This is a genomic window from Streptomyces sp. MZ04, assembly GCF_004684775.1.
GTDB lineage: Bacteria > Actinomycetota > Actinomycetes > Streptomycetales > Streptomycetaceae > Streptomyces.
On the sequence record NZ_SRIC01000036.1, the window covers coordinates 1 to 46,417 of the forward strand.

The following is a 46,417-nucleotide window of genomic DNA, read 5'->3' on the forward strand; positions in this document are numbered from 1 at the left end:
CGCCCCGGCAGTACGCCCCCGGCGATCCGCCCCACCGCGGCCAAGAACGAGCGCTCCGGCTCCTCCAACCGCGTCCGCGCCCGCCTGGCCCGGCTCGGCGTCCAGCGCTCGAACCCGTACAACCCGGTCCTGGAGCCGCTGCTGCGGATAGTGCGCAGCAACGACCCCAAGATCGAGACGGCCACGCTGCGCCAGATCGAGAAGGCCTACCAGGTCGCCGAGCGCTGGCACCGCGGCCAGAAGCGCAAGAGCGGCGACCCGTACATCACGCATCCGCTCGCCGTGACGACCATCCTCGCCGAGCTGGGGATGGATCCGGCCACCCTCATGGCGGGGCTGCTCCACGACACGGTCGAGGACACCGAGTACGGCCTCGACACCCTCAAGCGGGACTTCGGCGACCAGGTCGCGCTGCTCGTCGACGGCGTGACCAAGCTGGACAAGGTCAAGTTCGGCGAGGCCGCGCAGGCCGAGACCGTGCGCAAGATGGTCGTCGCCATGGCCAAGGACCCCCGCGTCCTGGTCATCAAGCTCGCCGACCGCCTGCACAACATGCGCACGATGCGGTATCTCAAGCGCGAGAAGCAGGAGAAGAAGGCCCGCGAGACGCTGGAGATCTACGCTCCGCTGGCGCACCGCCTGGGCATGAACACCATCAAGTGGGAGCTGGAGGACCTCGCCTTCGCGATCCTCTACCCCAAGATGTACGACGAGATCGTGCGCCTGGTGGCCGAGCGCGCCCCGAAGCGGGACGAGTACCTGGCCATAGTGACCGACGAGGTCCAGGCCGACCTGCGCGCCGCCCGCATCAAGGCCACCGTCACCGGGCGCCCGAAGCACTACTACAGCGTCTACCAGAAGATGATCGTGCGAGGCCGCGACTTTGCCGAGATCTATGACCTGGTGGGTATTCGGGTACTTGTCGACACGGTCCGCGACTGTTACGCGGCGCTCGGCACCGTGCACGCGCGATGGAATCCGGTCCCCGGCCGGTTCAAGGACTACATCGCGATGCCCAAGTTCAACATGTACCAGTCGCTGCACACGACGGTCATCGGTCCCAGCGGCAAGCCCGTCGAGCTCCAGATCCGTACGTTCGACATGCACCGCCGCGCCGAGTACGGCATCGCCGCGCACTGGAAGTACAAGCAGGAGCCGTCCGCCGGCGCCTCCAAGGTGCGTACCGACGTACCGAAGAAGACCGGTGGCAAGGACGACCATCTCAACGACATGGCGTGGCTGCGCCAGCTCCTCGACTGGCAGAAGGAGACCGAGGACCCCAGCGAGTTCCTCGAGTCGCTGCGCTTCGACCTGTCGCGCAACGAGGTCTTCGTGTTCACCCCGAAGGGCGACGTCATAGCGCTCCCCGCGGGCGCGACCCCCGTCGACTTCTCGTACGCGGTGCACACCGAGGTCGGCCACCGCACCATAGGAGCGCGGGTCAACGGACGGCTCGTGCCGCTCGAATCGACCCTGGACAACGGCGACTTGGTGGAGGTCTTCACCTCCAAGGCGGCCGGCGCGGGCCCGTCCCGCGACTGGCTGGGCTTCGTCAAGTCGCCGCGGGCGCGCAACAAGATCCGCGCGTGGTTCTCCAAGGAGCGCCGCGAGGAGGCCATCGAGCAGGGCAAGGACGCCATCGCGCGGGCCATGCGCAAGCAGAACCTGCCGATCCAGCGGATCCTCACCGGGGACTCACTGGTCACCCTCGCCCACGAGATGCGCTATCCCGACATCTCCTCGCTGTACGCGGCGATCGGCGAGGGACACGTCACCGCGCAGTCCGTCGTACAGAAGCTCGTCCAGGCGCTCGGCGGCGAGGAGGCCGCCAACGAGGACATCGCCGAGAGCGCGCCGCCCGCCCGCGGCCGCAGCAAGCGCCGGGCCAACGCCGACCCGGGTGTGGTGGTCAAGGGCGTCGAGGACGTCTGGGTCAAGCTGGCCCGCTGCTGTACGCCCGTCCCCGGCGACCCCATCATCGGCTTCGTCACGCGCGGCAGCGGCGTATCGGTTCACCGCAGCGACTGCGTCAACGTCGAGTCGCTCTCGCGCGAGCCCGAGCGGATCCTCGAGGTCGAGTGGGCGCCCACCCAGTCGTCGGTCTTCCTCGTCGCCATCCAGGTGGAGGCGCTCGACCGCTCCCGGCTGCTCTCGGACGTCACGCGCATCCTCTCGGACCAGCACGTGAACATCCTGTCCGCGGCCGTCCAGACCTCCCGCGACCGCGTTGCCACGTCCCGCTTCACCTTCGAGATGGGCGACCCCAAGCACCTGGGGCACGTCCTCAAGGCGGTCAGGGGAGTCGAGGGCGTGTACGACGTGTACAGGGTGACGTCGGCGCGCAGGCCGTAAACGGTTCACTACGTAGAGGGGCTCCCGTACATCGCGTACGGGAGCCCCTCTACGTAGACAGCGAAATAACTCAGCCGCCGAACTCGTGCAGGCCCTTCACTGCCTGGTCGAGCAGCGCCTGGCGGCCGTCCAGCTCCTTCTGGAGCTTGTCGGCCTTGGCGTTGTTGCCCGCCGTACGAGCCTTCTCGATCTGCTCGGTCAGCTTGTCGACAGCCGCCTGCAGCTGGCCGGTCAGACCCTCGGCCCGAGCCCGCGCCTCCGGGTTCGTGCGCCGCCACTCGGCCTCTTCGGAGTCCTGCAGGGCCCGCTCCACCGCGTGCATCCGGCCCTCGACCTTCGGCCGGGCGTCACGCGGGACGTGGCCGATGGCCTCCCACCGCTCGTTGATCGAACGGAAGGCCGCACGCGCCGACTTGAGGTCCTTCACCGGGACGAGCTTCTCGGCCTCCTCGGCCAGCTCCTCCTTCAGCTTCAGGTTCTCCGTCTGCTCGGCGTCCCGCTCCGCGAAGACCGAGCTGCGCGCCGCGAAGAACACGTCCTGGGCGCCGCGGAAGCGGTTCCACAGGTCGTCCTCGTGCTCGCGCTGGGCGCGGCCCGCGGCCTTCCACTCGGTCATCAGGTCGCGGTACCGCGCGGCCGTCGGACCCCAGTCGGTCGACCCGGAGAGCGCCTCGGCCTCGCCGACCAGACGCTCCTTGGTCTTGCGGGCCTCCTCGCGCTGGGCGTCCAGCGAGGCGAAGTGGGCCTTGCGGCGCTTGGAGAACGCCGAGCGGGCATGCGAGAAGCGGTGCCACAGCTCGTCGTCCGACTTGCGGTCGAGGCGCGGCAGACCCTTCCAGGTGTCCACCAGGGCGCGCAGACGCTCGCCCGCCGCCCGCCACTGCTCGCTCTGCGCGAGCTCCTCGGCCTCGACGACGAGCGCCTCCTTGGCGTGCCGCGCCTCGTCCGACTGCTTGGCCTTCTGGACCTTGCGCTCCTCGCGGCGCGCCTCGACGGTCTCGACGAGCTTGTCCAGGCGCGTGCTCAAGGCGTCCAGATCGCCGACCGCGTGCGCCTCGTCCACCTGCTGGCGCAGATGGTCGATGGCGGTCATGGCGTCCTTGGCCGACAGGTCGGTCGTCTTCACCCGGCGCTCGAGAAGTCCGATCTCGACGACCAGACCGTCGTACTTGCGCTCGAAGTAGGCGAGGGCCTCGTCAGGAGACCCCGCTTTCCACGAACCGACCTCGCGCTCGCTGCCGTCGGCCTTGCGCACATACACGGTCCCCGTCTCGTCGACGCGGCCCCACGGGTCGCTGCTCACAGCGCCTCCTCCACATGATGCCTGCGCAGGGCCTCGGGGCCCCCGGCATCGTCCACAGTTTCGTCACCGCCAACATAGGCGACCGGCGGGGCGGCTGTCCGCATCCCGCGCGTCCGAAGTTTGCCTGGCGGGGGTCAGGATTTCGACACGGTCGCCTTGTCGATGACGACCGTCGCGTTCGGGGCGCCCTCGCCCTGCCCGGTGCTCTCGCCGGCGTCGGCGATCTTCTTGAGCACCTTCATCCCGGAATCGGAAATGGTCCCGAACGGTGTGTAGTCGGGCGGCAGCTGACTGTCCTGGTAGACCAGGAAGAACTGGCTGCCTCCGGTGTCCCGACCCTTCTTCTCCTGGGCGTTGTACTGGTTGGCCATCGCGACCGTGCCCGCCGGATACACGTTCCCCTTCAGGCTCTTGTCCTTGAGGTTCTCGTCCGGGATCGAGTAGCCGGGGCCGCCCTCGCCGGTGCCCTTCGGGTCGCCGCACTGCAGGACGTAGATGCCGCCCGAGACGAGCCGGTGGCACTTCGTGTGGTCCAGATAGCCCTTGTTCACCAGGAAGTTGAAGGAGTTGACCGTGTGCGGGGCCTTCGCCGCCGACAGGTCGAGGTCGATGTCGCCGCACGTGGTGTCCAGCTTCATCGTGTAGTCGGCCGACTTGTCGATCGTGAGCGCCGGCTCCTTCTTGAAGCTCAGTGGCTTCACCTTGCCGCCCGCGGGCTTCTCGCAGGGGTCCGGCTGCTTGGTGGGGTTCGCGCTGGCCTCGTCCTTCGGCTTGCCGTCGTCGTCGAAGGCTCCCGCCGCGTACGACACCGCGCCGCCGGCCACGACCACCGCGAGCGCCGATGCGATCACCGCGTTGCGCATCCGCGCCCTGCGTCGCGCGGCCTCCCGGCGCTGCTGCTGCCGCAAGAACTTCTCCCGGGCGAGCTGACGCCGCCGCTGATCGTTGCTGACCACCGGGTTCTCTCTCCTCTGCGTGGGTGACCGCTTCCGTGTGCCCCGTACCGTATATGGGTTAGCTGTGGAATCGGCAGCGCCGGTAGGCTCTGATCTGCCGCGACCTGCGCGGTCACCTCCGCCGGACGACGAACGAAGGACGATCGTGCTCATTGCCGGGTTCCCCGCCGGGGCCTGGGGCACCAACTGCTACTTGGTCGCCCCCGCCGCAGGCGAGGAGTGCGTGATCATCGACCCGGGCCACCAGGCCGCCCAGGGAGTCGAGGACGCACTCAAGAAACATCGGCTCAAGCCCGTCGCGGTCATCCTCACCCATGGCCACATCGACCATGTCGCATCGGTCGTCCCGGTCTGCGGGGCCAACGACGTACCCGCGTGGATCCACCCCGAGGACCGGTACATGCTGAGCGACCCGGAGAAGGCCATAGGGCGTTCCTTCGGCGCGCAGCTCATGGGCGAGCTGACCGTGGGGGAGCCCTCCGACGTCAAGGAGCTGACCGACGGCGCGCAGCTGAAGCTGGCCGGCCTCGACTTCTCCGTCGCGCACGCGCCGGGCCATACGAAGGGGTCGGTGACCTTCCAGCTCCCCGAGTCCGCCGAGGTCCCCTCGGTGTTCTTCTCGGGCGACCTGCTCTTCGCCGGCTCCATCGGACGCACCGACCTGCCCGGCGGTTCGCACGCCGAGATCCTCGAGTCGCTGGCCCGTGTGTGCCTGCCGCTCGACGACTCGACCGTGGTCCTGCCCGGTCACAACGAGCACACGACCATTGGCCGTGAGCGCGCCACCAACCCGTATCTGCGCCAGGTGGCCGCCGGCCTGGGAGCCGACGAGGCTCCCCGACGAGGAATGTGACGAGAGAACTCCCGTGAGCACCTTCAAGGCCCCCAAGGGCACCTACGACCTGCTTCCGCCGGACTCCGCGAAGTACCTCGCGGTCCGCGAGGCGATCGCGGCACCGCTGCGGAACTCCGGTTACGGATACGTGGAGACCCCCGGCTTCGAGAACGTCGAGCTGTTCTCGCGCGGCGTCGGCGAGTCCACCGACATCGTCTCCAAGGAGATGTACGCCTTCGAGACCAAGGGCGGCGACCAGCTCGCGCTGCGCCCCGAGGGCACCGCGTCCGTGCTGCGCGCGGCCCTGGAGGCCAACCTGCACAAGGCGGGCAACCTCCCCGTCAAGCTCTGGTACTCCGGCTCGTACTACCGCTACGAGCGCCCGCAGAAGGGCCGCTACCGCCACTTCTCGCAGGTCGGCGCCGAGGCGATCGGCGCGGAGGACCCGGCGCTGGACGCCGAGTTGATCATCCTCGCCGACCAGGCGTACCGCGCGCTCGGTCTGCAGCAGTTCCGCATCCTGCTGAACTCGCTCGGCGACAAGGAGTGCCGCCCCGTCTACCGCGCCGCGCTGCAGGACTTCCTGCGCGCGCTCGACCTGGACGAGGAGACACGTCGACGTATCGACATCAACCCGCTCCGTGTCCTGGACGACAAGCGTGACGACGTCCAGAAGCAACTGGCCGGCGCCCCGATGCTGCGCGACTACCTGTGCGACGCGTGCAAGGCGTACCACGAGCAGGTGCGCGATCTCCTGACGGCGGAGGGCGTCGCGTACGAGGACGACCCGAAGCTGGTCCGCGGCCTGGACTACTACACCCGTACGACCTTCGAGTTCGTCCACGACGGTCTCGGCTCGCAGTCCGCGGTGGGCGGCGGCGGCCGCTACGACGGCCTGTCCGAGATGATCGGCGGCCCCTCGCTGCCGTCCGTCGGCTGGGCGCTCGGCGTGGACCGCACGGTCCTCGCCCTGGAGGCGGAGGGCGTCGAGCTCGAACTGCCCTCGGCGACCAGTGTCTTCGCGGTGCCGCTGGGCGAGGAGGCTCGCCGGGTCCTGTTCTCCAAGGTGACGGAGCTGCGCAGGGCGGGTGTCGCGGCGGACTTCTCGTACGGCGGTAAGGGCCTGAAGGGCGCGATGAAGAACGCCAACCGGTCGGGGGCGCGGTACACCGTCGTCGCCGGTGAGCGTGACCTCGCCGAGGGCGTCGTCCAGCTGAAGGACATGGAGTCCGGGGAGCAGACGGCGGTCGCGGTGGACGAGCTCGTGGGCGAACTGAAGGCACGCCTGAGCTGAAACTGGGGATCCTCAAACGCCGGACGGGCTGAATTTTCAGCCCGTCCGGCGTTTGAGGACGAGGCCGTTCAGGCCGATACGGGGGTCTGGGGGTGGAGCCCCCCAGGGATGGGAAGGGTAGGGGCGGCGGGGGCGAGAACCTCACTCCAGCAACCCGAACCGCATCGCACTGGTCACCGCAGCCGTCCGGTCATCGACCCCCAACTTCCCGAAGACCCGCAGCAGATGAGTCTTCACCGTCGACTCGGCGACATACAGCCGCCGCCCGATCTCCGCGTTCGTGCACCCGTCGGCGACCAGCCGCAGCACCGCCGTCTCCCGCTCGGACAGCCGCGGTCGCTCCGGACGGGTCCGCAGCTGGTCGACCAGGCGGGCCGCCACCGAGGGGGCCAGGACCGTCTCCCCGCGGGCAGCGGCCCGCACCGCGTCGGCCAGTTCCCCCCGCGCCAGGTCCTTGAGCAGATAGCCCGCCGCACCCGCCTCCACGGCACGCAGGATGTCGCGGTCCGTCTCGTACGTCGTGAGCACGATGACCCGGCAGGGCAGCCCCGCCGCAGCCATCCGTTCGATCGAGTCCACCCCGCTGCCGCCCGGCATCCGCAGGTCCATCAGGACGATGTCCGGCCGCAGTTCGGCGGCCAGCGCCTCGGCCCGCGGCCCGCTCGACGCCTCCGCGACGACCTCCAGGTCCGGCTCGGCGCTCAGCATGGCGCGCAGCCCTTCGCGTACGACGGGATGGTCGTCCGCCAGCACGATGCGGATCACGGTCACGTCCTCTCGGGGATCGGCAGCAGAACGGTGACGGTGGTGCCGCGGCCGGGCCCGCTCGTCACCTCGGCGGTGCCCCCGAACTCGGCGGCCCGCGCCCGCAGCCCCGGCAGCCCGTACCCCTCGTGCGGCGCGCCGGGGTCGAAACCGCACCCCGTGTCCCGTACCGCGACGGTGAGCGAGCCCTCCGCATAGGCCAGCGCGACCCTTGCCGATGCGTCGGGCCCCGCGTGCTTGCGTACGTTGGCGAGGGCTTCCTGGCAGGAGCGCAGGGCGACCACCTCCAGGCCCGGCGGCAGCGCACGCACCTCCCCGGTGACGCCGAGGGCCGCGTCGTGCCGTGCGGCCACGCGCCGCAGCGCGTCCGGCAGCGAGCCCCCGTCCAGATCGGCGGGCGCCCGCCCTGCGACCAGGGCCCGCGCCTCGGCCAGGTTCTGCCGTGCCGTCGCCTCCATCAACTCCAGGTGGCGGCGGGCGGTCGGCAGGTCCCGCGAGAGTTCCGCCTCGACGGCCTGGACCAGCATCAGGACGCTGGTGAAGCCCTGCGCGAGGGTGTCGTGGATCTCGCGCGACATCCGCTCCCGCTCGGCGAGCGCGCCGCGCTCCGCGGAGAGCAGCGCGACCTCCTCGCGGCTGGCGTCCAACTGGGCGATGAGCTCGGCCCGTTCGCTGCTCTGCTCGATGATGCGAATCGTCCAGCTGCCGATGGCCACCGCGAAGACCAGCGTGACCACGGCGAAGACGGAGTTGTAGAAGACGTCCTGGGACGAGGGCCGCCACAGCAGCGCCCAGCCCGCCACCGGCGCGATGTTGATGACCACCACGGCCACCAGCGCCCTGCGCATCCGCAGCGCGATGAAGCACTGCGGGATCAGCGCGAAGGTCATCAGACGGGTCTCGCCGACCAGCACGCCCGGCGGCAGGAACAGCAGGACCGTCCCCGTGATGTACACGAGGGCCCGCCGCTCGTCGGCGCCCTCGCTCATGAGGACGCCACGGCCGTGGACCACGTACCAGGGGACGAGGAGCACCAGGGCCGCGGCCGCGGCGAGGCGGACGGTCCACCCCGGCTCCGCCGTACCGAGAACGAAGACCAGGGTGCCTAGCCACACCACGCCGAAATACGAGTCCCAGAGCCGGAAGGAGCGGTCCCAGGTGTTCGCCTCGCGCGGTCCGGCCGAGGGGGCCGCCTCGCTCATCCGTCGCGCCGGTTCTTCCACCGGAAGGTCAGCAGACACAGCGCCAATCCTCCGACGCACCAGGCGCCGAGCACCAGGGCGATGCGTCCGTACTCCCAACTCCCGGTGATCTCCAGGACGTTCGCCGACTCGGGCAGGAACACCCCGCGGAAGCCCTGGCACATCCACTTCAGCGGGAAGAGCGCGCTGACGTGTCGCATCCAGTCGGGGATCGTGTCGACGGCGATGTAGACGCCGGAGATGAACTGCAGCACCAGGAAGGGCAGCACGACCACCGAGGTCGCGCTGCGCCCCGACTTCGGGACGCTGCTGATCGCGATGCCGAGCAGCGCGCACCCGGTGAGGCCGAGGACGAAGATCCAGCCGAAGGTGAGCCACTTGCCCGCGCTCGTCGGCAGATCGACGTCGAAGAGGGTGACGCCGACGAGCAGCAGGGCCAGGGTCTCCAGGAGGCCGGTGACCAGGACGAGCCAGATCTTCCCGAGGAAGTAGGCGGCCGGCGGCATCGGCGTCCCGCGCAGCCGGCGAAGCACCTTCTCGTCGCGTTCGATGGCGATGGAGATGCCGAGCGACTGGAAGCTCGTGGACATGATGCCCGCGGCGATCATGGCCGCTACGTAGAGCTGTGATGCCGTGATGTCCGCGCCCTTCACGTCGTCGCTGAAGATCGTCGCGAAGAGGAAGAGGAAGACGATGGGGAAGGCGAAGGTGAAGACCACCTGCTCGCGCAGCCGGAAGAACTGCCTCAGTTCCAGCGCGCCCTGATGCAGGCCGAGGCTCCAGGTTCCGGGCATCCGCTCCGGGGCGGATGCCCGACGACGTACTTCAGTAGAAGTGCTCGATGATGCCGTCGATGTCATCGCGCGGCCTCCTGTCCGGTGAGCCGGCCCGTCTGTCCGGTGAGCTGGCCCGTGAGGCGCAGATACACGTCCTCGAGGGTGGGGCGCCCGATCCGCAGCCCCGGGATCTCGCCGTCGAACCGGGCCATGAGCGCGGCGACGGTACGGGTCGGGGTCGTGGTGCGCTCGCTGTGCGCGGTCCCGTCCCGGTCGGTCCACTCCACGGTGGCCTCGGCGCCATGGTGGTGGCGCAGTTGGGCGGGCTCGCCCTCGGCCACCACCCGGCCGCCGGCGATCACCGCGAGCCGGTGCGCGAGCGCCTCCGCCTCCTCCAGGTAGTGCGTGGTGAGCACGATGGTCGTGCCCTCGTCGGCGAGCCTGCGGATCAGGCTCCAGAACTGGCGCCGCGCGGCCGGGTCGAAGCCCGTCGTCGGCTCGTCCAGGAGCAGCAGTTCGGGATCGCCGATGACGCCGAGCGCCACGTCGAGGCGGCGGCGCTGGCCGCCGGAGAGCGCCTTGACGCGGGCGGCCGCCTTCTCCTGGAGGCCCACGAGAGCGATGACGTCCTCGGGGTCGCGGGGCTTGGGGTAGTAGCGGGCGAACTGGCGTACCGTCTCGCGCACCGTCAGCTCGGCGGGCGCCGACTCGTCCTGCCACACGATCCCGACCCGCGAGCGCCAGGCACGCCCGGCGGAGCCTGGATCGGCGCCGAGCACGGCGACTTCGCCGCCGTCCCGCGCGCGGTTGCCCTGCAGGATCTCCACCGTGGTGCTCTTGCCCGCACCGTTGGGGCCGAGGATGCCGAAGACCTCCCCGTGCCGGATGGCCAGGTCGATGCCGTCGAGCGCCGTCACCTCGCCGTACCGCTTGCGCAGTCCCCGTACGTCCACCGCGAGTTCGTGCCCGTTTTCCGTCATGCCGTCGAGCGTCCCGGCCTGTCGAACGCTCAGGGACCTCCGTGCGTACCTCCTTATGTCCATCGAACGGTGGACACCCGGTCGAGTGCGGCACAATGTGCGTGCCCGCAGGCCACCCACAAGCGACGGAACGGCGTGATGAGCAAAACGATGTCAGCGAACGACGATGCCCTGGACGGCCAGGAGCCGACGGACGCTCCCGGTGCCGCCGGCGGGAGCCGTGCGCTCGCCCTGCTCCTGCTGATCACGGGTGCGGCCGGTCTGCTCGCGTCCTGGGTGATCACCATCGACAAGTTCGAGCTCCTGAAGGACCCGAACTTCACGCCGGGCTGCAGCATCAACCCGATCGTCGCCTGCGGCAGCATCATGAAGAGCGAGCAGGCCGAGGCCTTCGGGTTCCCCAACCCGATGCTGGGCCTGGTCACCTACGCCATCATCATCGGCGTCGGCATGAGCCTGCTCGCCGGGGCCCGCTTCCCGCGCTGGTACTGGCTCACCATGAACGCGGGCATGGTCTTCGGCGTCGGATTCTGCACCTGGCTGATGATCCAGTCGCTGTACGAGATCAACGCGCTCTGCCTGTGGTGCTGCATGGCCTGGGTCGCCACGCTCCTGATGTTCTGGTACGTCACGTCCTTCAACGTCCGCAAGGGCTTCCTGCCCGCCCCGGGCTGGGTCAAGAGCTTCTTCGAGGACTTCACCTGGGCCCTGCCGGTGATGCACATCGGCGTCATCGCGATGCTGATCCTCACGCGCTGGGGCGCCGACCTCTGGGCCTGACCCGGGCCCGGAGGGATTGTCAGTGGGGTGACATAGGGTTCTGGACGTGGAGCCCGACCTGTTCACCGCCGCAGCCGAAGACCGCCAGGAGAAGGACCCGTCCAGCAGTCCCCTGGCCGTCCGGATGCGCCCGCGCACCCTCGACGAAGTCGTCGGCCAGCGGCACCTGCTGAAGCCGGGCTCGCCCCTGCGCCGCCTGGTCGGCGAGGGCGAGGGAGGCCCGGCGGGACCGTCCTCGGTGTTCCTGTGGGGCCCGCCCGGCATCGGCAAGACGACGTTGGCGTACGTCGTCTCGAAGGCCACGAACAAGCGCTTCGTCGAACTCTCCGCGATCACCGCGGGCGTCAAGGAAGTCCGCGCGGTCATCGACGGCGCCCGCAGGGCGATGGGCGGCCACGGCAAGGAGACCGTCCTCTTCCTCGACGAGATCCACCGCTTCAGCAAGGCGCAGCAGGACTCCCTGCTCCCGGCGGTCGAGAACCGCTGGGTCACGCTGATCGCGGCGACCACCGAGAACCCGTACTTCTCGATCATCTCCCCGCTGCTCTCGCGCTCCCTGCTTCTCACCCTGGAATCGCTCACCGACGACGACCTGCGCGGCCTGCTGCGCCGGGCGCTCACCGACGAGCGGGGCCTGGGCGACGCGGTCACGCTGCCCGACGAGGCCGAGGCGCATCTGCTGCGCATCTCGGGCGGCGACGCCCGGCGCGCGCTCACCGCCCTCGAGGCGGGCGCGGGCTCGGCCCTCGCCAAGGGCGAGAAGGAGATCACCCTCCAGACCCTGGAGGAGTCCGTCGACCGGGCCGCCGTGAAGTACGACCGCGACGGCGACCAGCACTACGACGTCGCGAGTGCCCTGATCAAGTCCATCCGCGGCTCCGACGTGGACGCGGCGCTGCACTATCTGGCCCGCATGATCGAGGCGGGCGAGGACCCCCGCTTCATCGCGAGGCGCCTGATGATCTCCGCCAGCGAGGACATCGGCCTGGCCGACCCCACGGCCCTGCCCACGGCTGTCGCCGCCGCCCAGGCCGTGGCCATGATCGGCTTCCCGGAGGCCGCGCTCACCCTCAGCCACGCGACGATCGCCCTCGCGCTCGCCCCGAAGTCGAACGCGGCGACGATCGCGATCCAGCAGGCCCAGGCGGACGTCCGCGCGGGCCTCGCCGGACCCGTCCCGCCCCACCTGCGCGACGGCCACTACAAGGGCGCGGCCAAGCTCGGCCACGCCCAGGGCTATGTGTACCCGCACGACGTACCGGGCGGCATCGCCGCTCAGCAGTACGCGCCGGACGCCATCGAGGGCAAGCGCTACTACCAGCCCACGAGGTACGGCGGAGAGGCCCGGTACGCCGACGTGGTCGAGCGGGTCCGCGCCCGCCTCAAGGGCGACCAGCCCGAGGCTTAGCCAGGTGCGGCCCGAGGCTTGGCCAGGTCCCGGGCCCTGCGGCTGAGGCACTCGCGCCCACCCGGTACACTTGCCCGCAGTGCTGCGTCCCGTGTCCGGTCTCGTACCGGCACCACCAGAACGGGACATCCAGCCGGAGCCCCACGCCGCAAGGCAGCGGGGATCCAGGAGCGTCGCGCACCGTCGAAGGTGTCGCGGGCAGCCCACCACCATCCCGTACTCCGGGAACCGGCCGGTGGGCCACTCGCGTGCTGCACGTATGTGCCCAGACCAGGGAGCGGCTGCCCGCCGGATCCAGATCCACCGGATCCGATGGGTTTCCCAGGCTGCGGATTGCGACCTCCCTTAACCCTGGTGAAGCCGTATTCACAGAGAACAGAGAGGTTGGTTCATGCCGAACCAGTCCCGCCCCAAGGTCAAGAAGTCGCGTGCCCTCGGCATCGCGCTGACCCCGAAGGCCGTCAAGTACTTCGAGGCCCGTCCCTACCCGCCGGGCGAGCACGGCCGTGGGCGCAAGCAGAACTCGGACTACAAGGTCCGTCTGCTCGAGAAGCAGCGTCTGCGCGCGCAGTACGACATCAGCGAGAAGCAGATGGCCCGTGCCTACGACCGCGCCAAGAAGGCCGAAGGCAAGACCGGTGAGGCCCTGGTCATCGAGCTGGAGCGTCGCCTCGACGCCCTGGTTCTGCGTTCGGGCATCGCCCGCACGATCTACCAGGCCCGCCAGATGGTCAGCCACGGCCACGTCGAGGTCAACGGCGGCAAGGTCGACAAGCCGTCGTTCCGCGTCCGTCCCGACGACGTCGTGATGATCCGCGAGCGCAGCCGCGAGAAGCCGCTGTTCCAGGTCGCGCGTGAGGGTGGCTTCGCCCCCGACGGCGAGACCCCGCGTTACCTCCAGGTCAACCTGAAGGCCCTGGCCTTCCGTCTGGACCGTGACCCGAACCGCAAGGAGATCCCCGTGATCTGCGACGAGCAGCTCGTCGTCGAGTACTACGCCCGCTGACCCGGACGTAGCTCTCCCTGCTTCAGCCCGTCGCCCGGCCGCCCCTCGTGGGCGGGCAGGCGGCGGGTTTTCGCATGCTCGGGGCCGGTGCCGAGCGCCCGCGCCACCGCCGCGTCGGGCGTGAGCCGCGCCCCGGCCTCCCGGCACTCCTCGAAGCGCGCGTCACCAAGGAGCTCCCTGGCCTGCGACGCGCACAGCGTGTGCGGCCCGCCGAAGTACTCGGAGCCGAACAGCGGCTGGCCCACCGAAGGCCAGATGCGGGACGCGGCTCCCTGCAGCAGCGCCGCCTCGGCGGGATCGCCGTCCGCCACGGTGAACAGGGCGAGCAGCTCGATCGCGAGCACCGAGCCCAGCAGATCGTGGAAGGCGTGATCCAGGGCAAGGCACCGCCTCACCAGGTCACGGGCGGTGTCCACCTCACCGCGCGTCCAGGCCGCGAAGCCGAGGACGTACAGGGCGTACGCGAGAGTCCAGCGCTCGCCGTGGTCCTCGCAGACCCGGCGCACGTCCTCGCACAGCTCCACCGCGTCGGTGAGCCGGCCCCGGAAGGCCAGCGCCATCGCCAGCTCGACCTGACCCATCAGGACATTGCTGTTCAGCTCGCCGATCTCGCGGTACTGGGCGAGGGCCGAGCGCAGCAAGGTTTCCGCGCGCGGCATGTCGTCGCCGAGCAGCGCGAGGCAGCCGATGCGGTGCACGGCGTACGCGGCGGCCACCGCGCTGCCGGTACGTTCCGCCTCGTCCCCGCACTCCTGCAGCGCGGTGAGCGCGGCGACCGTGTCGCCCTGCAGGACCGCCACATAGCCGAGCACCCACAGCGCCTTCAGCCGCGAGTCGTCATGGCCGCCGTCCAGCTCGAGGGCGCGCTCCAGCCAGTGCCTGCCCTCCGCGAGGCGCCCGCAGCCGACCCAGTAGAACCACAGGCTGCCCGCCAGGTACTGGCCCAGATGCGTCTCGTCCGGCTCGGTCAGGCAGTACTCCAACGCGCCCCGCAGATTGGGCAGTTCGCAGTCGACGAGCGCGGCGACCCGCGCCTGCCGGGGCGAGAACCAGTCCAGCTCGCACCAGGTGGCGAGCCCCATGTACCAGTCGCGGTGGCGGCGCCGCATCCGGGCGGCGTCGCCCGTCGCCGCCAGCCACTCGGCGCCGTACGCCCGGACCGTGTCGAGCATGCGGTAGCGCACACCGGCCGGTCCTTCCTCCCGCGTCACGACGGACTGCGCGAGCAGCTCGCCGAGCACGTCGAGGACGTCGTCGGAGCGCAGTCCGTCCCCGCTGCAGATGTACTCGGCCGCCTCCAGGTCGAAGGGGCCGCAGAACACCGAGAGCCGGGACCACAGCAGCCGCTCGTCGGCCGTGCACAGCTCATGGCTCCAGCCGATGGCCGTGCGCAGGGTCTGGTGCCGCGGCGGCGCGTCCCGCCGGGTCCCCGTGAGCAGCCCGAACCGGTCGTCGAGCCGGTCGAGCAGCTGCGCCGGCGACAGCGACCGCAGCCGGCCCGCCGCCAGCTCGACGGCGAGGGGGATACCGTCGAGGCGGCGGCACACCTCCGCCACGTCGGCGTCGGTCTCCTCGTCCGGCGTGAAACCGGCCAGGCCCACCGCCGCCCGGTCGGCGAAGAGCGCGGCCGCGTCCGCGGTGGGCAGCGGCGCGAGCGGGAAGAGCCGCTCGCCGCCGGTGTCCAGCGGCCTGCGCCCCACGGCGAGGACCCGCAGGCCGGGGGAGCGCACCAGCAGATCCCGCACCAGCGAGGCGCAGGCGTCCACCAGGTGCTCGAACCCGTCGATGACGAGCAGGACGTCCCGCTGCGCGAGATGGTCGAGCAGCACCTGGCGCGGCGGCCGACGCGTGTGGTCCGTCAGCCGCAGCGCGTCGGCGACCGCGTGCTCCACCAGATCCGGGTCCCGCACCCCGGAGAGCTCCACCAGCCAGGCGCCGTCGCGCGCAGCGGCGTCCGCGGCGGCCCGGGCGGCGAGGCGTGACTTCCCGACCCCGCCGACGCCGGTCACCGTGACCAGGCGTCCGGCCGCCAACGCCGAGGCGATTTCCGCGAGTTCGGCCGACCGTCCGATGAAGGCGTTGAGCTCCAGGGGGAGGTTGCCGGTTCGTGCCGCGGAGGCCGAAGAAACGTGCCGGCGGTCGCCTGGGCGCTGATCGCGTCGCATGAGATACGGAGCGTACTCATCCGTAAGCAGTCAGTACAATCAGGTCGCGCAACTCCCTTGACCGTACGAGGTAATGCGGTGCGGAGCCGTCGCCCCGGCGCGATAGGGTCGGGGGACGACTTTTCGATGTTCGGGGCCGATGTTCAGGGAGCGGTGCACAGTGTCCGGTGGAGAGGTGGCCGGGATCCTGGTGGCCGTCTTCTGGGCGATCCTGGTCTCCTTCCTGGCCGTGGTGCTGGTGAGGCTGGCCCAGACGCTCAGGGCGACCACCAAGCTCGTCGCGGAAGTGACCGAGCAGGCCGTCCCGCTCCTCGCGGACGCCTCCACCGCCGTGCGCTCCGCGCAGACCCAGATCGACCGGGTCGACGCCATCGCGTCCGACGTCCAGGAAGTGACGTCGAACGCGTCCGCGCTCTCCACGACGGTGGCCTCCACCTTCGGCGGGCCCCTCGTCAAGGTCGCGGCGTTCGGCTATGGGGTGCGCAGGGCCCTGGGCCGCAAGGCAGGACCCGAATCAAACAATGTGCCCCCGGCGCCCGCCCGACGTACCGTGATCGTGGGGCGCACGGTGCCCTCCGCGCGGCGACGGGGCAAGCGGAAGAAGGACTGACGCAGCGATGTTCCGCCGTACGTTCTGGTTCACCGCGGGCGCCGCTGCCGGTGTGTGGGCCACCACCAAGGTCAACCGCAAGCTCAAGAAGCTGACTCCCGAGAGCCTCGCGGCGCAGGCCGCGAACAAGGCGATCGACGCCGGTCACCGCTTGAAGGACTTCGCACTCGACGTCCGGGACGGCATGGTCGAGCGCGAGTCCGAACTCGGCGAGGCGCTGGGCTTGAACCGCCACCCCGACGCCGAACTCCCCGCGCAGCGGCGCTTCGCGGTCATCGAGAACCACAGCGACAAGAACAAAACGAAGTACCTCGAGAACACGAAGTTCTCGTACAACCGGAATGAGGACCACTGATGGAGTCGGCAGAAATTCGTCGCCGCTGGCTGAGCTTCTTCGAGGAGCGCGGGCACACCGTCGTCCCTTCGGCGTCGCTCATCGCGGACGACCCGACTCTGCTCCTCGTCCCGGCCGGCATGGTGCCCTTCAAGCCCTACTTCCTGGGTGAGGTCAAGCCGCAGTTCTCGCGCGCCACGAGCGTGCAGAAGTGCGTGCGTACGCCGGACATCGAAGAGGTCGGCAAGACCACCCGGCACGGCACGTTCTTCCAGATGTGCGGCAACTTCTCCTTCGGCGACTACTTCAAGGAAGGCGCCATCAAGTACGCCTGGGAGCTGCTCACCAGCTCCGTGGCGGACGGTGGCTACGGCCTGGACCCCGAGCGCCTCTGGGTGACGGTCTACCTGGACGACGACGAGGCCGAGACGATCTGGCGCGAGAAGGTGGGCGTGCCCGCCGAGCGCATCCAGCGCCTGGGCAAGAAGGACAACTACTGGTCCATGGGCGTCCCCGGACCCTGTGGCCCCTGCTCCGAGATCAACTACGACCGCGGCCCCGAGTTCGGCGTCGAGGGCGGCCCGGCCGTCAACGACGAGCGCTACGTGGAGATCTGGAACCTGGTCTTCATGCAGTACGAGCGCGGCGAGGGCACCTCGAAGGAGGACTTCGAGATCCTCGGCGAGCTGCCCAGCAAGAACATCGACACCGGCCTCGGCCTCGAGCGTCTCGCGATGATCCTGCAGGGCGTGCGGAACATGTACGAGACCGACACCCTGCGCGTCGTCATGGACAAGGCCACCGAGCTGACCGGCGTGCGCTACGGCGCCGAGCAGGGCTCGGACGTCTCCCTGCGCGTGGTCGCCGACCACATGCGTACGTCCGTGATGCTGATCGGCGACGGCGTCACCCCCGGCAACGAGGGCCGCGGCTATGTACTGCGCCGCATCATGCGCCGCGCCATCCGCAACATGCGGCTCATGGGCGCCACCGGTCCCGTCGTCCAGGACCTGGTCGACGTAGTGATCGAGACGATGGGGCAGCAGTACCCCGAGCTCATCACCGACCGCAAGCGCATCGAGACCGTCGCCCTCGCCGAAGAGGCCGCCTTCCTCAAGGCCCTCAAGGGCGGCACGAACATCCTCGACACCGCCGTCACCGAGACCAAGGCCGCCGGCGGCAAGGTCCTGGCCGGCGACAAGGCCTTCCTGCTGCACGACACGTGGGGCTTCCCGATCGACCTCACCCTCGAGATGGCCGCCGAACAGGGCCTCTCCGTGGACGAGGACGGCTTCCGGCGCCTGATGAAGGAGCAGCGGGAGCGCGCCAAGGCCGACGCCCAGGCCAAGAAGACCGGCCACGCCAACCTCGGCGCGTACCGCGAGATCGCCGACGCCTCCGGCGCCACCGACTTCACCGGCTACACCCTCACGGAGAACGAGGCCGTGATCGTGGGCCTCCTGGTCGACGGCGTCTCGTCCCCGGCCGCCCGCGAGGGCGACGAGGTCGAGGTCGTCCTCGACCGCACCCCCTTCTACGCCGAGGGCGGCGGCCAGATCGCCGACTCCGGCCGCATCCGTCTCGACAGCGGCGCCGTCGTCGAGATCCGCGACGTGCAGAAGCCGGTCCCCGGCGTGCACGTCCACAAGGGTGTCGTCCAGGTCGGCGAGATCACCGTCGGCGACCAGGTCTGGGCCTCGATCGACAGGCACCGCCGCAATGCCATCGCCCGCGCCCACTCCGCCACGCACCTCACGCACCAGGCGCTGCGCGACGCGCTCGGCCCGACGGCCGCCCAGGCCGGTTCGGAGAACCAGCCCGGCCGCTTCCGCTTCGACTTCGGCTCCCCGTCCGCCGTACCCACGGTGGTCATGACGGACGTCGAGCAGAAGATCAACGAAGTGCTTTCGCGTGAACTCGACGTGCAGGCCGAGGTCATGTCGATCGACGACGCCAAGAAGCAGGGCGCCATCGCCGAGTTCGGCGAGAAGTACGGCGAGCGCGTCCGCGTGGTCACCATCGGCGACTTCTCCAAGGAGCTGTGCGGAGGCACGCACGTGCACAACACCGCCCAGCTGGGCCTGGTGAAGCTGCTCGGCGAGTCGTCCATCGGTTCGGGCGTGCGCCGCATCGAGGCCCTGGTCGGCGTCGACGCGTACAACTTCCTTGCCAAGGAGCACACGGTCGTCGCCCAGCTCCAGGAGCTGGTCAAGGGCCGCGCCGAGGAGCTGCCCGAGAAGATCTCCGCCATGCTCGGCAAGCTGAAGGACGCCGAGAAGGAGATCGAGAAGTTCCGCGCGGAGAAGGTCCTCGCGGCCGCCGCCGGTCTCGTCGACTTCGCCAAGGACGTACGCGGCGTCGCTCTCGTCACCGGCCAGGTGCCGGACGGCACGGGCGCCGACGACCTGCGCAAGCTGGTCCTCGACGTACGCGGCCGCATCCCGGGCGACCGCCCGGCCGTGGTCGCCCTCTTCACGACGGCCAACGGCCGCCCGCTGACGGTCATCGCCACCAACGAAGCCGCCCGCGAGCGTGGCCTCAAGGCCGGCGACCTGGTCCGTACGGCCGCCAAGACCCTCGGCGGCGGCGGTGGCGGCAAGCCGGACGTCGCCCAGGGCGGCGGCCAGAACCCGGCCGCCATCGGCGACGCCATGGCAGCCGTCGAGCGCCTCGTCACCGAGACGGCCTGATGTCTGAGCCTGCAGGCGGCATGCGCCGGGGCCGACGCCTCGCGATCGACGTCGGTGACGCCCGCATCGGGGTCGCATCGTGCGACCCCGACGGGATCCTCGCCACTCCGGTGGAGACGGTGCCGGGGCGCGATGTCCCGGCCGCCCAGCGCCGGTTGAAGCAGCTCGTCGACGAGTACGAGCCGATCGAGATCGTCGTCGGCCTCCCTCGCTCCCTCAAGGGGGGCGAGGGCCCGGCGGCCGTCAAGGTCCGCGCCTTCACCCAGGACCTCGCCCGCATGGTGGCACCCGTACCGGTGCGGCTCCTGGACGAGAGGATGACCACAGTGACGGCCAGTCAGGGCCTGCGCGCCTCGGGCGTGAAGTCCAAAAAGGGCAGGTCTGTCATCGATCAGGCGGCCGCCGTCATCATCCTTCAGCAGGCCCTGGAGTCCGAACGGGCGTCAGGTAAAGCTCCGGGCGAGGGCGTCGAGTTCACCGCTTAATTTCCCGGTTCAGCTGACGCCTCAGAAACTTGGTCTCTAATGTGTGAGACGTGAAGACCAAGCATGTGCGGCGGGCTTTCAAGTTCCGCTTCTACCCGACGGATGCGCAAGCGGCAGCGCTGTCCCGGACGTTCGGGTGCGTACGTAAGGTCTACAACTTGGCTCTGCAGGCCCGTACCGAGGCCTGGTACCAGAGGCAGGAACGAGTGAACTACGTACAGACGTCGGCCTTGCTCACTGAGTGGAAGAAGACCGATGATCTCGCGTACTTGGGAGCCGTCTCCTCGGTGCCGCTTCAGCAAGCACTGCGCCACTTGCAGGCTGCGTTCGTCAACTTCTGGGAGGGGCGCGCCGGGTATCCCAGCTTCAAATCGAAGAAGAAGTCGCGCTCGTCGGCGGAGTACACGCGTTCGGCATTTCGCTGGCGGGACGGGCGCCTGACGCTGGCGATGATGGATGATCCGCTGGACATTGTCTGGTCAAGGCCTCTGCCAGACGGCGCTGAGCCCTCCACGGTGACAGTGTCACGTGACGCTGCTGGGCGATGGTTCGTATCACTTCTGGTGGAAGATCCGTCCGTCCAGCCGCTTGGTCCCGCCGCGCATGATGCGGTGGCGCTTGATGTCGGGCTGACATCGTTGGTGACGCTCTCCACAGGAGAAAAGATCGCCAACCCCAGGCACGAACGTCGCGACCGTGGACGTCTTGCCCGAGCCCAGCGCCAATTGGCACGCAAGGAGGCTGGGTCGAAGAATCGGGAGAAGGCGCGACGGCAGATTGCAAAGATCCATGCTCGTATTACGGACCGTCGGAGGGATCACCTCCACAAACTGACTACTCGACTCGTGCGTGAGAACCAAACGATCGTGATCGAGGACCTGAACGTCCGGGGCATGCTGAAGAACCGTTCGCTGGCGAGGGCCATCTCCGATGCGGCATGGACCGAGCTCCGTGGCATGTTGGACTACAAGTGCGAATGGTACGGACGGCAGCTGGTCGTCGTGGACCAGTGGTACCCGTCGAGCAAGACGTGCTCGGCGTGCGGGTACCACCTTGCGAAGCTCCCTCTCAACGTCCGACAGTGGACGTGCCCCGCGTGTAGCACCCTGCATGACAGGGACGAGAACGGGGCGAAGAACCTTCTGGCCGTCGGGCAGGCGGTCACAGCCTGTGGAGCTGGTGTAAGACCTCAACGGGATGCTTCCCGGACGAGGCGGCCGGCTGCGAAGCAGGAAGCCAAGCAGGCGACTGCTGGACACTTCTCTCCGGAGAAATGAATGTCAACTGATCGCGATACGGTAACGTTCCGCGCGATGCGGCGGTGTTCGAACAGCTGCCGCACAGCATCAAGAGGCGGATCGGTTGCCCCTGCTATCCCAGTCGGCGGCCCCGCCTCGCGGCTTGTAGGGGATCGATGACTGAGTATGGCCGGGGCCCAGGCTCCGAACCGTGGCATCCCGAGGACCCGTTGTACGGGGACGGCGGATGGGGAGGACAGGCGCCCGCGGGCGGCCCGTCCACCTACGGCGGCCAGGGGCAGTACCACCCGCAGCAGCCGCACCAGCCTCAGCAGCACCCCCAGCAGGCCCAGTACGACGACTGGAGCACGGGCCAGCAGCAGGCCTACGGTCAGCAGCAGTACGACGGGACCGGCGCACAGCAGCAGTACGACGGCGGCTGGGACACCGGCCGGCAGGGCCAGGTCCCGTACGGCGGCGACCCGGTGGACCCCTACGGCGGCCAGCCGGGCGGCTACGGCGGGGAGAGCGCCGACTTCTACGGCACCCCCGACGCGTACCCGCCGCCGGAGCCGCCGCACCGCCGCCGCCCGGCCCCCGAGCCGGAGCCGGACTGGGATCCGGGCCCCGACCAGGGCGAGCACGCCTTCTTCTCGGGCGCCGACGACGATGACGACGAGTACGACGAGCCGGGCCGCAAGGGCGGCCGCGGGGACCGTCGGGGCGGCCGAGGCGGCAAGAAGCCGAAGAAGCGCCGCAGCGGCTGCGCCTGCCTGGTCGTGACGCTGGTCTTCGCCGGTGGTCTCGGCGGGGTCGGCTATTTCGGCTATCAGTTCTATCAGGACCGATTCGGTACGTCGCCCGATTACGCGGGTGAGGGCAGCGGTACGGCCACCGTGGACATTCCCAAGGGTTCCGGCGGTTATGTGATCGGCCAGAAACTGAAGGAGGCCGGGGTCGTCAAGAGCGTGGATGCTTTTGTCTCCGCGCAGGCGCAGAATCCCGAGGGCGATACTATTCAGGCGGGCGCCTACGTCCTGAAGAAGAAAATGTCGGCGACAAGTGCCGTCGAATTGATGCTGAGTCCGAAGAGCCGCAACAACCTCATTGTTCCGCCGGGTACGCGGAATGTGGCGGTGTATGCGGAGCTCGACAAGCGCCTTGACCTGAAGAAGGGCACCACGAAGGGCATCGCCCGCAAGGAATGGAAGAGTCTCGGACTTCCGGACTGGGCGACGTCGAACATGGCCAAGGACGTCAAGGATCCGCTGGAAGGCTTCCTCCACCCGTCCAGCTATCCGGTCGCCAAGGGCAAGAAGCCCGAAGACGTCCTGAAGGATATGGTCGCCCAAGCCACCGAGAAGTACGACCAGTTGGATGTGGAGTCGCAGGCCAAGCGGCTCAACCTGGACAACCCCCTCCAGGTCGTCACGGTCGCGAGCCTCGTCCAGGCCGAGGGCAAGTATAAGCGCGACTTCGACAAGGTCGCGACGGTCGTCTACAACCGCCTGAAGACCGGAAACACCGAGACATACGGGCTGCTCGACTTCGACTCCACGGTGAATTACCTCAAGGGCGAGTCCAAGCTGGCCACGGGTTCGGTCGACGGCCTCCGCAAGATCAACGATCCGTACAACACCTACAAGATCAAGGGTCTGCCTCCCGGTCCGATTGGGAATCCCGGAGACGAGGCGATCGACTCCGCGCTCCACCCGGCGAAGGGGAATTGGTACTACTTCGTATCGGTCAGTGCGGATGAGACGTTGTTCGCCGAGACCAACGAAGAGCACAACCGAAACCGCGAGAAGTACGAGCAGAACCAAGAGGAACAGAACGGCGAATGAGCGGGAAGCAAAAGCGCGCAGCAGTCCTGGGCTCCCCCATCGCCCATTCCCTCTCCCCGGTGCTGCACCGCGCCGCATACGGGGAGCTGGGTCTGGCCGGCTGGACGTATGACCTGTTCGACGTCGACGAGGCGGCGCTGCCCGGCTTCATCGCCGGGCTGGGTCCCGAGTGGGCCGGGCTCTCCCTGACGATGCCGCTCAAGCGTGCGGTGATCCCGCTGCTCGACGAGATCAGCGAGACCGCGGCCTCCGTGGAGGCCGTCAACACCGTCGTCCTCAAGGGCGACGGCCGCCGCGTGGGCGACAACACCGACATCCCCGGCATGGTCGCCGCCCTGCGTGAGCGCGGGATCGAGCAGGTCGAGTCCGCGGCGATCCTCGGCGCGGGCGCCACCGCGTCGTCCGCGCTCGCCGCGCTCGCGCGGATCTGCACGGGCGAGGTCGTCGCGTACGTACGCAGTGCGGCGCGCGCCGCCGAGATGCGGCAGTGGGGCGAGCGGCTCGACGTGGAGGTGCGGACGGCGGACTGGTCGGACGCCGAGCGGGCGCTCAGCGCGCCCCTGGTGATCGCCACGACTCCGGCGGGCACGACCGACGCGCTCTCGGGGGCCGTGCCCGAGCGGCCGGCCACCCTCTTCGACGTGCTGTACGACCCGTGGCCCACTGCACTCGCGGCCCGCTGGTCGGGGTGCGGCGGGGCCGTCGTCAGCGGGCTCGATCTGCTGGTGCACCAGGCCGTGCTGCAGGTCGAGCAAATTACGGGGCGGGCTCCGGCGCCGCTCGACGTGATGCGCAAGGCGGGGGAACACGCGCTCGACGGGCGTTAGGATCCACTCCTTTCGGCACTGATCAGGGGGAGTGCGTCGTCGATGGAGAGTGTCGTGTCCGCGGCCGGGAACGGGGTGACTCTGGCCTCGGGCCGGTGGGACGTGTTCGAGCTGCTGATCCAGTTCCTGTCCCGGTTCCTGCTGCTGCGGTTCCTGCCGGTCTGGCTGCAGTTGACCATCTTCGGCCTTGTTCTGACCGCCGCTGTCACGGTATGGGCCGTCCGGCGCGCGAGGGCGACCGACGGGCTCGGCGCGGCCGCCGCGGATGCCGAGGACTGAGCGGAGACGTCCGCCTTGTGGACCGGGGGCCGGGTCCCGGGCCCCGGCGTGGGAGGATCAGACGTGGCGGGCCAGGGCCGCGCACCCGGCCGCGCCACGCAGTTCCAGGCGCGAGCATGAGGAGCACCGTTGAGCAGGTTGCGTTGGCTGACCGCGGGCGAGTCCCACGGACCCGCACTTGTGGCGACGCTGGAGGGTCTTCCCGCCGGCGTGCCGATCACCACGGAGATGGTGGCCGACCACCTGGCCCGGCGGCGCCTCGGCTATGGGCGCGGTGCGCGCATGAAGTTCGAGCGCGACGAGGTCACCTTCCTGGGCGGCGTCCGGCACGGCCTGACCATGGGATCGCCGATCGCGATCATGGTGGGCAACACCGAGTGGCCCAAGTGGGAACAGGTCATGGCGGCCGACCCGGTCGACCCGGAGATCCTCGCCGACCTGGCCCGCAACGCCCCGCTGACCCGCCCCCGGCCCGGCCACGCCGACCTCGCGGGCATGCAGAAGTACGGCTTCGACGAGGCCCGCCCGATCCTGGAGCGCGCCTCCGCCCGCGAGACCGCGGCCCGCGTCGCGCTCGGCGCGGTGGCACGCTCGTACCTGAAGGAGACGGCCGGGATCGAGATCGTCAGCCACGTGACCGAGCTGGCGGCGGCCAAGGCGCCCTACGGCGTCTACCCGACCCCCGCCGACGTCGAGAAGCTCGACGCCGACCCGGTGCGCTGCCTCGACGCCGACGCGTCGAAGGCGATGGTCGCCGAGATCGACCAGGCCCACAAGGACGGCGACACCCTGGGTGGTGTGGTCGAGGTGCTCGCGTACGGGGTGCCGGTGGGGCTTGGCTCGCACGTGCACTGGGACCGGCGGCTCGACGCGCGGCTCGCCGCCGCGCTCATGGGCATCCAGGCCATCAAGGGCGTCGAGGTCGGCGACGGCTTCGACCTCGCGCGGGTGCCGGGCTCCAAGGCGCACGACGAGATCGTCTCCACCGACGAGGGCATCAAGCGCACCTCCGGCCGCTCCGGCGGCACCGAGGGCGGCCTGACCACCGGTGAACTGCTGCGTGTACGCGCCGCGATGAAGCCCATCGCGACCGTGCCGCGCGCGCTCGCCACCGTCGACGTCGCCACCGGCGAGGCCACCAAGGCGCACCACCAGCGCTCCGACGTGTGTGCCGTGCCCGCGGCCGGCATCGTCGCCGAGGCGATGGTCGCCCTCGTCCTGGCCGACGCCGTCGCCGAGAAGTTCGGCGGCGACAGCGTGCCCGAGACCCGGCGGAACGTGACGTCGTACCTCGACAACCTCCAGATCCGGTGACCGGCCCGCAGATCGTTCTGGTCGGGCCCATGGGCGTGGGCAAGTCGACGGTGGGCGCGCTGCTCGCCGAGCGGCTCGGCAGCGCCTACCGGGACACCGACGCCGATATCGTGGCCGCCCAGGGCCGGGAGATCGCGGACATCTTCGTGGACGAGGGCGAGCCGTACTTCCGTGAGCTCGAGCGGGCGGCCGTGCGCACGGCGCTCGCCGAGCACGACGGGATCCTCGCCCTCGGCGGCGGCGCGATCCTCGACGAGTCGACCCGGGAACTGCTCGCGTCACAGCCAGTCGTCTATCTGTCGATGGACGTCGAGGAGGCGGTCAAGCGCACCGGCCTGAACGTCGCGCGGCCGCTGCTCGCGGTCAACCCGCGCAAGCAGTGGCGCGAACTCATGGACGCCCGCCGCCACTTGTACGCCGAAGTGGCCCGCGCCGTCGTCGCCACCGACGACCGCACCCCCGAAGAGGTCGCCCAAGCGGTCCTCGACGCACTGGAGTTGAAAGAAGCATGACGGAGATTTCGGGGCAGGCGCCCACCCGTATCCAGGTCGGCGGCACCGCGGGCACCGAGCCGTACGAGGTGCTCGTCGGGCGGCAGCTCCTCGGCGAGCTGCCCGGCCTGATCGGCGAGCAGGCCAAGCGCGTCGCGATCATCCACCCCGAGGCGCTCGCCGAGACGGGTGACGCGCTGCGCCAGGACCTGGCGGACCAGGGGTACGAGGTCGTCGCGATCCAGGTGCCGAACGCCGAGGAGGCCAAGACCGCCGAGGTCGCCGCGTACTGCTGGAAGGCGCTCGGCCAGTCCGGCTTCACCCGCAGCGACATCATCATCGGCGTCGGCGGCGGCGCCACCACCGACCTCGCCGGATTCGTGGCCGCGACCTGGCTGCGCGGGGTGCGCTGGATCGCCGTACCGACGACCGTGCTCGGCATGGTGGACGCGGCGGTCGGCGGCAAGACCGGCATCAACACCGCCGAGGGCAAGAACCTGGTCGGGTCGTTCCACCCGCCGGCCGGTGTGCTCTGCGACCTGGCCGCGCTGGACTCGCTCCCGGTGAACGACTTCGTGTCGGGCCTCGCGGAGGTCATCAAGGCCGGTTTCATCGCCGACCCGGTGATCCTCGAACTGATCGAGGAGGACCCGCAGGCGGCCCGCAGCCCGCAGGGCCCGCACACCGCCGAGCTGATCGAGCGCTCCATCAAGGTCAAGGCCGAGGTCGTCTCCGGTGACCTCAAGGAGGCGGGCCTGCGCGAGATCCTCAACTACGGCCACACCCTCGCCCACGCCATCGAGAAGAACGAGCGCTACAAGTGGCGGCACGGCGCCGCCGTCTCCGTGGGCATGGCCTTCGCGGCCGAACTCGGCCGTCTGGCCGGACGCCTGGACGACGCGACCGCCGACCGGCACCGCACCGTCCTGGAGTCGGTCGGCCTGCCGCTGAGCTACCGCTACGACCAGTGGCCCAAGCTTCTGGAGACCATGAAGGTCGACAAGAAGTCCCGCGGTGACCTGCTGCGGTTCATCGTCCTGGACGGCCTCGGCAAGCCGACCGTCCTGGAGGGCCCCGACCCGGCGGTCCTGCTCGCCGCGTACGGCGAAGTGGCGAACTAGAGCGCCTGAGCGGCGCACTGGATCACCAGTGTGACGCACTAGAACAAGCCACGGGCACCCTGCGGCTTCCCCGGCCGTTCACACAACGTCGGCCGGGGAAGGTACCGTTCGGTAGCGGGTGGCCCCGGCCGCCGCCCGACCAGCGTCAGTCGCACGAGACGGAGTGGCACCGGATGCAGCACGCAGTGGGATCTCCGCTGCCGCCGCCCCATCAGCCGGGGCACGGACCGGCCACCGGCTGGTCCCCGGCCGCACACCACCCGAGCGGTCCGCCGCCGGGTGCCGCGCCGGGCGGCCCACCGCCTCCCGCACCTGGCTTCGCGGGCGTTCCGGGCACGGCCCCGCACCCGCACGCCCCGGCACCGCAGCATCACGCGGCTCCGGGCGCCCCGCAGCACGTCGGGGCCCAACACGGCGCCCCCGTGCCCCCGACCCCGGACACGACGGGCCACATCCAGCTCCCGCCCGGCGGCCCCGTCGCCATGCCGAGCCCCCCTCTGGGCATGGCCCAGGCGGACACCGGCGCCACCACGCTGGCCGTCCTCCTGATCGGCCCCGCGGGCGCGGGCAAGACGAGCGTCGCCAAGTTCTGGGCCGAGCACCGCCGCGTACCGACGGCCCACATCAGCCTCGACGACGTACGCGAATGGGTGCGCTCGGGCTTCGCGGACCCTCAGTCGGGCTGGAACGACCACTCGGAAGCCCAGTACCGCCTGGCCCGCCGCACCTGCGGCTTCGCCGCGCGCAACTTCCTGGCCAACGGCATCTCCTGCATCCTCGACGACGCGGTCTTCCCCGACCGCCCGGTCGTCGGCCTCGGCGGCTGGAAGCGCCACGTGGGCCCCGGCCTGCTGCCCGTCGTCCTCCTCCCGGGCCTGGAGATCGTCCTGGAGCGCAACGCGGAACGCAGCGGCAACCGCCGCCTCACCGACGAGGAAGTGGCCCGCATCCACGGCCGGATGGCGGGCTGGTACGGCTCGGGCCTCCCCATCATCGACAACTCCCAACTGGACGTCCCCGCAACGGCCCGCGTCCTGGACGACGTCCTGGCCCGCTCGATCGCGAGCCCGCCCAAGTGGTAGCCCAGGCCCCCGCCTGATGCCCCGGGGACGTCCCGGGCCGCTCGGTCGGGTGTGCTGAACAGGCCGTCGCTCGCCGCCGCTCATAGGCTCGTCCCATGTCAGAGGTGTACGCGGCCCGCCGTGAGCGGCTGAGGGAGCGTTGTGCCGCGGGTGGCAGCGCGTCGGCGTTGGTGTCCCGTCCCGCCAACGTGCGGTATCTCGCGGGAGCGGCGCCCCACGGGGCGGTGCTTCTGCTGGGCAGGGGCGAGGATCTGCTGGTCTGCGGGCGGCCTCCCGGTGACGAGCAGGGGGAGGGGCGGCCCGATGAGGCGCTGCGGGTGCAGGTGCTCGACGCACCTTGTGGGGATCCCGCCGTGGCGGGGGCCGGTCTCGCGGCCGGGCAGGGCGTCGAGACGCTCGCCGTCGAGGAGCATCACCTGACCGTCGCCCGGCACCGCGCCCTGGGTTCGGTCGCGCCCCGGCTGCGTCTGACGGACCTCGGGGGAGCGGTCGAGCAGTTGCGGCTGATCAAGGACGAGGAGGAGATCTCCTGCCTGCGGATCGCCTCCGAGATCGCGGACCAGGCGCTGAGCGAGCTCCTGGAGTCGATTCTTGTCGGGCGGACCGAGCGTCACCTCGCGCTGGAGCTGGAGCGTCGACTTGTCGACCACGGTGCGGACGGGGCCGCCTTCGCGACGTCCGTCGGCACCGGACCGAATTCCGGGCGCGGCGGCCACCGGCCCTCCGACCGGCGCGTCGAGGAGGGCGACTTCCTCTCCGTCTGTCTGGGCGCGGTCTATCGCGGATATCGGTGCGAGATCGGGCGTACGTTCGTCATCGGTACGTCGCCCGCGGACTGGCAGATCGAGTTGTACGACCTTGTCTTCGCCGCTCAGCGGGCGGGCAGGGAGGCGCTCCAGCCGGGTGCCGCCTACCGTGACATCGACCGCGCGGCACGTCATGTACTGGACTCCGCGGGGTACGCGGACGGCCTCGCTCCGCTGATGGGACACGGGGTGGGGCTCGAAATCGACGAGGACCCGCAGTTGGCGCCCGCGGCCATGGGTAAACTGGACGTCTGCGTGCCGGTCACCGTCGAACCGGGGGTTCACCTCCCGGGACGGGGTGGTGTCCGGATCGATGACACGCTCGTCGTGCGCCCCGAGGCGGACGGCGGACCCGAGCTACTCACCATTACGACCAAGGAGCTGCTCGCGCTCTAGCTTTCAGCTGTTGCGCGTGCCCCGGGGTCGTCCACGTCAGTCCAGGAGATTCCGCAACCGTGGCTTCCACGAACGACCTCAAGAACGGCCTGGTGCTCAAGCTCGACGGGGGCCAGCTCTGGTCCGTCGTCGAGTTCCAGCACGTCAAGCCCGGCAAGGGCCCCGCCTTTGTGCGCACCAAGCTCAAGAACGTGCTGTCCGGCAAGGTCGTCGACAAGACCTTCAACGCCGGCGTCAAGGTCGAGACGGCCACGATCGACAAGCGCGACATGCAGTTCTCGTACATGGACGGCGACTACTTCGTCTTCATGGACATGGAGACCTACGACCAGCTGCACGTCGACCGCAAGGCCGTCGGCGACGCCGCCAACTTCCTGATCGAGGGCTTCACCGCCTCCGTCGCGCAGCACGAGGGCTCGGTTCTCTACGTCGAGCTCCCCGCCGCCGTCGAGCTCGTCATCCAGGAGACCGAGCCCGGCGTCCAGGGCGACCGCTCCACCGGCGGCACCAAGCCCGCCACGCTGGAGACCGGCCACCAGATCCAGGTGCCGCTCTTCATCACCACCGGCGAGAAGATCAAGGTCGACACCCGTGACAGCGGCTACCTCGGCCGGGTGAACAGCTAACCGTGGCTGCTCGTAATACGGCCCGCAAGCGCGCCTTCCAGATCCTCTTCGAGGCCGACCAGCGTGGTACCGACGTCCTGACGGTCCTCGCGGACTGGGTGCGCCACTCGCGGTCCGACACCCGGCAGCCGCCGGTGAGCGAGTACACGATGGAGCTGGTCGAGGGGTACGCGGATCATGAGCGTCACATCGACGAGCTGATCTCCCAGTACGCCGTCGGGTGGACCCTCGACCGGATGCCGGTCGTGGACCGCAACATCCTGCGGCTCGGCGCGTACGAGCTGATCTGGGTCGACGGGACGCCCGACGCGGTGGTCCTTGACGAGGCCGTCCAGCTCGCCAAGGAGTTCTCGACGGACGATTCACCGTCCTTCGTCAACGGCCTTCTCGGCCGTTTCAAGGACCTCAAGCCGGGGCTGCGACGCGACGAGTCGTGACCTGAGCTCACAGGCCGTACAGAGGGCCCGCAGCCACACGCTGCGGGCCCTCTGGCGTACGCGGTGTCCCTCTGGCGTACAACACGTCCAACCGGCGCCTCAGGGGCTCACAGGCGCCCCCAGGCGCTCCTCAGGACGCACAAAGACCGCCGGGGTGGCCGGAACCTGTTGGTTCCGGCCACCCCGGCGGCACGTTTCTGCTGAGTTCTCCCTAGCGGGATCAGACGTCGTCGTGGGCGACGGCGCGACGCGCGTCGGCGTCCAGGACGCCCCAGCTGATCAGCTGCTCGGTGAGGACCGAGGGCGACTGGTCGTAGATGACGGCGAGGGTGCGCAGGTCGTCCTGGCGGATCGAGAGCACCTTGCCGTTGTAGTCGCCGCGCTGCGACTGGATCGTGGCCGCGTACCGCTGGAGCGGGCCCGCCTTCTCGGCCGGCACGTGCGCGAGGCGCTCCAGGTCGAGGACGAGCTTCGGCGGCGGCTCGGCGGCGCCGCCCGGAGCGGTGCCGGGCAGCAGCTCCTGGACCGGGACTCCGTAGAAGTCCGCCAGCTCGGCGAGGCGCTGTACGGTCACGGCGCGGTCGCCGCGCTCGTACGAGCCGACCACTACCGCCTTCCAGCGACCCTGGGACTTTTCCTCGACGCCGTGGAGGGAAAGGCCCTGCTGGGTGCGGATGGCGCGGAGCTTGGCCCCGAGCTGTTTGGCGTATTCGCTGGACATAAAGCTCCCCGGACGCTGGGACAACGTGCGGCTCCGCCGCGCTGCTTGGTAACTCACTGTGAGGTTACGCAGCGTTACTTGGCCGCGTCAAGCCGAATGGTCCGTACCGACCCTTCCGAGGGGGGTCGTGACCGGCGGTGTTGCCACTGCTGGTACCGTTGATGGCGCAAATCCGACGTCCTTTAAGGTCCGTCCCGTGAGGCGGAGAAGGAGGTCCGTTTCATATGGACTCGAACGACACGAACGAACCCGATGTCGCCCGGCCCGTGCTCGAAGGCCCGGACATCGCACGGGTGTTGACCCGTATCGCCCACGAGATCGTCGAGCGCGCCAAGGGCGCCGACGATGTGGTGCTGCTCGGCATTCCCACCCGCGGCGTCTTCCTCGCCCGGCGCCTCGCCGAGAAGCTCGAAGAGATCACCGGACGGAAGATCCCGGTTGGCTCACTCGACATCACCATGTACCGCGACGATCTGCGCATGCATCCGCCGCGCGCACTCGCCCGCACCGAGATCCCCGGTGACGGCATCGACGGCCGCCTCGTCGTCCTCGTCGACGACGTGCTCTTCTCCGGTCGCACCATCCGCGCCGCCCTCGACGGTCTGAACGACATCGGGCGCCCGCGCGCGGTGCAGCTCGCCGTCCTCGTCGACCGCGGCCACCGCGAACTCCCGATCCGCGCCGACTACGTCGGCAAGAACCTCCCCACGTCGCTGCGGGAGACGGTCAAGGTGCAGCTCGCCGAGGAGGACGGCCGGGACGCCGTACTGCTCGGTGCCAAGCCCGCCTCAGCGTAAGTCCGCGTAAGACCGGCTTCCCCACGGGCCCCGGGGCACACCCCTGCGCGCCCGCGTGCCCGCACACCTCCACATGACGGAGTACACCCAGATGATGCGACACCTCATCTCGGCCGCCGACCTCACCCGCGACGACGCCGTTCTCATCCTCGACACCGCCGAGGAGATGGCCCGGGTCGCCGACCGGCCGATCAAGAAGCTGCCCGCGCTGCGCGGCCGTACGATCTGCAACCTCTTCTTCGAGGACTCGACCCGGACCCGGATCTCCTTCGAAGCCGCCGAGAAGCGCCTCTCCGCGGACGTCATCAACTTCGCCGCCAAGGGATCCAGCGTCTCCAAGGGCGAGTCCCTGAAGGACACCGCCCAGACCCTGGAGGCGATGGGCGTCGACGCCGTCGTCATCCGGCACGGCGCGTCCGGCGCCCCCTACCGGCTCGCCACCTCCGGCTGGATCGACGCCCCGGTGATCAACGCGGGCGACGGCACCCACCAGCACCCCACGCAGGCCCTGCTCGACGCCTTCACCATGCGCCGCCGCCTCGTCGGCAAGGACGAGGGCCTCGGCCAGGACCTCAACGGCAAGCGCGTCACCCTCGTCGGCGACGTCCTGCACAGCCGCGTCGCGCGCTCCAACGTCGACCTGCTGCACACCCTGGGCGCCGAGGTCACCCTGGTGGCCCCGCCCACGCTCGTACCGGTCGGCGTGGAGAGCTGGCCCTGCGACGTGTCGTACGACCTGGACCGGGTGCTCCCGAAGTCCGACGCCGTGATGATGCTGCGGGTGCAGCGCGAGCGCATGAACGCCGCGTTCTTCCCCACCGAGCGCGAGTACTCGCGCCGCTACGGCCTGGACGGCGAGCGCATGGCGAAGATGCCCGAGCACGCCATCGTGATGCACCCGGGCCCGATGGTCCGCGGCATGGAGATCACCGCCGAGGTCGCCGACTCCGACCGCTGCACGGTCATCGAGCAGGTCGCCAACGGCGTCCACACCCGGATGGCCGTCCTTTATCTGCTCCTGGGCGGGAATGAACCCGCCGTCACCCACACGCGCCCCACCGCCTCCGAGGAGAAGTAAGACATGAGCAAGACCCTGATCCGTGGCGCGCAGGTGCTCGGCGGCGAGCCCCAGGACGTGCTGATCGACGGCGAGACGATCCTCGAAGTCGGTACGGGCATCGAGGCGGGCGACGCGGTCGTCGTCGAGGCCGAGGGCAAGATCCTGCTGCCCGGCCTCGTCGACCTGCACACCCACCTGCGTGAGCCGGGCCGCGAGGACTCCGAGACCGTCCTGACCGGCACCCGCGCCGCCGCCTCCGGCGGCTACACCGCCGTGTTCGCCATGGCCAACACCTTCCCCGTCGCCGACACCGCCGGCGTCGTCGAGCAGGTCTACCGCCTCGGCAAGGAGTCCGGCTACGCCGACGTGCAGCCGATCGGCGCCGTCACCGTCGGTCTTGAGGGCAAGAAGCTCGCCGAGCTCGGCGCCATGCACGAGTCCGCGGCCGGCGTCACCGTCTTCTCCGACGACGGCAAGTGCGTCCACGACGCCGTGATCATGCGCCGCGCCCTGGAGTACGTGAAGGCCTTCGGCGGCGTCGTCGCCCAGCACGCGCAGGAGCCCCGCCTCACCGAGGGCGCCCAGATGAACGAGGGCGTCGTCTCCGCCGAGCTGGGCCTCGGCGGCTGGCCCGCCGTCGCCGAGGAGTCGATCATCGCGCGTGACGTGCTGCTCGCCGAGCACGTCGGTTCGCGGGTGCACATCTGCCACCTGTCGACCGCCGGGTCCGTCGAGATCGTGCGCTGGGCGAAGTCGCGCGGCATCGATGTGACGGCGGAGGTCACGCCGCACCACCTCCTCCTGACCGACGAGATGGTCCGCTCGTACAACCCGGTCTACAAGGTCAACCCGCCGCTGCGCACCGAGCGCGACGTGATGGCGCTGCGCGAGGCACTCGCCGACGGCACGATCGACATCGTCGCCACCGACCACGCCCCGCACCCGCACGAGGACAAGGACTGCGAGTGGGCCGCGGCCGCCATGGGCATGGTGGGCCTGGAGACCGCGCTCTCCGTCGTCCAGCAGACGATGGTCGAGACCGGTCTGCTGACCTGGGCCGCGGTCGCCGACCGCATGTCCGTCAAGCCGGCCGAGATCGGCGCGGCGAAGGGCCACGGCCGCCCCGTCTCGGAAGGTGAGCCCGCCAACCTCACGCTCGTCGATCCGGCATACCGTGGTGTCGTGGACCCCGCGGGCTTCGCCTCGCGCAGCGGCAACACCCCCTACGAGGGCCGTGAGCTGCCGGGCCGCGTGACGCACACGTGGCTGCGGGGCCGCGCCACGGTCGTCGACGGGAAGCTCGCGTGACATCTCTGATCTCCACCGCTACCACCATCGCCGCCGAACAGAAGTCGGCGGACGTGACGGACTGGGCCGCCCGCGCGGGCTGGGTCGTCGGACTGCTGCTCTTCATCGCGCTCGTCTACTGGCTGATGCGCGAGGGCTGGAAGTGGCGCGGCACGCTCCAGAGCGACCTGCCGGAGCTGCCCACCGCGCCGAGCGAGCCGGGCCCGGTGAAACTTGAGCTGAGCGGTCGGTACCACGGCTCGACCTCGGCAGGGCAGTGGCTCGACCGCATCGTGGCGCACGGTCTCGGTACCCGCAGCCGCGTGGAGCTGACGCTCACGGACGCGGGTCTGGACGTCGTACGCCCCGGGGCCGCCGACTTCTTCATCCCGGTGGCCCAGCTGCGCGAGGCCCGCCTCGACAAGGGCATCGCCGGCAAGGTCCTCACCGAGGGCGGAATGCTGATCGTCATGTGGGAGCACGGCGAGAAGCTGATCGACTCCGGCTTCCGCTCGGACCACGCGGCCGAGCAGGCCGAGTGGGTCGAGGCGATCAACAACATGGTCAGCACGAACAGCACGAACAGCACGAACAGCATGAACAGAACGAACAGCACTACGGAAGGCACCGCACGATGACGACCTCCACCAGGGGAACCGCCAAGGTTCCCGCCGTACTCGTCCTGGAGGACGGCCGCATCTTCCGCGGCCGTGCCTACGGGGCCGTGGGGGAGACCTTCGGCGAAGCGGTGTTCTCCACCGGCATGACCGGCTATCAGGAGACCCTGACCGACCCCTCGTACCACCGCCAGGTCGTCGTCATGACGGCCCCGCACGTCGGCAACACCGGCGTGAACGACGAGGACCCGGAGTCCTCCCGCATCTGGGTCTCCGGCTACGTCGTACGCGACCCCGCACGCGTCCCGTCCAACTGGCGCGCCAAGCGCTCGCTGGACGAGGAACTGCGGCACCAGGGCGTCGTCGGCATCCAGGGCATCGACACCCGCGCCCTCACCCGGCACCTGCGCGAGAGCGGCGCGATGCGCGTCGGCATCTTCTCCGGCAGCGCGCTCCCGGACGCGGGCGTGATGCTCGCCGAGGTCCGCCAGCAGCCCGAGATGAAGGGCTCGAACCTCTCCGCCGAGGTCGCCACCAAGGAGACGTACGTCGTCCCCGCGATCGGCGAGAAGCGCTTCACCGTCGCCGCCGTCGACCTCGGCATCAAGGGCATGACCCCGCACCGCATGGCCGAGCGCGGGATCGAGGTGCACGTCCTGCCCGCGACCGCGACCGCCGAGGACATCTACGCGGTCCAGCCCGACGGCGTGTTCTTCTCCAACGGTCCCGGCGACCCGGCGACCGCGGACGGCCCCGTTGCCGTCATGCGCGCCGTCCTGGAGCGCAAGACCCCCCTCTTCGGCATCTGCTTCGGCAACCAGATCCTCGGCCGCGCCCTCGGTTTCGGCACGTACAAGCTGAAGTACGGCCACCGCGGCATCAACCAGCCCGTGCAGGACCGCACGACCGGCAAGGTCGAGATCACCGCGCACAACCACGGCTTCGCCGTCGACGCGCCGCTCGACAAGGTCTCCGAAACCCCCTACGGGCGCGCCGAGGTCTCCCACGTGTGCCTCAACGACCAGGTGGTGGAGGGGCTCCAGCTCCTCGACCAGCCCGCGTTCAGCGTCCAGTACCACCCCGAAGCGGCTGCAGGACCGCACGACGCCGCGTACCTCTTCGACCGCTTCGTATCTTTGATGGAGGGCCAGCGTGCCTAAGCGCTCCGATATCCAGTCCGTCCTGGTCATCGGCTCCGGCCCGATCGTCATCGGCCAGGCAGCGGAGTTCGACTACTCCGGCACCCAGGCCTGCCGCGTGCTCAAGGCCGAGGGCCTGCGCGTCATCCTGGTCAACTCCAACCCGGCGACGATCATGACCGACCCGGAGATCGCCGACGCGACGTACGTCGAGCCGATCACCCCGGAGTTCGTCGAGAAGATCATCGCCAAGGAGCGCCCCGACGCGCTGCTTCCGACGCTGGGCGGCCAGACGGCCCTCAACACGGCCATCTCCATGCACGAGCAGGGTGTCCTGGAGAAGTACGGCGTCGAGCTCATCGGAGCCAACGTCGAGGCGATCAACAAGGGCGAGGACCGCGACCTCTTCAAGGGCGTCGTCGAGGCCGTCCACGCCAAGATCGGCTACGGCGAGTCCGCCCGCTCGTACATCTGCCACACCATGGACGACGTCCTCAAGGGCGTCGACGAGCTGGGCGGCTACCCCGTCGTCGTCCGCCCCTCCTTCACCATGGGCGGCGCGGGCTCCGGCTTCGCGCACGACGAGGAGGAGCTGCGCCGCATCGCCGGGCAGGGCCTCACGCTCTCGCCGACCACCGAGGTGCTCCTGGAGGAGTCCATCCTCGGCTGGAAGGAGTACGAGCTCGAGCTGATGCGCGACAAGCACGACAACGTGGTGGTCGTCTGCTCCATCGAGAACTTCGACCCGATGGGCGTGCACACCGGCGACTCGATCACCGTCGCGCCCGCGATGACGCTGACCGACCGCGAGTACCAGATCCTGCGTGACGTCGGCATCGCGATCATCCGCGAGGTCGGTGTCGACACCGGCGGCTGCAACATCCAGTTCGCCATCGACCCGACGGACGGCCGGGTCATCGTCATCGAGATGAACCCGCGTGTCTCGCGGTCCTCCGCGCTCGCGTCGAAGGCCACCGGTTTCCCGATCGCGAAGATCGCCGCGAAGCTGGCCGTCGGCTACACGCTGGACGAGATCCCGAACGACATCACCGAGAAGACCCCGGCCTCCTTCGAGCCGACGCTCGACTACGTAGTGGTCAAGGCGCCGCGTTTCGCCTTCGAGAAGTTCCCCTCGGCGGACTCGACCCTGACGACCACCATGAAGTCGGTCGGCGAGGCCATGGCGATCGGCCGCAACTTCACCGAGGCGCTGCAGAAGGCGCTGCGGTCCCTCGAGAAGAAGGGCTCGCAGTTCACCTTCGTGGGCGAGCCCGGTGACAAGGCTCTTCTTCTGGAAGAGGCCGTGCGGCCCACCGACGGGCGCATCAACACCGTCATGCAGGCCATCCGCGCCGGCGCCACCCCGGAGGAGGTCTTCGACGCCACGAGGATCGACCCGTGGTTCGTCGACCAGATGTTCCTGATCAAGGAGATCGCGGACGAGCTGACCGCCGCCGAGCGCCTGGACGCCGACCTGCTGGCCGAGGCCAAGCGGCACGGCTTCTCCGACGCCCAGATCGCCGAGATCCGCGGCCTGCGCGAGGACGTCGTCCGCGAGGTGCGGCACGCCCTCGGTGTGCGCCCGGTCTACAAGACGGTCGACACCTGCGCAGCCGAGTTCGCCGCGAAGACGCCGTACTTCTACTCCTCGTACGACGAGGAGAACGAGGTCGCCAAGCGGGAGAAGCCCGCGGTCATCATCCTGGGCTCGGGCCCGAACCGCATCGGCCAGGGCATCGAGTTCGACTACTCCTGCGTCCACGCCTCCTTCGCGCTGAGCGACGCGGGCTACGAGACCGTGATGGTCAACTGCAACCCGGAGACCGTCTCCACGGACTACGACACCTCCGACCGTCTGTACTTCGAGCCGCTCACGCTCGAGGACGTCCTGGAGATCGTCAACGCCGAGGCGCAGGCAGGGCCGATCGCGGGCGTCATCGTCCAGCTCGGCGGCCAGACCCCGCTGGGCCTCTCACAGGCCCTGAAGGACAACGGCGTGCCGGTCGTGGGCACCTCGCCCGAGGCCATCCACGCCGCCGAGGACCGCGGCGCCTTCGGCCGCGTGCTCGCCGAGGCCGGTCTGCCCGCGCCGAAGCACGGCACCGCCACCACGTTCGCCGAGGCCAAGGCCATCGCCGACGAGATCGGCTACCCCGTCCTCGTCCGCCCGTCGTACGTGCTCGGCGGCCGCGGCATGGAGATCGTGTACGACGAGACCCGCCTCTCCTCGTACATCGAGGAGTCGACCGAGATCAGCCCCTCGCGGCCGGTCCTCGTCGACCGCTTCCTGGACGACGCGATCGAGATCGACGTGGACGCGCTCTACGACGGCACCGAGCTCTACCTCGGCGGCGTCATGGAGCACATCGAGGAGGCCGGCATCCACTCCGGCGACTCGGCGTGCGCGCTGCCCCCGATCACGCTCGGCGGCTACGACATCAAGCGCCTGCGGGCCTCCACGGAGGGCATCGCCAAGGGCGTCGGCGTGCGCGGGCTCATCAACATCCAGTTCGCGATGGCGGGGGACATTCTGTACGTCCTCGAGGCCAACCCGCGTGCCTCGCGCACCGTCCCCTTCACGTCGAAGGCGACCGCGGTGCCGCTGGCCAAGGCCGCCGCGCGCATCTCGCTCGGCACGACCATCGCCGAGCTGCGCGCCGAGGGCATGCTGCCGGCCACGGGTGACGGCGGCACGCTGCCGATGGACGCGCCGATCTCGGTGAAGGAAGCCGTCATGCCGTGGAGCCGCTTCCGCGACATCCACGGGCGCGGCGTCGACACCGTCCTCGGCCCGGAGATGCGCTCCACCGGTGAAGTCATGGGCATCGACTCGGTGTTCGGCACCGCGTACGCCAAGTCGCAGGCGGGCGCCTACGGTCCGCTGCCGACCAAGGGCCGCGCCTTCATCTCCGTCGCCAACCGCGACAAGCGCTCGATGATCTTCCCGGCGCGCGAACTGGTCGCGCACGGCTTCGAGTTGCTCGCCACGTCCGGCACGGCCGAGGTGCTCAAGCGCAACGGCATCAACGCCACGGTCGTACGCAAGCAGTCCGAGGGCGAGGGCCCGAACGGCGAGAAGACGATCGTCCAGCTGATCCACGACGGCGGCGTCGACCTCATCGTCAACACCCCGTACGGCACCGGTGGCCGCCTCGACGGCTACGACATCCGTACCGCGGCCGTGTCCCGCTCCGTGCCGTGCCTCACGACAGTCCAGGCGCTCGCCGCCGCCGTCCAGGGCATCGACGCGCTCAACCACGGGGACGTGGGCGTCCGTTCACTCCAGGAACACGCGGAGCATCTGACCGCGGCCCGCGACTAGCAGCCCACTAGGGGGACACCGATCCGGTGTCCCCCTTCTGGTGAGGACACCTCCATGTACAAACTCTTCTTCAACCTCGTCTTCAAGCGCATGGACCCGGAGCAGGCCCACTACATGGCCTTCCGCTGGATCCGTCTCGCGGCCCGCATCCCCGTGCTGCGCACCTTCGTCGCGGCCGTCCTCGCGCCGCGCCACGAGGAGCTGCGCACCGAGGCCTTCGGGCTGCGGATGCACGGCCCCTTCGGGCTCGCGGCCGGCTTCGACAAGAACGCCGTCGCGATCGACGGCATGTCGATGCTGGGCTTCGACCACATCGAGATCGGCACCGTCACGGGGGAGCCGCAGCCCGGCAACCCCAAGAAGCGGCTCTTCCGCCTCGTCAAGGACCGTGCGCTCATCAACCGCATGGGCTTCAACAACGAGGGCTCGGCGGCCGTGGCCGAGCGCCTGGGCGCCCGGAAGGCCGTCTTCAAGACGGTCGTGGGCGTGAACATCGGCAAGACCAAGGTCGTGCCCGAGGAGGAGGCGGCCGCCGACTACGTGAAGTCGACCGAGCGGCTCGCCGCCCACGCCGACTACCTCGTGGTGAACGTGTCGTCCCCGAACACCCCCGGCCTGCGCAACCTCCAGGCCACGGAGTCGCTGCGCCCGCTCCTGACCGCCGTACGCGAGGCGGCCGACCGCGGCGTCACCGCGCGGCGCGTGCCGCTCCTCGTGAAGATCGCCCCCGACCTGGCGGACGAGGACATCGACGCGGTCGCGGACCTGGCCGTGGAGCTCGGCCTCGACGGCATCATCGCGACGAACACGACCATCGCCCGCGAGGGACTCGGTTTGCAATCCGAACCTTCGCTCTACGGAGAGACCGGCGGCCTCTCCGGTGCTCCCCTCAAGGAGCGCTCCCTCGAAGTCCTGCGCCGTCTCTACGCGCGCGTGGGCGACCACATCACGCTCGTGGGCGTAGGTGGCATCGAGAACGCCGAGGACGCCTGGCAGCGCATCCTCGCCGGCGCCACCCTGGTCCAGGGCTACAGCGCGTTCATCTACGAAGGGCCCTTCTGGGGACGCGCGATCCACAAGGGGCTCGCAGCCCGCCTTCGGACGAGCCCGTACGCCACCCTCGCCGACGCCGTCGGCGCCGACGTAAGGAAGTCCGCATGAGCGCCCTCGAACCCTTCGGTACGCGCCTTCGCCACGCCATGGACGAGCGCGGACCGCTCTGTGTCGGCATCGACCCGCACGCGTCCCTGCTGTCGGCCTGGGGCCTGAACGACGACATCGCGGGCCTCGAGCGGTTCACCGGGACCGTCGTCGAGGCGCTCGCCGGGACCGTGGCCGTGTTCAAGCCGCAGAGCGCGTTCTTCGAGCGCTTCGGGTCGCGCGGCATCGCCGTACTGGAGAAGGCGGTCCAGGAGCTGCGGGCGGCGGGCGCCCTGGTGGTCATGGACGCCAAGCGCGGCGACATCGGTTCGACCATGGCGGCGTACGCCGAGACCTTCCTGCACAAGGACTCGCCGCTGTTCAGCGACGCGCTCACGGTCTCGCCCTACCTGGGCTACGGCTCGCTGAAGCCGGCCGTCGACCTCGCACGCGAGAACGGCACCGGCCTCTTCGTGCTCGCCCTCACCTCGAACCCCGAGGGCGCCGAGGTGCAGCACGCGGTGCGCGAGGACGGGCGCACGATCGGCGCGACGATGCTGGGGCACCTGGCCGCCGAGAACGCCGGTGCGGAGCCCCTGGGGTCCTTCGGCGCCGTCGTCGGGGCGACCCTGGGGGACCTGTCCTCGTACGACCTCGCGATCAACGGCCCGCTGCTCGCCCCCGGGATCGGCGCTCAGGGGGCCACGCCCGCGGATCTGCCGGGTGTCTTCGGGGCGGCCGTACGCAATGTCGTGCCGAGCGTCAGCCGCGGCGTCCTGCGGCACGGTCCCGACGCGGCGGGGCTGCGTGACGCGGCCGCCCGTTTCGCGGACGAGATCCGTGCGGCCGTCGCCTCTGCGTGAGATCGCTCTCTACGCCCCGGTTCCGGCTTCCGGAGCCGGGGCGGAGCTGTTTTTACGCCTACGGAGGACGCGTCCGGCCGGGTCCATACGTTTCGTTGATGGCTCACCAGGCCAAATCCAGGGCGAAATGCCCGATATGTACGGCTCGGCAGAGGCTGACCAGGACTTTTCGTCTGTTCTCGCTGACTCCGGCCGTCATGGCCGCTAGTCTCCGACGAGAGCTAACGGGCAAGCGCCGAGCAGGCGCGTTGCACGTTGCTCACCAGGTGTGGGGCGACTAGGTTCCTCACCGGTCCGTATCCGACAGTTCGACATCCGAGGTGACGTAGGCGTGGCTCTTCCGCCCCTTACCCCTGAACAGCGCGCAGCCGCGCTCGAAAAGGCCGCCGCGGCTCGCCGGGAGCGGGCCGAGGTCAAGAATCGACTCAAGCACTCCGGCGCCTCGCTTCACGAGGTCATCAAGCAGGGTCAGGAGAACGACGTCATCGGAAAGATGAAGGTCTCCGCCCTCCTGGAGTCCCTGCCGGGCGTGGGCAAGGTCCGCGCCAAGCAGATCATGGAGCGTCTTGGCATCTCCGAGAGTCGCCGAGTGCGAGGTCTCGGCACGAATCAGATCGCATCACTGGAGCGTGAGTTCGGCAGCAGTGCCGCTGGCTGATGTTCTCAGGCACTCCTGAGAACCTGGATAATCGCTGCATGGCTGCAACATCCCGGGGGACGACCCCCGTGCCCCCGGACGTACGTCCGCGGCTGACCGTGCTCTCCGGCCCCTCCGGGGTCGGCAAGAGCACGGTCGTCGCTCATATGCGCAAGGAACACCCCGAGGTCTGGCTCTCGGTCTCGGCCACGACCCGAAAGCCACGCCCCGGCGAGAAGCACGGTGTCCAGTATTTCTTCGTCTCCGACGAGGAAATGGACAAGCTGATCGCCAATGGCGAGCTGCTCGAATGGGCCGAGTTCGCGGGAAACCGCTATGGCACACCGCGGGCCGCCGTCATCGAGCGCCTGGAGGCGGGCGAGCCCGTCCTTCTGGAAATCGATCTGCAGGGCGCGCGCCTGGTGCGCGAGTCGATGCCCGAGGCGCAGCTCGTCTTTCTCGCCCCGCCGAGCTGGGATGAGCTGGTCCGCCGGCTCACCGGCCGGGGGACCGAGGCGCCCGAGGTCATCGAGCGCAGGCTCGAGGCCGCGAAGATCGAACTCGCCGCGGAGGCGGAGTTCGATACGACCCTGGTCAATACCTCCGTCGAGGACGTGGCCCGTGAGCTGCTAGCCTTGATGAAAGTTGTTTGATCTTCACCACGGTTCGACCATCTTGGTTCGACCACAGTTTGATCTTCATTCCCCATCGGAAGGCAGAGCGTGTCCTCTTCCATCACCGCGCCCGAGGGCATCATCAACCCGCCGATTGATGAGCTGCTCGAAGCTACCGACTCGAAGTACAGCCTCGTGATCTACGCCGCCAAGCGCGCGCGCCAGATCAACGCGTACTACTCGCAGCTCGGTGAGGGCCTGCTGGAGTACGTCGGCCCCCTGGTGGACACGCACGTCCACGAGAAGCCGCTCTCGATCGCGCTCCGCGAGATCAACGCGGGTCTGCTGACGTCCGAGGCCATCGAGGGCCCGGCTCAGTAGGCATCAGTTTTCTCTGAGCATTTCTCTTTGGCCACAGGCCCGGCAGCGCGGCTGTCGGGCCTGTGGTGTGTCATGGAGTCGTACGTTTTCCGAGTGCGGGGAGGCACCGTGGGCAAGCCCAAGGTCGTTCTGGGGGTCAGCGGCGGGATCGCCGCGTACAAGGCCTGTGAGCTGCTGCGGCGGCTGACCGAGTCGGGCCACGACGTACGCGTCGTACCCACCGACGCGGCGCTGCACTTCGTGGGGGAGGCGACCTGGTCGGCGCTGTCCGGCAACCCGGTCTCGACCGAGGTGTGGGAGTCCGTCCACGAGGTGCCGCACGTCCGGATCGGCCAGTCCGCCGACGTCGTGATCGTCGCCCCGGCGACCGCCGACATGATGGCGAAGGCGGCCCACGGACTCGCCGACGACCTCCTGACGAACACGCTGCTCACCGCCCGCTGTCCGGTGATCTTCGCACCCGCGATGCACACGGAGATGTGGGAGCACCCCGCCACCCAGGAGAACGTCGCCACGCTCCGCCGCCGCGGCGCCCTCGTCATCGAGCCCGCCGTCGGCCGCCTCACCGGCGTGGACACGGGCAAGGGCCGCTTCCCCGAGCCCGCCGAGCTCTTCGAGGTCGTACGCCGTGTCCTCGCACGCGGCGATCTGGCCCGCGACCTCACGGGCCGGCACGTGGTGGTCAGCGCGGGCGGGACGCGCGAGCCGCTCGACCCGGTCCGCTTCCTGGGCAACCGCTCCTCCGGGAAGCAGGGCTACGCGCTCGCCCGCAGCGCCGCCGCGCGCGGAGCCAGGGTCACGCTGCTCTCCGCGAACGCCGCGCTGCCGGACCCGGCGGGCGTGGACGTCGTGTCCGTCGGCACGGCCGTGCAGCTCCGCGAGGCGGTGCTCAAGGCCGCGGCGGACGCCGACGCGGTGGTGATGGCCGCCGCCGTGGCCGACTTCCGGCCCGAGACGTACGCGACCGGGAAGATCAAGAAGAAGGACGGCCAGGAGCCGGCCCCGATCGCCCTGGTCCGCAACCCCGACATCCTCGCGGAGATCGCCGCCGACCGGCCGCGCCCCGGTCAGGTGGTCGTCGGCTTCGCCGCCGAGACCGACGACGTCCTCGCCAACGGTCGCGCCAAGCTGGAGCGCAAGGGCTGCGACCTGCTGGTCGTCAACGAGGTCGGCGAACGCAAGACGTTCGGCTCCGAGGAGAACGAGGCGGTCGTGCTCGGCGCGGACGGCAGCGAGACGCCGGTGCCGTACGGACCGAAGGAAGCGCTGGCGGACACCGTCTGGGACCTGGTGGCGGAACGCCTGACGAAGTAGTCGCCGAAGGTCCGGCGAAGAAGGCGCGGAAGCAGTCGCTGAACGTCTGGTGAAGTCGGGGCGTAACCTCGATAAAGCAGTAGAGGATCGGCCTCACGACGTAAGGGGCACAAACCCCGAGGTCGAATGTCACATTCGCCCCACTGGGCGCCCCAAACCCGGTAAATTCGGGCGCGAGGCCCTCTGGTGGAGACCGATCGTCGTACCGCACAATGCAGTGCCGCAGGTCACAGCGCTCCCAAGTGGCGAGACACGTGGTCCGGCGGCCCAGTACGACCGATAAACTGGTCTCGGACGACGCCGGGCGCAGCCTCCGGCCCGTCCACCAATGATCAGCCAGCAGCCGCTGCAACCACAGGGAGCGATGTGTCCCGCCGTCTCTTCACCTCGGAGTCTGTGACCGAGGGTCACCCCGACAAGATCGCTGACCAGATCAGCGACACCATTCTCGACGCGCTTCTGCGGGAGGACCCGAAGTCCCGGGTCGCCGTGGAGACGCTGATCACCACCGGCCTCGTCCACGTGGCCGGAGAGGTCACGACGAAGGCGTACGCGCCGATCGCGCAGCTCGTGCGCGAGAAGATCCTCGAGATCGGTTACGACTCCTCGAAGAAGGGCTTCGACGGCGCCTCCTGTGGCGTCTCGGTGTCCATCGGTTCGCAGTCCCCCGACATCGCGCAGGGCGTCGACACGGCGTACGAGCAGCGCGTCGAGGGCGACGAGGACGAGCTCGACAAGCAGGGCGCGGGCGACCAGGGCCTGATGTTCGGCTACGCGTGCGACGAGACGCCGGAGCTGATGCCGCTCCCGATCCACCTCGCGCACCGCCTGTCGCGCCGTCTGTCCGAGGTCCGCAAGAACGGCACGATCCCTTACCTGCGCCCGGACGGCAAGACCCAGGTCACCATCGAGTACGACGGCGACAAGGCCGTCCGCCTCGACACGGTCGTGGTCTCCTCCCAGCACGCGTCGGACATCGACCTGGACTCGCTCCTGGCCCCCGACATCCGCGAGTTCGTGGTCGAGCCGGAGCTGAAGGCCCTCCTCGAGGACGGCATCAAGCTGGAGACCGAGGGCTACCGCCTCCTGGTCAACCCCACCGGCCGCTTCGAGATCGGCGGCCCGATGGGCGACGCCGGTCTGACCGGCCGCAAGATCATCATCGACACGTACGGCGGCATGGCCCGCCACGGCGGCGGCGCCTTCTCCGGCAAGGACCCGTCCAAGGTCGACCGCAGCGCCGCGTACGCGATGCGCTGGGTCGCCAAGAACGTCGTCGCGGCAGGCCTCGCGGCCCGCTGCGAGGTCCAGGTCGCGTACGCGATCGGCAAGGCCGAGCCGGTGGGCCTGTTCGTGGAGACCTTCGGTACGGCCACGGTCGACACCGACAAGATCGAGGCCGCCATCGCCGAGGTCTTCGACCTCCGCCCGGCCGCGATCATCCGCGACCTGGACCTGCTCCGCCCGATCTACGCCCAGACCGCGGCGTACGGCCACTTCGGCCGCGCGATTCCCGACTTCACGTGGGAGCGGACGGACCGGGTCGAGGCGCTGCGGAAGGCTGCGGGGCTGTAAGGCTCGCGCTTCAGGGTTCGGGGCCCGGCTCTCCTTCGGGAGGGCCGGGCCTTCGTCGTTGGCGGGTACCGGGTGGTGGGCTGGCGTTCCGGGAGGTGACTCCCCCGCAGGTTCGAATCCTGCTGACGGTCTTCGATCGGTATGGCCGAGCGGGCTATGGCAGAAGCGCCCTTGGTGGCGTTCGCGATCCGCGGCCGGCTTGATCTCGGGCGCCTGGCGGTGTCAGTGCGGTCTGGTAGGAATGCAGCTGTGAGCAGGGAGAACGGGTCGGGTGTGGGTGAGGGTGCCGAGAGTGGGGTGCCTGAGCCCGAGCAGCTTGCGTTGATTCGGGACAGTGTGCGCAAGGCCAAGGTGCCGCGGGCCAAGCCGCGGACGTGGCGGGGGGCCGCGTTGGCCAAGGAGTTGCCTGTGGCGCGGGTGCTGGTCGACAAAGGGGTGCTGCATCTTGATCGGTACTTCGACTACGCCGTGCCCGAGGAATTGGATGAGCAGGCGCGGCCCGGGGTGCGGGTTCGGGTGCGGTTCGGGGCCGGGGCGCGGAATGTGCG

42 protein-coding genes and 1 pseudogene are annotated in these 46,417 nt (G+C 69.7%); 35 read left to right on the top strand and 8 right to left on the bottom strand.

Features of this window, described 5'->3' with window-relative positions; genetic code table 11:
* The first annotated feature begins 24 nt into the window (after nucleotides 1-24).
* A complete protein-coding gene (gene relA, locus E2651_RS10990) occupies nucleotides 25-2,352 on the top strand; it encodes a GTP pyrophosphokinase (RefSeq protein ID WP_135330920.1) in 2,328 nt (775 codons plus the stop codon).
* A 70-nt stretch (nucleotides 2,353-2,422) separates the two neighbouring features.
* Here the strand turns inward: relA and E2651_RS10995 are convergent, their stop codons facing one another.
* Entirely contained in the window at nucleotides 2,423-3,655 is a 1,233-nt protein-coding gene (locus tag E2651_RS10995) for a DUF349 domain-containing protein (protein WP_135330884.1), read from the bottom strand.
* A gap of 134 nt (nucleotides 3,656-3,789) precedes the next feature.
* Entirely contained in the window at nucleotides 3,790-4,611 is an 822-nt protein-coding gene (locus tag E2651_RS11000; RefSeq protein ID WP_135330885.1) for a peptidylprolyl isomerase, read from the bottom strand.
* Between the two features lie 145 nt (nucleotides 4,612-4,756).
* Between E2651_RS11000 and E2651_RS11005 the strand changes: the two genes are divergently transcribed.
* Complete coding sequence (locus E2651_RS11005; RefSeq protein WP_135330886.1) at nucleotides 4,757-5,464, top strand: MBL fold metallo-hydrolase; 708 nt, start codon at nucleotides 4,757-4,759, stop codon at nucleotides 5,462-5,464.
* Between the two features lie 13 nt (nucleotides 5,465-5,477).
* Nucleotides 5,478-6,740, top strand: coding sequence for a histidine--tRNA ligase (gene hisS, locus E2651_RS11010; RefSeq protein WP_135330887.1), 1,263 nt, complete (start codon nucleotides 5,478-5,480; stop codon nucleotides 6,738-6,740).
* 141 nt (nucleotides 6,741-6,881) lie between these two features.
* Here hisS and E2651_RS11015 read toward each other — a convergent pair whose 3' ends face one another.
* The 4 genes from E2651_RS11015 to E2651_RS11030 all read right to left on the bottom strand — a co-directional run bounded on the left by E2651_RS11015 (nucleotide 6,882) and on the right by E2651_RS11030 (nucleotide 10,463).
* Nucleotides 6,882-7,505 carry a response regulator transcription factor gene (locus E2651_RS11015; RefSeq protein ID WP_135330888.1) on the bottom strand — a complete coding sequence of 208 codons (624 nt, stop codon included), beginning with the start codon at nucleotides 7,503-7,505 and terminating at the stop codon, nucleotides 6,882-6,884.
* Nucleotides 7,506-7,507: 2 nt separating this feature from the next.
* Entirely contained in the window at nucleotides 7,508-8,707 is a 1,200-nt protein-coding gene (locus E2651_RS11020; protein ID WP_135330921.1) for a sensor histidine kinase, read from the bottom strand.
* Entirely contained in the window at nucleotides 8,704-9,501 is a 798-nt protein-coding gene (locus tag E2651_RS11025) for an ABC transporter permease (protein ID WP_245238735.1), read from the bottom strand. Before E2651_RS11025 ends, E2651_RS11020 begins: the two co-directional genes overlap by 4 nt.
* A 62-nt stretch (nucleotides 9,502-9,563) precedes the next feature.
* Nucleotides 9,564-10,463, bottom strand: a complete 900-nt coding sequence (locus E2651_RS11030; protein WP_135330890.1) for an ABC transporter ATP-binding protein — start codon at nucleotides 10,461-10,463, stop codon at nucleotides 9,564-9,566.
* Nucleotides 10,464-10,601: 138 nt separating this feature from the next.
* Here E2651_RS11030 and E2651_RS11035 point away from each other — a divergent pair, with 138 nt between their 5' ends.
* The 3 genes from E2651_RS11035 (at nucleotide 10,602) to rpsD (ending at nucleotide 13,657) form a co-directional block, all read left to right on the top strand.
* A complete protein-coding gene (locus tag E2651_RS11035) occupies nucleotides 10,602-11,243 on the top strand; it encodes a vitamin K epoxide reductase family protein (RefSeq protein ID WP_135330891.1) in 642 nt (213 codons plus the stop codon).
* A gap of 46 nt (nucleotides 11,244-11,289) precedes the next feature.
* Nucleotides 11,290-12,651, top strand: coding sequence for a replication-associated recombination protein A (locus E2651_RS11040; protein WP_135330892.1), 1,362 nt, complete (start codon nucleotides 11,290-11,292; stop codon nucleotides 12,649-12,651).
* Between the two features lie 391 nt (nucleotides 12,652-13,042).
* Complete coding sequence (gene rpsD, locus E2651_RS11045) at nucleotides 13,043-13,657, top strand: 30S ribosomal protein S4 (protein ID WP_135330893.1); 615 nt, start codon at nucleotides 13,043-13,045, stop codon at nucleotides 13,655-13,657.
* Here the strand turns inward: rpsD and E2651_RS11050 are convergent.
* Nucleotides 13,645-15,822 (bottom strand): AAA family ATPase, encoded by a 2,178-nt coding sequence (locus E2651_RS11050; protein ID WP_167828762.1) that lies wholly within the window; start codon nucleotides 15,820-15,822, stop codon nucleotides 13,645-13,647. The genes rpsD and E2651_RS11050 overlap by 13 nt on opposite strands.
* A gap of 160 nt (nucleotides 15,823-15,982) precedes the next feature.
* Here E2651_RS11050 and E2651_RS11055 point away from each other — a divergent pair, with 160 nt between their 5' ends.
* The 15 genes from E2651_RS11055 to nusB all read left to right on the top strand — a co-directional run bounded on the left by E2651_RS11055 (nucleotide 15,983) and on the right by nusB (nucleotide 30,402).
* A complete protein-coding gene (locus E2651_RS11055; RefSeq protein ID WP_135330894.1) occupies nucleotides 15,983-16,432 on the top strand; it encodes a DUF948 domain-containing protein in 450 nt (149 codons plus the stop codon).
* Nucleotides 16,433-16,439: 7 nt separating this feature from the next.
* On the top strand, nucleotides 16,440-16,787 hold the full coding sequence (locus E2651_RS11060) for a DUF6167 family protein (RefSeq protein ID WP_135330895.1): 348 nt from the start codon (nucleotides 16,440-16,442) through the stop codon (nucleotides 16,785-16,787).
* A complete protein-coding gene (gene alaS / locus E2651_RS11065) occupies nucleotides 16,787-19,456 on the top strand; it encodes an alanine--tRNA ligase (RefSeq protein ID WP_135330896.1) in 2,670 nt (889 codons plus the stop codon). Before E2651_RS11060 ends, alaS begins: the two co-directional genes overlap by 1 nt.
* Before the next feature lie 20 nt (nucleotides 19,457-19,476).
* Nucleotides 19,477-19,941, top strand: a complete 465-nt coding sequence (gene ruvX / locus E2651_RS11070; RefSeq protein WP_135330922.1) for a Holliday junction resolvase RuvX — start codon at nucleotides 19,477-19,479, stop codon at nucleotides 19,939-19,941.
* A 50-nt stretch (nucleotides 19,942-19,991) separates the two neighbouring features.
* Nucleotides 19,992-21,218 carry an RNA-guided endonuclease TnpB family protein gene (locus E2651_RS11075; protein ID WP_135330897.1) on the top strand — a complete coding sequence of 409 codons (1,227 nt, stop codon included), beginning with the start codon at nucleotides 19,992-19,994 and terminating at the stop codon, nucleotides 21,216-21,218.
* A 137-nt stretch (nucleotides 21,219-21,355) separates the two neighbouring features.
* Nucleotides 21,356-23,023, top strand: a complete 1,668-nt coding sequence (gene mltG, locus E2651_RS11085; protein WP_135330898.1) for an endolytic transglycosylase MltG — start codon at nucleotides 21,356-21,358, stop codon at nucleotides 23,021-23,023.
* Nucleotides 23,020-23,850: a shikimate dehydrogenase gene (locus E2651_RS11090; protein WP_135330899.1), complete on the top strand. Its 831-nt coding sequence runs from the start codon at nucleotides 23,020-23,022 to the stop codon at nucleotides 23,848-23,850. Before mltG ends, E2651_RS11090 begins: the two co-directional genes overlap by 4 nt.
* A 42-nt stretch (nucleotides 23,851-23,892) precedes the next feature.
* On the top strand, nucleotides 23,893-24,129 hold the full coding sequence (locus E2651_RS11095) for a hypothetical protein (protein ID WP_135330900.1): 237 nt from the start codon (nucleotides 23,893-23,895) through the stop codon (nucleotides 24,127-24,129).
* Between the two features lie 129 nt (nucleotides 24,130-24,258).
* A complete protein-coding gene (gene aroC, locus E2651_RS11100; protein WP_135330901.1) occupies nucleotides 24,259-25,443 on the top strand; it encodes a chorismate synthase in 1,185 nt (394 codons plus the stop codon).
* On the top strand, nucleotides 25,440-25,955 hold the full coding sequence (locus tag E2651_RS11105) for a shikimate kinase (RefSeq protein WP_135330902.1): 516 nt from the start codon (nucleotides 25,440-25,442) through the stop codon (nucleotides 25,953-25,955). Before aroC ends, E2651_RS11105 begins: the two co-directional genes overlap by 4 nt.
* Nucleotides 25,952-27,055, top strand: coding sequence for a 3-dehydroquinate synthase (gene aroB, locus E2651_RS11110; RefSeq protein ID WP_135330903.1), 1,104 nt, complete (start codon nucleotides 25,952-25,954; stop codon nucleotides 27,053-27,055). Before E2651_RS11105 ends, aroB begins: the two co-directional genes overlap by 4 nt.
* Before the next feature lie 173 nt (nucleotides 27,056-27,228).
* Nucleotides 27,229-28,137, top strand: coding sequence for a Pro-rich N-terminal domain-containing protein (locus E2651_RS11115; protein WP_135330904.1), 909 nt, complete (start codon nucleotides 27,229-27,231; stop codon nucleotides 28,135-28,137).
* Nucleotides 28,138-28,232: 95 nt separating this feature from the next.
* Nucleotides 28,233-29,339, top strand: a complete 1,107-nt coding sequence (locus E2651_RS11120; protein ID WP_135330905.1) for a M24 family metallopeptidase — start codon at nucleotides 28,233-28,235, stop codon at nucleotides 29,337-29,339.
* 59 nt (nucleotides 29,340-29,398) lie between these two features.
* A complete protein-coding gene (efp, locus tag E2651_RS11125; RefSeq protein ID WP_135330906.1) occupies nucleotides 29,399-29,965 on the top strand; it encodes an elongation factor P in 567 nt (188 codons plus the stop codon).
* A 2-nt stretch (nucleotides 29,966-29,967) separates the two neighbouring features.
* The gene (gene nusB, locus E2651_RS11130; RefSeq protein ID WP_135330907.1) at nucleotides 29,968-30,402 is read left to right on the top strand and encodes a transcription antitermination factor NusB; all 435 of its coding nucleotides are present in this window, start codon (nucleotides 29,968-29,970) and stop codon (nucleotides 30,400-30,402) included.
* 220 nt (nucleotides 30,403-30,622) lie between these two features.
* On the opposite strand, the gene bldD is transcribed toward nusB, so the two are convergent.
* On the bottom strand, nucleotides 30,623-31,123 hold the full coding sequence (gene bldD, locus E2651_RS11135) for a transcriptional regulator BldD (RefSeq protein WP_135330908.1): 501 nt from the start codon (nucleotides 31,121-31,123) through the stop codon (nucleotides 30,623-30,625).
* Nucleotides 31,124-31,347: 224 nt separating this feature from the next.
* On the opposite strand from bldD, the gene pyrR reads away from it, so the two are divergent.
* From pyrR to E2651_RS11205, 14 genes and pseudogenes are all read left to right on the top strand, one after another.
* A complete protein-coding gene (gene pyrR / locus E2651_RS11140) occupies nucleotides 31,348-31,920 on the top strand; it encodes a bifunctional pyr operon transcriptional regulator/uracil phosphoribosyltransferase PyrR (protein ID WP_135330909.1) in 573 nt (190 codons plus the stop codon).
* A gap of 91 nt (nucleotides 31,921-32,011) precedes the next feature.
* Complete coding sequence (locus E2651_RS11145; RefSeq protein WP_135330923.1) at nucleotides 32,012-32,998, top strand: aspartate carbamoyltransferase catalytic subunit; 987 nt, start codon at nucleotides 32,012-32,014, stop codon at nucleotides 32,996-32,998.
* 3 nt (nucleotides 32,999-33,001) lie between these two features.
* Nucleotides 33,002-34,288 carry a dihydroorotase gene (locus tag E2651_RS11150; RefSeq protein WP_135330910.1) on the top strand — a complete coding sequence of 429 codons (1,287 nt, stop codon included), beginning with the start codon at nucleotides 33,002-33,004 and terminating at the stop codon, nucleotides 34,286-34,288.
* On the top strand, nucleotides 34,285-34,905 hold the full coding sequence (locus E2651_RS11155; RefSeq protein ID WP_135330911.1) for a hypothetical protein: 621 nt from the start codon (nucleotides 34,285-34,287) through the stop codon (nucleotides 34,903-34,905). The genes E2651_RS11150 and E2651_RS11155 overlap by 4 nt, the downstream gene beginning before the upstream one ends.
* Nucleotides 34,902-36,044, top strand: coding sequence for a glutamine-hydrolyzing carbamoyl-phosphate synthase small subunit (gene carA / locus E2651_RS11160; RefSeq protein WP_135330912.1), 1,143 nt, complete (start codon nucleotides 34,902-34,904; stop codon nucleotides 36,042-36,044). The genes E2651_RS11155 and carA overlap by 4 nt, the downstream gene beginning before the upstream one ends.
* Nucleotides 36,037-39,345, top strand: a complete 3,309-nt coding sequence (gene carB, locus E2651_RS11165) for a carbamoyl-phosphate synthase large subunit (RefSeq protein WP_135330913.1) — start codon at nucleotides 36,037-36,039, stop codon at nucleotides 39,343-39,345. Before carA ends, carB begins: the two co-directional genes overlap by 8 nt.
* Before the next feature lie 54 nt (nucleotides 39,346-39,399).
* Complete coding sequence (locus E2651_RS11170; protein ID WP_135330914.1) at nucleotides 39,400-40,506, top strand: quinone-dependent dihydroorotate dehydrogenase; 1,107 nt, start codon at nucleotides 39,400-39,402, stop codon at nucleotides 40,504-40,506.
* Nucleotides 40,503-41,348: an orotidine-5'-phosphate decarboxylase gene (gene pyrF, locus E2651_RS11175; RefSeq protein ID WP_135330915.1), complete on the top strand. Its 846-nt coding sequence runs from the start codon at nucleotides 40,503-40,505 to the stop codon at nucleotides 41,346-41,348. The genes E2651_RS11170 and pyrF overlap by 4 nt, the downstream gene beginning before the upstream one ends.
* 331 nt (nucleotides 41,349-41,679) lie before the next feature.
* The gene (locus E2651_RS11180; protein WP_135330916.1) at nucleotides 41,680-42,006 is read left to right on the top strand and encodes an integration host factor; all 327 of its coding nucleotides are present in this window, start codon (nucleotides 41,680-41,682) and stop codon (nucleotides 42,004-42,006) included.
* 38 nt (nucleotides 42,007-42,044) lie between these two features.
* Complete coding sequence (gene gmk / locus E2651_RS11185; RefSeq protein ID WP_135330917.1) at nucleotides 42,045-42,638, top strand: guanylate kinase; 594 nt, start codon at nucleotides 42,045-42,047, stop codon at nucleotides 42,636-42,638.
* Nucleotides 42,639-42,707: 69 nt separating this feature from the next.
* Nucleotides 42,708-42,980, top strand: coding sequence for a DNA-directed RNA polymerase subunit omega (gene rpoZ / locus E2651_RS11190; protein WP_005319902.1), 273 nt, complete (start codon nucleotides 42,708-42,710; stop codon nucleotides 42,978-42,980).
* Between the two features lie 108 nt (nucleotides 42,981-43,088).
* A complete protein-coding gene (coaBC, locus tag E2651_RS11195; RefSeq protein ID WP_245238736.1) occupies nucleotides 43,089-44,294 on the top strand; it encodes a bifunctional phosphopantothenoylcysteine decarboxylase/phosphopantothenate--cysteine ligase CoaBC in 1,206 nt (401 codons plus the stop codon).
* Nucleotides 44,295-44,660: 366 nt separating this feature from the next.
* Nucleotides 44,661-45,869: a methionine adenosyltransferase gene (gene metK, locus E2651_RS11200; protein WP_135330919.1), complete on the top strand. Its 1,209-nt coding sequence runs from the start codon at nucleotides 44,661-44,663 to the stop codon at nucleotides 45,867-45,869.
* A gap of 249 nt (nucleotides 45,870-46,118) precedes the next feature.
* Nucleotides 46,119-46,417 (top strand): annotated as a pseudogene (locus E2651_RS11205) (primosome assembly protein PriA); the annotation flags it as partial.

Bases quoted from the DNA above. Each gene is read 5' to 3' on its own strand.
- E2651_RS11020 (WP_135330921.1), bottom strand. From the start codon at position 8,707: ATGAGCGAGGCGGCCCCCTCGGCCGGACCGCGCGAGGCGAACACCTGG.
- E2651_RS11025 (WP_245238735.1), bottom strand. From the start codon at position 9,501: ATGCCCGGAACCTGGAGCCTCGGCCTGCATCAGGGCGCGCTGGAACTG.
- E2651_RS11030 (WP_135330890.1), bottom strand. From the start codon at position 10,463: ATGACGGAAAACGGGCACGAACTCGCGGTGGACGTACGGGGACTGCGC.
- E2651_RS11035 (WP_135330891.1), top strand. From the start codon at position 10,602: ATGAGCAAAACGATGTCAGCGAACGACGATGCCCTGGACGGCCAGGAG.
- rpsD (WP_135330893.1), top strand. From the start codon at position 13,043: ATGCCGAACCAGTCCCGCCCCAAGGTCAAGAAGTCGCGTGCCCTCGGC.
- E2651_RS11050 (WP_167828762.1), bottom strand. From the start codon at position 15,822: ATGCGACGCGATCAGCGCCCAGGCGACCGCCGGCACGTTTCTTCGGCC.
- E2651_RS11060 (WP_135330895.1), top strand. From the start codon at position 16,440: ATGTTCCGCCGTACGTTCTGGTTCACCGCGGGCGCCGCTGCCGGTGTG.
- alaS (WP_135330896.1), top strand. From the start codon at position 16,787: ATGGAGTCGGCAGAAATTCGTCGCCGCTGGCTGAGCTTCTTCGAGGAG.
- ruvX (WP_135330922.1), top strand. From the start codon at position 19,477: ATGCGCCGGGGCCGACGCCTCGCGATCGACGTCGGTGACGCCCGCATC.
- mltG (WP_135330898.1), top strand. From the start codon at position 21,356: ATGACTGAGTATGGCCGGGGCCCAGGCTCCGAACCGTGGCATCCCGAG.
- E2651_RS11090 (WP_135330899.1), top strand. From the start codon at position 23,020: ATGAGCGGGAAGCAAAAGCGCGCAGCAGTCCTGGGCTCCCCCATCGCC.
- E2651_RS11095 (WP_135330900.1), top strand. From the start codon at position 23,893: ATGGAGAGTGTCGTGTCCGCGGCCGGGAACGGGGTGACTCTGGCCTCG.
- aroB (WP_135330903.1), top strand. From the start codon at position 25,952: ATGACGGAGATTTCGGGGCAGGCGCCCACCCGTATCCAGGTCGGCGGC.
- E2651_RS11115 (WP_135330904.1), top strand. From the start codon at position 27,229: ATGCAGCACGCAGTGGGATCTCCGCTGCCGCCGCCCCATCAGCCGGGG.
- E2651_RS11120 (WP_135330905.1), top strand. From the start codon at position 28,233: ATGTCAGAGGTGTACGCGGCCCGCCGTGAGCGGCTGAGGGAGCGTTGT.
- bldD (WP_135330908.1), bottom strand. From the start codon at position 31,123: ATGTCCAGCGAATACGCCAAACAGCTCGGGGCCAAGCTCCGCGCCATC.
- pyrR (WP_135330909.1), top strand. From the start codon at position 31,348: ATGGACTCGAACGACACGAACGAACCCGATGTCGCCCGGCCCGTGCTC.
- E2651_RS11145 (WP_135330923.1), top strand. From the start codon at position 32,012: ATGATGCGACACCTCATCTCGGCCGCCGACCTCACCCGCGACGACGCC.
- E2651_RS11150 (WP_135330910.1), top strand. From the start codon at position 33,002: ATGAGCAAGACCCTGATCCGTGGCGCGCAGGTGCTCGGCGGCGAGCCC.
- carA (WP_135330912.1), top strand. From the start codon at position 34,902: ATGACGACCTCCACCAGGGGAACCGCCAAGGTTCCCGCCGTACTCGTC.
- E2651_RS11170 (WP_135330914.1), top strand. From the start codon at position 39,400: ATGTACAAACTCTTCTTCAACCTCGTCTTCAAGCGCATGGACCCGGAG.
- pyrF (WP_135330915.1), top strand. From the start codon at position 40,503: ATGAGCGCCCTCGAACCCTTCGGTACGCGCCTTCGCCACGCCATGGAC.
- gmk (WP_135330917.1), top strand. From the start codon at position 42,045: ATGGCTGCAACATCCCGGGGGACGACCCCCGTGCCCCCGGACGTACGT.